Genomic DNA, 56945 nt, shown 5'->3' with positions numbered 1-56945 from the left:
GCCTCGGTCGCGTCGTTCTTCGTCAGCCGCGTCGACACGGAGATCGACAAGCGCCTCGACAAGCTCGGCCACACGGACCTGGCCGGCAAGGCGGGCATCGCCAACGCCCGGCTCGCGTACGCGCTGTACGAGGAGAAGTTCGGCACCGACCGCTGGAAGGCGCTCAAGGACGCGGGCGCCCGCGTCCAGCGTCCCCTGTGGGCGTCGACCGGGGTCAAGAACCCGGAGTACTCCGACACGATGTACGTGGACGAGCTCGTCGCCCCCGACACCGTGAACACGATGCCGGAGCCGACCCTCGACGCCGTCGCCGACCACGGGGACGTCCGAGGTGACCGGGTCCGCCCGTTCTACGACGACGCCCGCGCCCACATGGCCGCCCTCAAGGAGGCCGGCGTGGACTACGACGACGTCGTCCGGGTCCTCGAGGAGGAGGGCGTCGAGAAGTTCGAGGCGTCCTGGAACGAGCTGCTCGACAGCATCAAGAGCGAGCTGCGCGACAAGGCCTGATCCGAAGCCTCGCCCGGCCGGTGACCGTCACGCGACGGAGCCGGCCGGGCGCTTTTCGCGATGATCCATGTACTGTGAGTGACACGCGCCGAACCGGGTATGCCCGACGCGGGAAACGAACGACACCCCACGTCCGGGCGGGGTCCGCTCGCAGGGCGTGGCGGACGGATCAGGCCAGGAGACGCCGTGACCTTGCGAGTGACCGCCGGACGCGTGTCCGTGACCGTCGAGGGCGATGCCGTCCACACCGACAAGGCCCTGGAGCGGCTGGCGTACGACGGCGTGCCCACGGCGCTCATGGCCAAGAACGCCAGCCTGTGGGGCCCGGACGCGGCGGGCCGGGCGGCCGGCCGGCTCGGCTGGGTCGACGCGCCGGAGACGTCCCGCCGCCTGCTTCCCGAGCTGTCCGAGCTGGTGAGCCGGTTCGCCGGGCTAGACCGGGTCGTGCTGGCCGGGATGGGCGGTCCGGCACGCGCGGCCGAGGTGATCGCGCACGGGCAGGGCACCGAGCTGACGGTGCTCGACACGGTCGATCCGCACGAGGTGCGCCGCGCGGTCGACGACCGGCTGGACCGCACGGTCCTGGTCGTGGCGAGCAAAAGCGGCCGCACGCTGGAGACCGACGACCTGCGCCGCGTCTTCGAGGGGGCCTTCCGCGCGGCGGGCGTCGATCCGGCCGAGCGGATCGTCGTCGTCACCGACCCGGGCTCGCCGATGGAGGTTTGGGCGAAGGAGACCGGTTACCGGGTGGTCCTGTCCGACCCGGAGACGAACGGCCGGTTCGGGGCGCTGTCGGCGTCCGCCCTGCTCCCGGCCGCGCTGTCCGGAGCCGACGTCGAGCGGCTGCTCGACGAGGCCGCCGCCCTCCGGCCCGCTCTTCGCCTGCCGTACGACAATCCGGGCCTGACACTCGGCGCGGCGCTGGGCGCGGCCGCCGCACAGGGCCACGGCAAACTGATCATCGCCGACAACGGCTCGGGCCTTCCCGGGCTGTCCGGCTGGGTCGAGCAGCTGGCCGCGGCGGCGACCGGAAAGGACGGCAAGGGCGTCGTGCCGATCGTCGTCGAGGACGTGGCCGCGCTGCGGTCCGGCGGTGACCGGTGGGCCCTCGCTCTGGGCGACCGGGCCGGCGACGCCGGCCTCGCGGTGTCCGGCCCGCTCGGCGCGCAGTTCCCGCTGTGGGAGTACGCCATGGCCGTGGCCGCCCGGATCATCGGCGTCGACCCGTTCGACGAGCCCGCGCTGCGCGAGTCCCAGAACGCGGTCGCGGCCCTGCTGCGCGGCGCGGAGGACGGTGCCGCCCCCACGCTCATCGCCGGTGAACCGGCGCTGGTGGACGGCTCCGTCGAGGTGCACGGCCCCGCGGAGCTGCTCCACGGGGCCAAGGACCTGCGGAGCGCCCTCGACGCGATGCTCCGGGCGATCCCCGACCGCGGGCACCTCGCGGTGGTCGCCCACCTGGACCGCGTCGGGGACGCCGCCGCCGCGCGCCTGCGCCCGCTGCTCGCCCGGCGGCGCCGCGACGTCCCGGTCGGCTTCGGCTGGGGCTCGGCGGCCCTCCACTCCACCGGCCAGGTCCACAAGGACGGCCCTCAGGGCGGGCTGGTCCTCCAGATCACCGGCGCGGTCGAACGGGACGTCGAGGTGCCCGGCCGGCCGTACGGCCTGAAGGCGTTGCATCTCGCCCAGGCGTTCGGCGACCTGCGCGCGCTGCGCTCCCGGGGCCGTCCGGCCGTGCGGCTGCACCTGCGGGACCGCGCGGCGGGCATCGCCGAGTTGGAGACCGCCCTCGGCGACTGAGGGAGAGCGGAGCATGCCATCCTGGTTCCTGTCCGGGTTCTCCGCCTTTCTGGTACCCGACCGTATAGATCCTGGGACGCTGGGAAGATCGCGCACGATACGAGGGTTAGCGAAGATGGTCACCGGCTCGGCAGAGCGCGGACGGCCGCTTGAACGAAGAGGACGACGCCGAGGCGGCCCACCGCCCGGGCGCCACTAGGAAGGACAGGGAAGTTGGGCATGAGATGGCCCACCGGGACGATCGGGGCGCCGCCGCGTACTCCCTGTGATGAACACGAAGCCGACGGGAACGGAGACACGCGATGAAGAGGGCTGAAAAGGCGCTCAACCCGCTCCGCGATCCCCGGGACAAGCGGCTGCCGCGGGTGGCCGGGCCGTGTGTGCTCGTGCTGTTCGGCGTCACCGGTGATCTGTCCCGGAAGAAGCTGCTGCCTGCCATCTACGACCTCGCCAACCGGGGTCTGCTGCCGCCGGGTTTCTCGCTGGTCGGCTTCGCCCGCCGCGACTGGGCGCACCAGGACTTCCGGCAGCTCGCGCACGACGCGGTCAAGGAGCACGCCCGTACCCCGTTCCGCGAGGACGTCTGGAACCAGCTCGCCGAGGGCATCCACTTCGTGCCGGGCACGTTCGACGACCCGGGCGCGTTCGAGGCCCTGGCCATGGCGGTCAAGGAGCTGGACGAGCAGCGCGGCACCGGCGGCAACTACGCGTTCTACCTGTCGATCCCGCCGAAGTTCTTCCAGGATGTCGTCAAGCAGCTGCAGGCCAGCGGCCTGTCGCAGCCGTCGGAGGGTTCCTGGCGCCGCGTCGTGATCGAGAAGCCCTTCGGTCACGACCTGGCCAGCGCGCAGGAGCTCAACGCGATCCTGCACGAGGTCTTCCCCGAGGAGTCGATCTTCCGGATCGACCACTACCTCGGCAAGGAGACGGTGCAGAACATCCTGGCGCTGCGGTTCGCCAACAACCTGTTCGAGCCGATCTGGAACCGCTCCTACGTCGACCACGTGCAGATCACGATGGCCGAGGACATCGGCATCGGCGGCCGTGCCGGCTACTTCGACGGCGTCGGCACCGCGCGGGACGTCATCCAGAACCACCTGCTGCAGCTGCTGGCGCTGACCGCGATGGAAGAGCCGGTGTCGTTCGCGGCCGAGTCCGTGCGGGCGGAGAAGGCGAAGGTCCTGTCGGCCGTACGCCTGCCCAAGGACCTGGGCGCCTACACCGTGCGCGGGCAGTACGCCGCCGGCTGGCAGGGCGGGGTCAAGGTGCGCGGCTACCTCGAGGAGGAGGGCATCCCGCCGAACTCCCGTACCGACACCTACTCGGCGGTCCGTCTGGACGTCGACACGCGCCGCTGGGCGGGCGTGCCGTTCTACCTCCGGACCGGCAAGCGGCTGACCCGGCGCGCCACCGAGGTCGCGCTCATCTTCCAGCGCGCTCCGCACCTGCCGTTCGCCGTCACGGACACCGAGGAGCTCGGCGAGAACGCCCTGGTCATCCGCGTGCAGCCGGACGAGGGCGTCACCATGCGGTTCGGCTCGAAGGTCCCCGGCACCTCCATGGAGGTCCGGGATGTGAACATGGACTTCGACTACGGCGAGTCGTTCACCGAGTCCTCCCCCGAGGCGTACGAGCGCCTGCTGCTCGACGTGCTCATCGGCGACCCGCCGCTGTTCCCCCGCCAGGAGGAGGTCGAGCTGTCCTGGGAGATCCTCGACCCGATCGAGGAGTACTGGGACAAGCACGGCAAGCCCGAGCCGTACAAGTCGGGCGGCTGGGGGCCGAAGGCCGCGGACGAGATGATGGCCCGCGACGGCCGGGCGTGGAGGCGACTCTGATGAACATCGATCTCACCAACACCACCACCCGGAAGATCCAGGACGCGCTGAGCGCGGCCCGGCACCGGATGGGCGGGCCGGCCACGGGCAAGGTCCTGACCCTCGTGATCTACACCGACGAGGCCGCGCAGTACGACGCCGTCCGCGCCTCCACCGAGGCCGCCCGTGAGCACCCGTGCCGGATCATCGGGGTCATCGCCCGCGGTTCCAACGGGGAACCCCGGCTCGACGCCGAGGTCCGCGTCGGTGAAACCGGGCCCGGCGAGACCGTGATCCTGCGGCTGTACGGCCAGCTCATCGAGCACTCCGACTCGGTGGTGCTGCCGCTTCTGGTGCCGGACACGCCCGTCGTGACCTGGTGGCCCGGGGTGGCTCCGCGCAAGCCCGCCGAGGAGCCGCTCGGCGCGCTCGCCCAGCGCCGCGTCACCGACGCCAGGGGAAGTACCGACCCGATCGGCACGCTGACCCGGCTGGCCGAGGGGTACGAGCCCGGCGACACCGACCTCGCCTGGACCCGTATCACCCCGTGGCGCTCGCTGCTGGCCGCGATCCTCGACCAGCCGCGCGAGGACATCGTCGGGGCGACCGTCGAGGCCGAGCCGCAGAACCCGAGCGCCGCGCTGCTCGCCGCGTGGCTGTCGGTGCGTCTCGCCATCCCGTGCGCCGTGACCGAGTCGCACGGGCCGGGCATCACCGCCGTGCGCCTCACCACGACCAACGGCGGTGATGTCGCGATCACCCGTCCCGACGGCCGCGTGGCGACGCTGTCCCGGCCCGACCAGCCGGACCGTCAGGTCGCGCTGCACCGGCGGCCGACGTCGGAGCTCTTGGCGGAAGAGCTGCGCCGCCTCGACCCGGACGAGGTCTACCGCGAGGCCGTCCTGCGGTGCGCCAAGGGTCTCGATACGCCCGCCGAGGCCGCCGCTCCGGCGACGGCGCCGGCCGCGGCGAAGGCCCCGCGCGGAGCCGCGAGGGGCAAGAAGTCGTGACCGCGCCGTCCGTGCTGGTCCACCAGGACCAGTCCCTGCTCGCCAAGGCCGTCGCCGCCCGCCTGGTGACCCGTCTCGTCGACGTCCAGGCGGCCCGCGGCGGGGCGCACCTCGTCCTGACCGGCGGCGGCGTCGGCACGGCGGTGCTGGAGGAGATCGCGGCCACCCCGGCCCGGGACGCCGTCGACTGGGGGCACCTGGACGTCTGGTGGGGCGACGAGCGCTACGTGTCAACGGGTGACGAGGAGCGCAACGAGACCGGCGCGCGCAAGGCCCTGCTCGACCACGTCGACGTCGACCCGAAGCGCGTGCACGCCATGCCGTCGTCCGACTCGGGCCTGAGCCCGGAGGACGCGGCGGAGCAGTACGCCGCCGAGCTGCGGGCCGCGACCCGCCCGGAGGACCACGGGGTCGTCCCGTCGTTCGACGTGCTGATGCTCGGCCTGGGCCCGGACTCCCATGTGGCCTCGCTGTTCCCCGGCATGCCCGCGCTCTACGAGGAGGAGCGCCCGGTGGTGGCCGTGCGCGGCGCGCCGAAGCCGCCGCCGACCCGCCTCTCCCTGACCCTGCCGTCGATCCACACGGCGCGCGAGGTCTGGATCATCGCGGCGGGCGAGTCCAAGGCCGGCGCCGTCCGCCTCGCGCTGTCCGACGCCGGCCCGGTGCAGGTTCCCGGCGCGGGTGCCCGTGGTCGGCAGGGCACGCTGTTCCTGCTCGACCGGGCGGCCGCGAGCCAGCTGCCGCCCGAGCTCGGCCGCATCGCCTCGCCGTGAGGCTCCTGGGGGGCTCTCGTCCGGTCTCACCCGGGCGAGAGCCCGCCCTCGCCGCTCCCGGCCTCAGCGGGATGAGGGCCCCGCATCGGCCGATCGGCGCAGCAGCGTGATCATGCGCCAGGCCTCGGCGGCCTCCAGCGATACGCCGGGGTCGAAGTCGCCGTACTGCGCCTCGACCGTGAGACCGCCCGCGAGACGAAGGGCCGCGTCCAGCTCGGTCGCCGTCCAGAAGCGGTAGGGCACGACGCCCTGGATCACTTCGCCGCCGTCGATCGCGATCGTCACGTGGTCGTTGACGATCTGCGTGATCGGGTCCATCTCGTCCGACGGATCGCCCCACCGGACGCGGGCGCTGACGCCGTCCTTCTCCACGGTCCACGCCGCCGAGACCCGGGGCGTCTCGCTCAGCCGGTCGGCCGGGTGGCTCATCTCGATCACCGCGAGCCCGTCCTCGGCGAGGTGCTCCGCGACGCACCGCAGGTACGCCACGAAGGCGTCCAGCGTCATCAGGTGCGCCGTCGAGTCGAGCATGGTGATGACCAGGTCGAAGCGGCGCCCGAGCCGGAAGCCGGTCATGTCGGCCTCGACGACCTCCAGGGGCAGCCCGCTCCCCCGCTCACGGGCGTAGTCGCACATCGCCGGGCTGAGGTCCAGAGCGGTCGCCGCCACACCGCGGCGGGCGAACTCGCGGGCGTGCTCCGCCGGGCCGGCCGCCAGCTCCAGAACGTTCCGCGCGTCCCCGGCCCAGCGCCGCAGCACGTCGACCTCGCTGCCGACGTCACGGAACGAACAGGCCAGCTCGTACGCCCAGGGATGGTCGTAGATCACGGGTTCCATGCTCCCAGAGCCGCGATGGTGATCCGTGCGGGGCCGGACTCTGGTCTGACTGGATGGGATGAGCCGGGGCAGGCTCGCAGGTTTCCTTAAGGATCCGTGATGTTACATAGCGGTCACTCGAGGGTGTCGAGCTGCTGCGGTTGCTCACGATGGCGAAAGCGGGGTGCACTCGATGGCGCTTAGCCGACAGACGGTCGACGCCCTGATGAGCTGACCTCGCTCGGATTTTCGAATCACCGAGCGGACCGCCGATACGGATCGCTACTGTGCGTACATGCTTGGTCGCGTGTCGTCCGGTCGTGTCGTATGAGCCGCAAGCTTGCGTTGGCCGCCGGTCAGGTGGCCCGGACCGCGGCCGCCCGCGTTCTCCTGCGCGGTGGGGTGGATGAGAAGACCGGAGAGGCTCTGACGGCTCGGGCGGTGGCCGAGCGGGTGGGCTGGGCCGCGGACCTGGTTGCGGCGATGACCGCCGACCTGCTGGCCGGGCACTGGAATGCCGATGATGGGGCCGTGCTGGCCGGTGGGGTGGATGAGGCGGACCGCGTCTTGCCGTCGAACGCGTGGATGGCGTTGCGGAGGCTGGGCTGGGGCGTGACCGTGCCCGATGGGGTGCGGGTCAATGACCGGATCGTGCGGATGGCTCAAGAACAGGCCGGACGGATGCTGCGTGGTGCGCGGCACCGCGCCGAGATGATCGTCGGGATCCTCAAAACCTGGCCCGCCGACTCGACCAAGCGCACACCGGCCGAATGGGACGCCGTCCGCGAGGCGATCCCCGATGGCCGGTCTCTGCCCAGCAGCGTGATCAAAGCGCACACGAGGCAGATCACCGCGTTCGTCAACGACTATGGGCGGTTTCCGGTCGATGTGTTCGAGTTGGAGGATGCGCCGTACGCGGCGCGGATGCTGGTGCTGGCCGCGGTGGACCGGCAGCAGGCCACCCTGGAACGCGCCGAGGACAACCCAGCCAGGGTGTTACTGCGGCTGCAACTGCCCACCCGCCCAGACCCGCGCTCGTACGCCGACTGGACCTGGGTGGCCTGCCCGATCACGCTGCCGCCCACCGTCCCGCCCGACACGGTGCTGCACCTGCCCACACTCCGCCCCCAGGGCAAGAAAGTACACGCGGACCTGGCGTTCTCCTATCCCGTCCCCAAGACCGAACGGAAGGGTCACACGACGGCGCTGGGGGTGGACTGGGGCCTGAACACCCTGCTCAGTGCCGGGGCCTGCCGGTTGCAGTCCGACGGCAGCATCACCGCACTCGGGGCCGGGGCGATGTTCCGAGCCGGTGGGGTGATGGCCCGCCAGCACCGGCTGCGCCGCCACGGCGAACACCTGCACGCCAAAACCGACACCTACGCCCGCCTCATCGGCGGCGACCAGGGCCACGCCTTGGCCGTCAAGCACGCCGCTTTGAAGACCGAGAGCGAGCACGTGGCCGATCGACGGTCAGGTCTGAACGACGCACTCGCCTGGTCGGCTGCCCGGTGGGTGGTGGATCAGGCGATCGCCGCGGGCGCGAGTGTGATCTATGTGGAGGATCTGCGGTCGATGGAGGCCAAAGGCATGGGCCGCACCCTCAACACCCGCCTGTCCCAAGCCGTGCGCGGGCAGATCGTCGGAAACATGCGGCACCTGGCCGCCGAAGCCGGCATCGCCGTCGTCACCGTCCCCGCCCGCAACACCTCCAAGCACTGCCCACAGTGCCTGCTGCCGCTGCGGCACTGCAAGGCCCCCGACCGCCCCACCGCACCCGGATGGAAATGGGCGATCTGCCCCAACCCCGACTGTGGCTGGCAAGGCGACCGCGACCACGGCGCATGGCGCCGCATCGCCGCCCGCGGCCTCACCCACCAGCACAACACCACCGTCGACCGCGCCACCGGCCAGATGGCCATCCCCCGCGTGGTCGACAAACTTGAAGCGAGCGCGGTCATCACCCCGACCGCCGCCCCTCAAGCCAGCGGGGAGGACCGGTCCAAGACCGGACCCACCCCGCGCCGAACCCCACGCCCCGCGCCCAGGCGACGCAGGGCACCCTCCACCCCCGGCCCCAACAGGCCCGCGGGTCAGCGTCCGGAGGGACACGCTCACACGGACCCCAGACCGCCCCGCGCGGCCTGCCGGTACCAGGGCGTGCGCACCACTATCGTGCACACGATCAGCTCAACCACCCCCACCAGCCGGGACCGACCACGGCACCGACCCAAAGGAGCGGCACTGGGCGCAGGCTTCCACCTGCACGCCCACGCCACCCCACTACGATGGGCAGATCCCCCAGTCACAACACTCAACATGACTACGGATCTCTAAGCTGATCAGAGACGCTCTCGCCGACGTGGCCCGGGTCGGGCCGTACTTCTCCGTCGCCATTGACCCCGACGTCGCCGACCATCCGCTGTGGCGGCCGCTGACCGAACTGTACGGTCCTGCGCTGCCCGACCAGATCGCGGCCGTGCGGATGCGTCTCGGCACGTCCGAGGACCGGGTCGCGGCCTCCCTGCTGTTCCAGGGCGTCGCAGGCCGTCTCTGGTCGCCGGCGCTCGCCGCCGCCGTCGTCCACGGCCGCGTGCCGCACCTCGATCCGGCCCGTACCTACTGGCGAGCCGCCTCCCCCGGCCCGATCCTCCTCGCGACACCGGGCGCGCCGGCGCTTCCCGCGGATCCGGACACCTTCCGTCGGGTCGTGATCGAGGATCACCTGACGCCGCTGGTCGCCGCGGTCCGCGCGGTCACGCCGGTCGCGGAAGGCCTGCTGTGGGGCAACGCGGCGTCGGCCCTCGCCGGCGCGATGACGGTCGTCTCGCGGGCCCGCCCTCCGGTCTCCGGGACGGCGCTGCGGTTCGTCGAGGAGCTCCTGGCCGAGCCTCCATTGGCGGGAACCGGCGGCTTCGGCCGCTACGGTTTCCGCCGGCGGAGCTGCTGCCTGTACTACCGGGTGCCCGGCGGCGGCAAGTGCGGCGACTGCGCGCTCCTGTGACCTTGGCCCGGCTGGAACTCACCGGGGTCCTCCCCGGCTGCGATCGCCCCGACAACCTCCCCCGTCAGCATCGGCCCGCACTCCATGAAGGTCGCCCGAGAGCCGGACGATCCTGAGCGCCGCACCGCGTGCCGGGGGAAGCCGAGAAAGGGCGGGCCGTTGCGCCCGCCCTTTCACCAAGGCCGGTGGTTCAGCCGCTGACGCACCAGTAGATGCCCTTGTTCCTGACGGTCGGGTTGGCCACCTTGCTCGTGGCGCCGCGGGTGCCCTTCTTGGTGACGGTGTAGACCAGGTGGAAGTTCTTGTCGTAGACCGACCAGGTGTACGCGGTGAAGTTCCGGTACGACTTGACGGCGAACTTCCTCTTGAGGGCCTTGCTCTTGGTGCACTTCGGGCGGCTCTTGGTATTGAGCACCTTCCCGGTGTAGTTCGTGCTCCCGTAAAGGCAGAGCTGCTTGCTGGCGCAGCCGCTCGTCGCGGAGACCGTGCCCGCCTCCGCGGCGCCGCCGCTGAGAAGGGTCACGCCCGCCACCGCCGTGGCCGCCAGCAGTCCGGCTCCGTACTTGCTCAAGATCGCCAAGAAAGGCTCCTCGGTCGCAGGGGGTTAACGTCTCGCCCCCCTGAGTGATTCGGACCGGCCAATACTGCCGACAGCCCGCTCGGGGCGATAGAGCCTCTGGACCTAACTCTGATCACGTGCCCGCCCTGCGACGGCAGGCGCTCAGGCTCATTCGATGAGGTCAGCGCCCTCGCGGCCCGAGGGGTCCAGGCTCAGCAGATCCTCGTGGAGGCCGTCGAGTTGCCGCCCCGTCAATTCACCCTCGGGAGTGCTCTCCATCACGGCCCAGCCCGGGCTTCCCTCGGCCGCTTCGTCGTCACGCCCGAAGCAGATCATGTAGAGCAGGCCGAACGCCGTGTCGTAGGCCACGGACCGCGCCACCTTGACCAGGTCGTCGCGGTCCGTTCCCGTCTCGAGCAGCCGCGCGCCTGCCGGGAGGCGCTCCAACGCGCCCGACACCGCCCAGGCGTCTATCAGCCGTGGCCAGATATGACGCAGCACCAGGAAGCGCGCCAGTTGCGGAAAATCCTCCAGGATCTCTGACAGCGCGGCGTTCTCGGGTTCGAGCTCACCCGCCTCGGCGAACCGGTCGCGGAGACGTTCCGCCGCGGCGCGGTCCTCTTCGTTCATCACCGCCAGCGCTTCAGCCCAGGTGGGCCATGACGATATGGGCATTCGAGCAGCCTGCCACACCTCCATGAAGCCGTGGAGGCGGCCGTCACCTGACCGGTCGCCTCCGGGGGCGGCCGCGACGACCGCTCTGTCGCGTGCCGTGGGGGACGATCGGGAGTCGGCCCCCACGACGGCGAGGTGAAGCTCCAGAGCCCCGCTTACGCCGCGCGTGTGATTCGTCGGTCAGCGGTGTCCTGCGGGCCTGCGGCTAGGGGTTTTCGACGCCGATCCACTGGACGTACCACCCGCCCGAGATCGCGTCGGCGGGACTGATCGCATGCCCATCAGCCCACCGGATGAAAATGTCGAATCCCGTCGCGGCAGGGCTGTAAACGGAGCTGGTGCCCACAAGCCCGAACTGGTTTCCCACACCGGCGATGGAAGTCACGTAAATGGGCGTTCCGTTGAAGTGCGCGTCGGTGGTATCGACATGAATCTTAAGAGCGCCGGTGCCGCTCTGCTCCCAGCCCACCCCGGCTACCGTTCTCCCTGCCACGGTCCGATGCGCCGTCTGAAGCGACGGCGCGGCCTTGGAGGCGGCCTGGTCGACGACCGGATGACCCACGGCGTAGGCGTTCGTTCCCGTCAGGAGCGGGATGCCGAATGTCGCGACGGACAAGGCGACGGTCAGAGACTTCGCGATGGACATGTTTCTCCCCAGTCTGAGTCCCCGGTGGCCATGACCCCTGAGGGGCACTGTTCACGCGGTGCGATCAGCGCAAGTCATGCCCTCTGAGGACATAAACGATCGGCACGGATTGCGACCCGTCGAGTGACTCGTCGTGGCGAACAGCCGCCAAGTGGAGATCCTTCGACCTGCCAACGTGGTGTAGCCACGAGCGTCTTCCCCCATGAATCACCGCCGAGAACCGGTCGGCAATCCATGATCTGAGTTCAAGGAGACCAAATATTCGCCGCCACGCGAACAATAAGTATGAGGCTCCAGAAATCACCCGGGCGTGATATTCGCCGAGGCGGAATATGTCCGATATCGCGCAGGTGGACCGGGGTGACCGGATGGCGTGCGGCTACGGACGGGCCACTACGGCCTGGACAAGGCCGTAGGCGACCGCCTCATCGGCGGTCAGGAGGAGGTCCTGCCGGGCGTCCTCGCGGATCTCGTCGACCTCCCGGCCGGTCGTCTCGGCCAACCGGATGTAGAAGGCGTCGACCTGCCGCCGATGCTCCTCTTCGCGGGTGGCGACGTCCGTGGTGTCGCCCTGGAACGCCGCCCGGGGCTCGGTCAGCCGCAACGTCGCATGGGGCATCATCTCCCGTCGCCGTCCGGCGGCGAGCACGAGCAGGGGCGGGCCACCGGTCTGACCGGCGACCAGGACGCGCACCGGGCAGCCGAGGATTCCGATCGTGTCCGCGACGGCGAAGGCCGCCTCGGGTTCACCGTCCGGCGACCGCAGGTGCAACGTGACCGGCTCCTCTCCCGCCGCGTCGAGCATGACGAGCTTCCCGGTCAGCTCCGAGGCACGAGCGCCGTCGAGCGACCCGTTCGCGAGGATGATCCGATGATCGAACAGCCGGTCGGCGAGCGGATCGGCCGCATCCGGCTCACCCGGCCACGACCCCTCCCCCGGCAGGGGAGGTCCTCCCGGCCATGACGGCGGCGACGGCCCGTTCGGGTCGCCGGGGAACTCGGGCGGGAAAGACGGCATCGTCATCGGGCGCCCCCTCCGTACGGCTGCCTACGACGATATAGCCCGTCCGGCACCGTCTCGATCCGGCCCGGTCGGCCGGAGCCACTCCCACCCGGCACCGTCTCGATCCCGCCGCGCCCGCTGAAGCGCTCCCGCCCAGCCAGGCCACCCACCCGGCATCAGCTCGATCCCGCCGCGCCGGCTGAACCACTCCTGCCCGGCCGGGCCACCCGTCCGTGCTACCGTGCCGCTCCCGCCCGCGTCGGCTCGAGCGCCTCCGTACGGTCGGGGCCGAGCGCGATCCGTACGTCGAGCAGCCTCGGGTCCTCGGACCGCACGAATCGCCCGCCGAGGCCGCCGAGCAGGGCGCGCATGCGGGAGTTGTCGGCCAGCATGGTGGCGCGGACCTCGGCCAGGCCCTGCTCGTGCGCGACGGCCAGGAGACGGCGGGCCAGCGCCGCCCCGATGCCTCGGCCCTGCCAGCCATCCTCGACGAGGAATGCCAGCTCGCCGACGCCGGGGTCGAGCGTGTACATCAGGTGTGCGAGGGCGAGGATCGACCCGTCCGGGCCTTCGGCCGCCGTGGTCAGCCCGTGCGCGCGGTCGCAGAACACCCGCAGCAGCCGCTCCGGAATGCCGTGCCGCGCGCTGAAGTAGCGGCGGCGCCGGCTCTCGATCGAGCAGCGGGCGTGCATGTCCCGTACGGCGTCGGCGTCGAGGAGTGTCAGCGGCCGTACGGTGATCTCGGTGCCGTCGCCGAGGGTCAGGCGCTGCCGGGTGGGAGCCGGGCCGTGGGCCGGGAGCAGCGAGCGGACCAGGGCGTTGGCCCGGGCGATCTCCGTGAGCGTGAAGGGCAGCCCCTCCCGGTGCAGCAGGACCCCGCGCAGGTGCCCGACGGAGATCGTGATCGTCGCCGGATCGGGCTGCTCGTCGAGCGCGGCCGGGCCGGCCACCCACTCCGCGCTGCCGGCGCGCAGCAGCTCGGCGAGGATCTCCGGCAGGGCACGCGGGTTGGACCGGAGGCGTACGGCGAGGGAGAGCGCGCGGCTCGGCTCGTCGATGAGCTCGTGCGGGGTCGCCGGAACGACGCTGGTCCGGCGGCCCGCGGCGACCGCGACGGCGGCGGTGAGCGCCTCCGCGGTGGTCCCGGCGGGCACGTCCACGACGAACTCGTCCACCACGCCGTCCGTGTCGACCTGGACGGACAGGTCGAGGATGTTCGCCCCCTGCGCGGCCAGCGCGGCGGTCAGGACGGCCAGCCGGCCCGGCCGGTCGTCGATCTCGGTGCGTACGCGGAGCAGCGGCATATCATCCCCTTCGGCGGCTGAACGGGACCAGCGTGCCGCATCACTGTTACCGGGTCGCTACGCGATCGTTTCCGCCGGATCAGCGCTCTTTGGGACGAACACGACGAAGGCCCGGCGCCTCCGAGACGCCGGGCCCTCGTGATCGATGGCTGGTCAGGGCGTCGCGGCCCATCCCGGCATCGGGAAGCCGGCGAGCAGCTCGCGGATCTCCGTGGCGATCTTGGCGAGGACCGCCTCGTCGTCGGCGGCGGCGACGGCCTGGTCGATCGAGGCCGCGACGAACGGCATGTGCTCCTCGGTGAGGCCGCGCGTCGTGATCGCGGCGGTGCCGAGCCGGATGCCCGAGGGGTTCCACGGCTTGCGCGGGTCGAAGGGCACCGTGTTGAAGTTCAGCTCGATGCCGGCGCGGTCGAGCGCCTTGGCCGCCGGCTTGCCGCCGATGCCCTTGTCCGTGAGGTCGATGAGGACCAGGTGGTTGTCGGTGCCACCGGACACGAGGTCGAAGCCGTGGTCGGTCAGCGCGGCGGCGAGGGCCTGGGCGTTCGCGACGACCTGGCGGGCGTACGCCGCGAAGTCCTCCTGGGCGGCCTCCTTGAGCGCGACGGCGATCGCCGCGGTGGTGTGGTTGTGCGGGCCGCCCTGCAGACCGGGGAAGATCGCCTTGTCGATCGCGGTCGCGTGCTCCGCGGTCGTCATGATCATGGCGCCGCGCGGGCCGCGGAGGGTCTTGTGCGTGGTCGTGGTGATGACGTCGGCGTGCCCGACCGGCGACGGGTGGGCGCCGCCGGCGACGAGCCCGGCGATGTGCGCGATGTCGGCGGCGAGGACGGCGCCCACCTCACGGGCGATCTCGGCGAACGCCGGGAAGTCGATCGTCCGCGGGATCGCGGTGCCGCCGCAGAAGATCACCTTCGGCCGCTCCGCGCGGGCGAGGTCGCGCACCTGGTCCATGTCGACACGGCCGGTCTCGCGGCCGACGCCGTAGTGCACGGGGCGCAGCCACTTGCCGGAGATCGACACCGGCGACCCGTGCGTGAGGTGGCCGCCGTGGGCGAGCTCGAGCGACAGGAACGTGTCGCCCGGGTTCAGGAACGCCAGGTGCACGGCCAGGTTGGCGGGCGAGCCGGAGTACGGCTGGACGTTGGCGTGGTCGGCGCCGAACAGCTCGCGGGCGCGCGCCTGGGCAAGCTCCTCAATGGGGTCGACGACCTGCTGACCCTCGTAGTAACGCTTGCCCGGATAGCCCTCGGAGTACTTGTTGGTGAGGACGGAGCCGGTCGCCTCCAGCACCGCCGGCGAGACGTAGTTCTCCGAGGCGATGAGGCGGACCTTGTCGTGCTGGCGGCGGGCCTCGGCCTCGATGAGACCGGCCAGGTCAGGGTCGGTCGCGGTGAGATGGGACAGCGCTGGCTGGTGCATGGGGCCTCCAGAAGGGCTCGGCTCCCAGCACCCAGGCGCGCGGTGCCAGATCTTCTTCGCTCCCCGGTGGTGAACTCCACCTCATGCGCCAGTCACGGACCCCCATCGTACCGAAAGCGCCGCCGCGGCTCAGGGCGACAGGCCGGATCAGATCGCCGCGCCGAACACGCCGGATGCCGCCGTACCCGCTCATGCGATCGGGCCGGTGGCCGCCGAGGCGGTCACCGGGCCGATCACAAGAGCGATCTACAGCGTCAGTTCCGGACGCGCTGCATCGCGGCCGCGATCGCAGCACGCTCGGCACGCAGCTTGGCCAGAGCCTCCTCGAGGATGGCCTCGCCGTCGGCGTCGCTGCGCCGCTCCTTCACGTAGGCGAGATGCGTCTTGTAGGGCTCGTTACGCGGCGGCGCCGGCGGGTTCTCCGCGTCCTTGCCGGCGGGGAACCCGCACCGGGGGCAGTCCCACTGGTCGGGAACCGCGACGTCGGTCGCGAAACTCGGCCGGGACTCGTGCCGGTTCGCGCAGTAGAAGCTCACCCACACACGCGGGGCTGCTTCGCCACGCTCGGCCTCTCCCATCGGGCCAGCACCGACTCGGCTACCTCGAATAGCGTTGCCACTACCCACGGACTACTCCTCGCTTCCTTTGCCGCCGCGGCGAGGGGCGACGGCGTCAACACACTGCGGGTCTGGGCTGCTCAGCCGTGGTGGCCGTGCTTGAGCAGCAGACCCAGCGCGATGATCGCCACGAACCAGATGACGCCCGTGCCGATCGTGAGCCGGTCGAGGTTGCGCTCGACCACGGACGACCCCCCGAGCGACGAACTGATACCGCCGCCGAACAGATCCGACAGGCCGCCGCCCTTGCCCTTGTGCAGGAGGACGAGCAGCACCATCAGCGCGCTCGTGAGGATGAGCACGATGGAAGTTGCGATGATCACAGCAGCCCAGCGCTTTCGTGATTCACCCCGCTGGTCGCGGGGAATGTTCTCGTGTTCAGGTCATCCGTTACCGAGGGTACGACGTTCTACCGCGTGGTTCAGCAGAAACGCGCAGTCTGATGCGCTAGATCACACCGGCAGCTCGCGATACCTGCAGATCTTGACGAACTCCCCCGCGTCCAGGCTCGCTCCGCCGACGAGCGCTCCGTCGATGTCCGGCTTCGCCATGATCCCGGCGATGTTGCCGCCCTTGACGGAGCCCCCGTAGAGCACGCGGACCTGCTCGGCGAGATCTCCACTGTACAGCTCGGCCAGCCGCTTCCGGATCGCGCCGCACACCTCCTGCGCGTCTTCGGGCGTCGCGACCTCGCCGGTGCCGATCGCCCAGACCGGCTCGTAGGCGATCACGACGCGCTGCGCCTGCTCGGCGGGGACCTTCTGCAGGCCGCCCTCGACCTGGGAGAGCGTGTGGGACAGGTGCTCGCCCGCCTTGCGGACCTCCAGGCCCTCACCGACGCACAGGATCGGCGTCAGATCGTGCTTGAGGGCCTGCTTCACCTTGGCGTTGACGAGCGCGTCGTCCTCGTGGTGGTACTCCCGGCGCTCGGAGTGCCCGGCCAGGACGTACGTGCAGCCGAGCTTCTCGAGCATCAGCCCCGAGATCTCTCCCGTGTAGGCGCCCTTCTCGTGGGCCGAGACGTCCTGCGCGCCGTACGTCAGCTCGAGCTTGTCGGCGTCCACCAGCATCTGCATGCTGCGGATGAAGGTGAACGGCGGCAGCAGCGCGACGTCCACCGCCTCGTAGTCGGCCTCCCTGAGGCCGAAGGCGATCTTCTGGACGTGCGCGATGCCCTCGAAGTGCGTGAGGTTCATCTTCCAGTTGCCCGCCATCAGCGGCTTGCGCTGCGGCGTTGCGGGTTTGGCGGCCACGTTCAGTCCTCCAGGACGGCCAGGCCGGGCAGCGTCTTGCCCTCGAGGTACTCGAGGCTCGCGCCGCCACCGGTCGAGATGTGGGAGAAGCCGTCCTCGGGGAGGCCCAGCTTGCGTACGGCCGCGGCCGAGTCGCCGCCGCCGACCACGGTGAACGCCTTGGACGCGATCAGCGCCTCGGCCACCGCGCGGGTGCCGCCGGCGAAGGCGTCGAACTCGAAGACGCCCATCGGGCCGTTCCAGAAGACGGTGGCCGCGTCGGCGAGCTTGCTCGCGAACAGCTCACGGGTGCGCGGGCCGATGTCCAGGCCCTCCCGGTCGGCCGGGATGGCGGTCGCGTCGACGGCCTCGTGCGGCGCGTCGGGGGCGAACTCGGTGGCGGCCAGCACGTCGACCGGCAGGACGAGGTCGACGTCGCGCTTGCGCGCCTCCTCGATGAACCCGCGGACCTGATCGAGCTGGTCCTCCTGCAGCAGCGACTTCCCGACCTCGTACCCCTGGGCCTTGAGGAAGGTGTACGCCATGCCGCCGCCGATGATCAGCCGGTCGACCTTGCCGAGGAGGTTCGCGATGACCCCGAGCTTGTCAGAGACCTTGGCGCCGCCCAGCACGACGACGTACGGCCGGGCGGGCTCGCCGGTGAGGCGGCGCAGCACCTCGACCTCGGCGGCGATGAGGCCGCCGGCCGCGTGCGGAAGCCGCTGCGGCACGTCGTAGACGCTGGCGTGCTTGCGGTGCACGGCGCCGAAGCCGTCGCCGACGTACAGCTCGGCGAACGCGGCCAGGCGGTCGGCGAACGCGCCGCGCTCGGCGTCGTCCTTGCTGGTCTCGCCGGCCTCGAAGCGGAGGTTCTCCAGGAGGGCGACCTCGCCGTCCTGGAGCGCGTCGACCGTGGCCTGCGCGGATTCGCCGACGGTGTCGGTGGCGAAGCGGACCTCGCGGCCCAGCAGCTCGCCCAGCCGCTTCGCGACGGGGGCGAGGGAGAACTCCGGCTTCACCTGCCCCTTGGGGCGGCCGAGGTGAGCGCACACGATGACGCGGGCGCCCTGGTCGGCGAGCTTGGTGATGGTCGGGACGCTGGCCCGGATCCGGCCGTCGTCCCCGATCACGCCGTCCTGCAGCGGGACGTTGAGGTCCGAGCGGACCAGCACCCGCCTGCCGCGCACGTCGCCGAGATCGTCGATCGTGGACATGCTCATTGATCGCACTCCTGGTCGTGTTGGAACGAGCGCAGCAGGCCTACCGCCTGCTGCGCTCGTTCGTGTCGCCGTTGCCGGGCCGGGCGGGCCCTATGGCTCGGTCAGAGCCGCGAGCCCACCAGCTTGGTGATGTCGACGAGCCGGTTGGAGTAGCCCCACTCGTTGTCGTACCAGCCGACGACCTTGACCTGGTCACCGATCACCTTGGTGAGCCCGGAGTCGAAGATGCAGGACGCCGGGTCGGTGACGATGTCGGAGGAGACGATCGGGTCCTCGGTGTAGGTGAGGATGCCGCGCAGCGGGCCCTCGGCCGCCTCGCGCAGCGCCGCGTTGACCTCCTCGACGCTGGTCTCGCGGCCGACCGTGACGGTGAGGTCGGTCGCCGAGCCGGTCGGCACCGGGACGCGCAGCGCGTAGCCGTCGAGCTTGCCCTTCAGCGCCGGCAGGACGAGACCGATGGCCTTGGCGGCGCCCGTGCTGGTCGGCACGATGTTGATGGCGGCGGCGCGGGCGCGGCGGAGGTCCTTGTGCGGGCCGTCCTGGAGGTTCTGGTCCTGGGTGTAGGCGTGGATCGTGGTCATCAGACCACGCTCGATGCCGAAGGTGTCGTGGATGACCTTCGCCATCGGGCCCAGGCAGTTGGTGGTGCAGGACGCGTTGGAGATGACGGTGTGCAGCTCCGGGTCGTAGGCGTCGTCGTTCACGCCCATGACGATCGTGACGTCCTCGTTCTTGGCCGGCGCGGAGATGATGACCTTCTTCGCGCCGTTCTCGACGTGCACCTTCGCCTTGTTGGCGTCGGTGAACAGGCCGGTCGACTCGATGACGACGTCGACGCCCAGGTCGCCCCACGGCAGGTTGGCGGGGTCGCGCTCGGCGAAGGCCTTGATGGTCTTGCCGCCCACGGTGATCTCGTCCGCGCCGGCCTTCACCTCTTCGGCGAGCCGGCCGAGGATGCTGTCGTACTTGAGCAGGTGAGCGAGCGTGGCGTTGTCGGTGAGGTCGTTGACCGCCACGACCTCGACGTCGCCACCGGCGGCGTTCAGCGCTCGCCAGAAGTTGCGGCCGATGCGGCCGAAGCCGTTAACGCCAACCCGGATGGTCACGGCACCGATCTCCTCATACTTCGTCCCCGGACGTCACCGGGGGCCTGTGAATCTGACGTGTGCTCTCAGGTCGACCCTACCGAACCCGGTGTGATGTCTCTGTAACCACCGGGCCGTAGCGACCGGTCCGCCGCCCTGCCGGGAGCCAACATCCGATGGCGGGCGGCGGACCAGGGAAATCGTATTTGGTCTAGACCTAATGGTCTAGACCAAATCGATACAGAAGAGGGACTTCGTCCAAAGTGACCGCGTCACGTGGCCGTCACGTGCCGGATACGAGGGCAGTGCCGCTGTTCTACGAGCCAGTCGCCTCGTGGTCGGGGAGCGCCGCCGCCGGGGCGGTCCGGGTCGCCGGGCGCATGGTCAGGATCAGTACGGCCGACCCGGCGAAGATGACCGCGGCGACGACGCCGGTGACGTGCAGGCTCGCGGTGAACGCCTCCCGCGCGGAGTGCAGCAGTTCCGCGCCCTGGCCGGCGGGAAGGTGCCGGCCGGCGGCGACCGCGCCGGCCAGCGAGTCGGACGTGCCGCCCATCCGGCTCCGGTAGACCACCGCGGCCAGCAGGCCGAGCAGCGCGAAGCCGAGCGAACCGCCGAAGTAGTTGCCGGTCTCCGACATCGACGCCGCCGAGCCGGCGCGCTCCGGCGGTACGGACCCGACGACCAGCCCGGTGCCCAGCGCGAACAGCGGGCCGGTGCCCAGCGCCAGTACGGCAATGCCGATCATCACCAGCGGCAGGGCGCCCGCGCCGTCGACGCCGACCAGCAGCAGGCTGCCCAGCGCCGACCCCGCCAGCCCGCCGGCGATCGCGGTCGTCCGCCTCATCCGCCGGGCCAGCGCCGGCGCGGCCATGGTGCCGGCCGCCACGCCCAGGCCCATCGGCGCGAACAGCACCGCCGACACGACCGGCGAGAAGCCCAGCACGCTCTGCAGGTACTGGGTCACCAGCAGGCCCGTACCGGCCATGGCGACGCCGGCGAAGACCAGCGCGACGAGTACGGCCGTGAACGGGCGGTTGCGGAACAGCCGCAGGTCCAGCAGCGGCGTCTCCAGCCGCAGCTGCCGGCGTACGAACAGGAATCCGATGGCCGCGCCGGCGACGAGGGCCACCGCCGGCACGACCGGCACGCTCTCGACGGCCAGCTGCTTGATGCCGTAGATCATCAAGAGCACCGCCACGAGCGACAGCCCGACGCTCGTCAGGTCCGGCCGGCCGGCCTGGTCGCTGCGGAACTCCGGCAGCAGGACCGGCCCGGCGAGCACCAGCAGCACCATCGCCGGTACCGCGGCCAGGAACACCGATCCCCACCAGAAGTGCTGGAGCAGGAGGCCGGCGAGCACGGGCCCGAGCGCGCCTCCGGTGAACTGGCAGGTCGCCCAGATCGCGATGGCCTTCCCGCGCTGTCGTTCGTCGCGGAACATGTTGGTGAGCAAGGCGAGAGTGGACGGCGCCAGGGTCGCGCCGGCGACGCCCAGCAGCGCACGCGCGACGATCAGCATCAGCGGGCTGACCGCGAAGGCGGCCACGACCGACAGCACCGCGAAGGCCGCCGCACCGATCATCAGCAGCCGCCGGCGGCCGATCCGGTCGCCGAGCGTGCCCATCGTGATGACCAGGCCGGCCACCATGAGTCCGTAGCCGTCACTGATCCACAGCTGCTGGACGTTGGTGGCGCCCAGGTCGGAGCTCAGCCGTGGGAGCGCGAGGAGCAGCGCCGTCATGTCCATCGCGACGAGGAATGTCGGCAGCATGAGGAGGGCCGCTCCCGGCCACGCCCGGTTGATCCGCATATCGAAGCTCTCTGTTCTCTCGACTCTCTCGACGTTTCGCCGGTTGGTCGGAGTGGCCGAGGGCTTCTTGACATCGGTACGGGAAGAAGACCATGCGAAAGTTCGGGCGGGGGATGTCAAGACGACGACGACGGCTCCGACCAACTGGTCGAAGGGCCCCGCCGTGGGGTCTCGAACCACGAGGAGTACGACATGAAGTTCCTGATCAGCATGCACATCAACCCGGCCGTCCTGGACGCGCTGACCGACGAGGAGAAGGCGGCGATCGGCGACGGCCACGGCGCGTTCATCGAGGCGCTGAAGAGGTCCGGCGAGCTGATCACCACGCAGGCGCTGGTCGACCCGTCACAGGCCGCCGTGGTGACCGTACGCAACGGCCAGCCGGTGGTGACCGACGGACCCTTCCTGGAGGCCAAGGAATACCTGGGCGGCTTCTACCTGATCGACTGCGAGAACAAGGAGCGGGCGATCGAGCTGGCGACGCAGATCCCGGACACCGCGATCGAGGGTCTGGGCGTCGAGGTGCGGCAGGTGATGTTCGCTGACGGACAATTGGAGGCATGACCGCACAAGCCCTCGAGGACCTGCTGCGTGAGCTCACGCCGCAGGTCCTCGGCGCGTTGGTACGTCGGCACGGACAGTTCGAAGGGTGCGAGGACGCCGTGCAGGAGGCCGTCCTCGCCGCCACCGTGCAGTGGCCGGCCGAGGGAGTGCCGGACAACCCGCGCGGCTGGCTGATGACCGTCGCGTCCCGGCGGCTCATCGACCAGATGCGCAGTGACCACGCGCGCCGCGAGCGGGAGTCGGCGACGGCCACCGAGGTGGTGCCCGAGGACGTACCGGACACCGACGACACGCTCGTCCTGCTGTTCCTCTGCTGCCATCCGACGCTGACCGCGGCCTCTCAGACCGCCCTGACGCTGCGGGCGGTCGGCGGCCTGACCACTGCCGAGATCGCCCGCGCGTTCCTGGTGCCGGAGGCCACGATGGCGGCCAGGATCAGCCGGGCCAAGCAGCGCATCAAGGCCGCCGGCAGCTCGTTCGGCCTGCCGGACGGCGCGGAGCGCGAGGAGCGGCTGCGGGTCGTCCTGCACGTGCTCTACCTGATCTTCAACGAGGGCTACACCGCATCCTCCGGCAGCGAGGTACACCGCGCCGACCTCGCGCACGAGGCGATCCGGCTGGCCAGGATGGTGCACGCGCAGCTGCCCGAGGACGGCGAGGTGACCGGGCTGCTCGCGCTGATGCTGCTGACCCACGCCCGCCGGGAGGCGCGTACGACGGCGACCGGCGACCTGGTGCCGCTGGACGAGCAGGACCGTACGACGTGGGACCGCGGGCTGATCGACGAGGGCCTCGAGCTGGTCAAGACGTCGCTGGCCGGCCCGGCCCTCGGCCCTTACGAACTGCAGGCCGCCATCGCCGCCACGCACGCCGACGCGGCCACGGCCGAGGAGACCAACTGGCGGCAGGTACACGCCCTCTACCTGATCCTGGAACGGATCGCCCCCAACCCGATGGTCACCCTCAACCGGGCGATCGCGCTCGCCGAGATCGAGGGCCCGCCGGCCGGGCTGGCCCTGCTGTCGACATTGGACGGTGACGAGCGGATGGCCGGGCATCACCGGCTGCTGTCCGTGCGGGCGCATCTGCTGGAGAAGACCGGCGACACGGCCGGGGCGTACGAGCACTACCGGCACGCCGCGAAGGCCACCGCCAGCATCGCCGAGCAACGCTACCTGGAGTCCAGGGCCGGCCGGCTGAGAACGTAGAAGCCCCTGTCACCGCCCTGCCGGGCGCCCCCGTTGGGCGCCCGGCACCGACTGGTCGGAGCCGGCGTATCGCCCCCGAAATCCTCGTCGCCGGAGCCCGGCGAACGGATCAGGGGGCGAGCATGTCGGCGGTGACGTTGGCCTCGGTGCCGGCGATGCCCTGGTCCATGGCGCGCTTGTCGGCCATGGCCAGCAGCCGCCGGATCCGGCCGGCGATGGCGTCCTTGGTCAGCGGCGGCTCTGCGAGCTGCCCGAGCTCCTCCAGCGACGCCTGCTTGTGCTCCAGCCGCAGCCGGCCGGCGGCGACGAGGTGCTCCGGGGCGTCGTCGGCGAGGATCTCCAGGGCGCGCGCGACCCGCGCCCCGGCCGCGACCGCGGCGCGCGCGGAGCGGCGCAGGTTGGCGTCGTCGAAGTTGGCCAGCCGGTTGGCGGTCGCCCGCACCTCGCGGCGCATGCGGCGCTCCTCCCAGGCGAGCACCGAGTCGTGCGCGCCGAGCCGGGTCAGCAGCGCCGAGATCGCGTCGCCGTCGCGGACGACGACGCGGTCCACGCCGCGCACCTCGCGGGCCTTGGCGTGGATCCGGAGCCGCCGGGCCGAGCCGACGAGGGCCAGGGCGGCCTCCGGACCGGGGCAGGTGACCTCGAGGGACATCGACCGGCCGGGCTCGGTCAGCGACCCGTGCGCCAGGAACGCCCCGCGCCACGCCGACTCGGCGTCGCAGGCGCCGCCGGAGACGACGTGCCGGGGCAGGCCCCGGACCGGGCGGCCGTTGTTGTCGATCAGACCGGTCTGGCGGGCCAGGGACTCACCGTCGCGGAACACCCGCACGACGTACCGGTTGCCCTTGCGCAGGCCGCTCGGCGCCAGCACCACGACGTCGGAGCTGTGGCCGAAGACCTCCGCGAGGTCCTTGCGCAGGCGTCGCGCCGCGGCTCCGGTGTCGAGCTCCGCCTCGATCACGATGCGCCCGCTGACAATGTGCAGGCCCCCGGCGAAGCGCAGTAGTGTCGACACCTCGGCCTTGCGGCAGCACGGCTTCATGACGGACAGCCTGCTCAGCTCGTCCTTCACCACGCCGGTCATCGCCATTGATGGATCCTCCCCCTGTAGCCATCATCCCGTCAGGGCAGTCTCGCGGAATCTTGCCGGGGACAGTGGCCGCTGACAAAGATCTGTGCGAACGCTTGGGCCAACCGTGCCGGATCATGCCGTGGAGATCCATCTCCGGCCGCGACGTCGGCCAGCACGAGCGTTCCACCGAGGGTACGTGCCGCTTTTTCAAGAACATCGCGCTCCTCGACGACATTCCGGTCGGCGAGGACGACATCGACCCGGAGGTCGGGGGCGTGCGCCCGCAGCACCTCCAGGTGCCGCTGCGGCGAGAAGTCGTCGGTCTCGCCGGGCTGGGGTTCGAGGTTCAGTGCGACGATCCGCCGGGCGGAGGTGCGCAGCAGCGCGTCGGCCAGCTCCGGCACCTTCAGGTGGGGCAGCACGCTGGTGAACCAGGAGCCGGGCCCGAAGACGACCCAGTCGGCCTCCTCGATGGCGCGCAGCGCCTCCGGGCAGGCGGGCGGGTCCGGGGGCACCAGGGAGACGCTCAGCACCTGTCCCGGCGTCTTCGCGCAGGCCACCTGCCCCTGAACGTGCGTGATCTCCTGCGGCCGATCCGGGTCGGCGCCCCGGACCTCCGCGACGATGTCGAGGGGGACGGACGCCATGGGAAGCACCCGGCCCTCCGCGCCCAGCAGCCGCCCCATCCAGTCCAGGCCGGCGACCGGGTCGTCGAGGAGCTCCCACAGCGCCACCATCAGCAGGTTGCCTACGGCGTGCCCGTGCAGCTCGCCCTGGCTGCGGAAGCGGTGCTGGACGACCTCGCTCCAGGTGCGCCCCCAGTCGTCGTCGCGGCACAGCGCGGCCAGGGCCATGCGCAGGTCGCCGGGCGGCAGGACGCCGAGCTCTCGCCGCAGCCGGCCGCTGGACCCGCCGTCGTCGGCGACGGTCACGATGGCCGTGAGCCGGTCGGTGACGCGGCGCAGCGCTGACAGGGAGGCGAAAAGTCCGTGCCCGCCGCCGAGGGCGACGACCTTGGGGGATGTCACGTGCGGTTATTCCCGTCCCAGATCCCGGTGGACGACCCTTACCTCGAGCCCCTCGTCGCCCAGCCGGGCGCCGAACTGCTCGGCCATGGCGACACTGCGGTGCTTGCCGCCGGTACAGCCGACGGCGAGTGTCACGTAGTGCTTGCCCTCGCGTTCGTACCCCTCCACGAGGAGCCGCAGCACCTCGGTGTAGGAGTCGAGGAACTCCTTGGCCCCCGGCCGCGACAGCACGTAGTCCCGTACCGCCGCGTCGCGGCCGTTCTGCGGGCGCAGCTCGGGGATCCAGTGCGGGTTCGGCAGGAACCGGCAGTCGACGACCAGGTCGGCGTCGACGGGCAGGCCGTACTTGTAACCGAAGGAGACCACGGTCGCGCGCAGGCTCGACTCCGCCGCCTCGCCGCCGAAGAACTCGACGATCTTGGCCCGCAGCTCGTGGACGTTCAGCGCGCTGGTGTCCAGGACGAGATCGGCCTCGGCGCGCACCTCGCGCAGCCGCTCGCGCTCGCGGGCGATGCCGTCGACGATCCGGCCGTCGCCCTGCAGCGGATGCGGCCGGCGTACGCTCTCGAACCGGCGGACGAGCACGTCGTCGGACGCCTCGAGGTACACCACGCGCGGATGCGCGCCCCGCGCCTCCAGGTCGTCGAAGGCCGACTGCAGGTCGGTGGTGAAGGCGCGGCTGCGCACGTCGACGACGACCGCGATGCGCGGGACCGCCCCCTGGCCCCGCTCGGCCAGATCGGCCATCGTGGCCAGCAGCGCGGGCGGCAGGTTGTCGACGACGAACCAGTCCAGGTCCTCCAGCGACTTGGCCGCCGTGCTCCGCCCGGCGCCCGACATGCCGGTGATGATCACTATGTCGGGCACCTGTGGCGTGCCCGTTAGATTCGCCCCTGTCGTGTGATTCACGTCCTGCCTCCCCCGTCCTGGGCCGGTGACGCCGTCCCGTCCTGGGCGCCTGGTGCGGCCCCGTCATCGGCGCGCAACGCCGCGATGATGTTCTCAGCCGTACGGCGCCCGATGCCAGGAACCTCGGCGATCTGGTCCGGACCGGCCTCCTTGAGGAGCTTCACCGACCCGAAGTGCTTGATCAGCGCCTTGCGGCGGCCCGGGCCGAGGCCGGGGACGTCGTCGAGCTCGCTGACGAGCATGCCTTTGCTGCGTTTGGTCCGGTGGTACCGGATCGCGAAGTCGTGCGCCTGGTCGCGCAGCCGCTGCATGAGGTACATCGCCTCGCTGTTGCGCGGGAGGATCACCGGATCCTCCTCGCCCGGCAGCCAGATCTCCTCCAGGCGCTTGGCGATGCCGCACACGTCGACGTCGTCGATGCCGAGCTCGTCGAGCGCCCGCTGGGCGGCGGCCACCTGCGGCGCGCCGCCGTCGACCACGACGAGGTTGGGCGGATAGGCGAACCTGCGCGGCTTGCCGGTCTCCGGGTCGATCGGCCCGCCGGCCTCCGGCTCGCCCAGGACGTCCAGTTCGCCGGTCTTCTCGGTCTCCTCGAGGTAGCGCTTGAAGCGCCGGCGGATCACCTCGTGGATCGAGCGCACGTCGTCCTGGCCCTCGACCGTCTTGATGGAGAACCGCCGGTATTCGCTCTTGCGGGCCAGGCCGTCCTCGAAGACGACCATCGAGGCCACGACGTTGGTGCCCTGGAGGTTGGAGACGTCGTAGCATTCCATGCGCAGCGGCGCCTGCTCGAGCTCCAGGGCGTCCTGGATCTCCTGCAGGCCCTTGCTGCGGGTCGTCAGGTCGGTCGCCCGGCGCGTCTTGTGCTGCTTGAAAGCCTCGACGGCGTTGCGCTCGACCGTCTCCATCAGCGTCTTCTTGTCGCCGCGCTGGGGCACGCGCAGGTCGACGCGGCCGCCCCGGTGCTCGGCGAGCAGCTCCACTACCGCGTCGGTGTCCGGCGGCAGCGCGGGCACGAGGATCTCCCGGGGCACCGCCTCGGCGGCGGCCTCGCCGTACATCTGCAGCAGGAACTGCTCGACGAGCTCGCCGGTCGTGACCTCCTCGACCTTGTCGACCACCCAGCCGCGCTGGCCACGGATGCGCCCGCCGCGGACGTAGAAGGCCTGCACGGCGGCCTCGAGCTGGTCGTCGGCGAAGGCGATCACGTCGCAGTCGGTGGTGTCGCCCAGCACCACGGACTGCTTCTCCAGCGCCCGCTGCAGCGCCCGGATGTCGTCGCGCAGCCGCGCCGCGCGCTCGTACTCCTGCTCGGCGGCGGCCGCCTTCATGTCCTTCTCGAGGGCCTTGATGAAGCGCGCGGTCTCGCCCGCCATGAAGGCGCAGAAGTCCTCGGCCAGCTCGCGGTGGCCCTGCTCGGTGATCCGGCCGACGCAGGGCGCGGAGCACTTGCCGATGTCGCCGAGCAGGCAGGGCCGGCCCATCTGGCGCTGCCGCTGGAACACCCCGGCCGAGCAGGTGCGCACCGGGAACACCCGCAGCAGCTGGTCGACGGTCTCGCGGATCGCCCACGCGTGGGAGTACGGCCCGAAGTAGCGGACGCCCTTCTTCTTGGCGCCGCGCATGACCTGCACGCGCGGGACGTCATCGTGCATCGTCACCGCGAGGTAGGGATAGGACTTGTCGTCGCGGTACTTCACGTTGAACCGCGGGTCGAACTCCTTGATCCAGGAGTACTCCAGCTGGAGCGCCTCGACCTCGGTGCCGACGACCGTCCAGCCGACGTCCGTGGCGGTCTGCAGCATCGTCTGGGTGCGCGGGTGCAGCCCCGCGAAGTCGGCGAAGTAGGAGTTCAGCCGGGAGCGAAGGTTCTTCGCCTTGCCCACGTAGATGACCCGGCCTGTCTCATCACGGAATCGGTAGACCCCGGGCGATTCAGGTATGGAGCCGGGCGCGGGCCGATAGGTCGCCGGATCTGCCACGCCGTAAGCCTAGTCGCCTCGCGATGCGAGCCGCTTCAGTGGCGATATGGGGTGATATGAGTCACCTGTGCATTCTGTGGATTTGGGGGAAGAACGGCGTGTCGGGAAGGTCGGGTTCCGTCGTCGATATCGCTAAGGGGGACCTTCATCGTGTCGACCGTCACCGCGCTGGCCATTCTGCTCGGGTCGGTCCTGCTCGGCCTGCTGGTCGTGGAGATTCTCCGGAGGGTGCTCACGAGCCGGCCGGTGTCCCGCCGGCCGCTGGCCCCGCCGATCGCCCGGCGCTGCGGGAAGCCCGCCTTCGTCCTCGCGTTCGCCACGGGGGCGACGGCCGGGCTGCCGCCGAGAGAGGTCCTCGGCCGGTTCACCGCGGACATCCGCCACGCGCTGTCCCTCATCGTCATCGCGTCGGTGACCTGGCTGCTCATCCAGGCGGCGTACGCCGCCACCGACGTCGCCCTCGATCACCTGACCAAGATCGAGGGTGACCGGAACGTCCGCGCCCGGCGGGTCCGCACCCAGGTGATGCTGCTGCGCCGCAGCTCCGCCGCGATCGTCGCGATCATCGCGGCGTCGTCGATGCTGTTCACCTTCCCGGCCGTACGGGCGGTGGGCGCGGGGCTGCTCGCCTCCGCCGGGATCGCCGGCATCGTCGCCGGTATCGCCGCCCAGTCGACGCTGAGCAACGTCTTCGCGGGCCTGCAGCTGGCCTTCAGCGACGCCCTGCGGATCGACGACGTGATCGTCGTGAAGGGCGAGTGGGGCCGCATCGAGGAGCTGACCCTCACGTACGTCGTGATGCGCCTTTGGGACGAACGGCGGCTCGTGCTCCCCGTGTCGTACTTCGCGCAGAACTCCTTCGAGAACTGGACGCGGCACACCGCCCGGGTGATCGGCACCGTTCTGCTGCACGTGGATTGGAACGTTCCCGTAGAGGAGCTGCGAACGGAGCTGTACCGGTTCCTGCGTGAGCATCCCCTCTGGGACCAGAAGGACTGGGTCCTGCAGGTGACCGACGTGACGCCGAACGGCCTGGTCCAGTTGCGGGCGCTGATGAGCGCGCACGACTCGGCCAGCGCGTTCGACCTGCGGTGCGACGTCCGCGAGCACCTCGTCGCCTACATCCGGGAGAATCACCCGTCGACGCTGCCCCGGCTCCGCACGGACATGGACGGCCCGAACGCGTGGTCCGAGAACCGGTCCGAGAACCGCGCCTGAGCCGGCGACCATGGTGACGAGCGGCGACCGCCGCCCGCCACCACGCCCTGGGATCAGGCCAGCTTGATCTCGCCGTTCTCCACCTTGACGGACTTGCCCGGCAGCGGCTGCGACGCCGGGCCGTGGGCGACGGAGCCGTCGCTGACGTGGAACTTGCTGCCGTGGCACGGACAGTTGATCGTGCCGTCGGAGACCGAGCCGACCGTGCAGCCGCGGTGGGTGCAGACCGCGCTGAAGGCGGCGAACTCCCCCTTCTTCGGCTGCGTGACGACGACCTTCTGATCCTTGAAGATCTTTCCGCCGCCGACCGGGATGTCCGAGGCCTTGCCCAGCGCGCCGCCGCTCCCGCCACCGGAGTCGTCGCTCTTTCCGCCGCAGGCGGCGAGCGTGCCGGCAAGGCCGGCCACGCCGACCCCGAGCAGCATTCCACGGCGCGTCGGCGCCGCGTCCGGTCCGGTGTCGGCGTCCGTGGAACCGGCCGGGGCGGCCGAGGGATCGAACGGCATGGGTTCCTCCTCGTGTTCGGGCCTACATCCGGGTTTCACGCAGGAGAGATCCATTCGGTTCAACCTTATTCGACGATGATTCCGTCGCCCTGCAGCCGAACGGTGAACTCCTGCAGGGGCGCACCGGCCGGTCCCTGCTTGACCGAGCCGTCCGTCGCGTTGAACTCGCTGCCGTGACAGGGGCAGGTGATCACGCCGTCCTCCGGGCTGCCGACGGTGCATCCCTGGTGGGTGCACGTGGCGGTGAACGCCTTGAACGTCCCCTGCGACGGCTGCGCCACGACGATCTTCCACTTGTCGATGACCTTGCCGCCGCCGACGGGGATCTCCCCGGTACGGGCGATCACCTTGCCCTTGATCGCCGGGGGCACGATGGCCTTCGCCGATCGCGTCCCGCACGCGCCAAGGCCGATCACCCCCACGCCCGCCAGAGCCGCCGTGCCCAGCAGCCGCCGCCGGGAGCAGCAGCCCACCGCTTCCTCTGACATCCGTCTCCCCACAAGGTCATGTACTACACGCTGTAGTACATCGCGGCCTCATGCTACCGCCCGGTCTCCGGACGCGATGACCGGGTCAGACGCCGAGGATCTTGGCGAGGAACTGGCCCGTGTGGCTCTCCCCGACGTTCGCGATGTCCTCAGGGGTGCCGGTCGCGACGACGGTGCCGCCGCGCGACCCGCCCTCCGGGCCCATGTCGATGATCCAGTCCGCCGTCTTGATGACGTCGAGGTTGTGCTCGATGACGATGACGGTGTTGCCCTTGTCGACGAGGCCGTTCAGCACGCCGAGCAGCTTGCGGATGTCCTCGAAGTGCAGGCCGGTGGTGGGCTCGTCGAGCACGTAGATCGTCCGGCCCGTGGAGCGGCGCTGCAGCTCGGAGGCGAGCTTGACCCGCTGCGCCTCGCCGCCGGACAGGGTCGGCGCGGGCTGGCCGAGCCGGACGTAGCCGAGGCCGACGTCGTTGAGCGTCTGCAGGTGGCGGCGGATCGCCGGGATGGCCTCGAAGAACTCCAGGCCCTCCTCGATCGGCATGTCGAGGACCTCGGAGATCGTCTTGCCCTTGTAGTGCACGTCGAGGGTCTCCCGGTTGTACCGGGCGCCGTGGCAGACCTCGCAGGGCACGTAGACGTCGGGCAGGAACTGCATCTCGATCTTGATGGTGCCGTCGCCCGAGCACGCCTCGCAGCGCCCGCCCTTGACGTTGAACGAGAACCGGCCGGGCTGGTAGCCGCGGACCTTCGCCTCGGCGGTGGCCGCGAACAGCTTGCGGACGTGGTCGAACACGCCCGTGTAGGTGGCCGGGTTGGACCGCGGGGTGCGGCCGATCGGCGACTGGTCGACGTGGACGACCTTGTCGAGCTGGTCGACCCCGTTGATCCGCTTGTGCCGGCCGGGCACCGTGCGGGCGCCGTGGAGCTGCTTGGCCAGCGAGGTGTAGAGGATGTCGTTGACCAGCGTCGACTTGCCCGACCCCGACACGCCGGTGACGGCGGTGAAGACGCCGAGCGGGAACGCGACGTCGATGTCGCGCAGGTTGTGCTCGCGGGCGCCCTTGACGACCAGCTCGCGCCCGCGCTGGCGCTTGCGGCGGGCCGCCGGGACGGCGATCTCCTTGCGGCCGGAGATGTACGCCCCGGTCATCGAGCTCTCGTCGGCCAGGAGCTCCTCGACCGGGCCGCTGACGACGATCTGGCCGCCGTGCTCGCCCGCTCCCGGGCCGATGTCCACGACCCAGTCGGCGGCCCGGATGGTGTCCTCGTCGTGCTCGACGACGATGAGGGTGTTGCCGATGTCGCGCAGCCGGATCAGCGTCTCGAGCAGGCGGTGGTTGTCGCGCTGGTGCAGCCCGATGGACGGCTCGTCCAGGACGTACAGCACGCCGACCAGCCCGGAGCCGATCTGAGTGGCCAGGCGGATGCGCTGCGCCTCACCGCCGGCCAGGGTCGCCGACGCCCGGTCCAGGCTGAGGTAGTCGAGGCCGACGTCGAGCAGGAAGCCGAGCCGGGCGTTGATCTCCTTGAGCACCGCCTCGGCGATGTGCTTCTCCCGCTCGCTCAGCTCCATGTTGAGCAGGAACTTCGCGCACTCCCCGATCGGCATGGCGGCCACGTCGGCGATCGACCGGTCGTTGACCGTGACGGCGAGGACGACGGGCTTGAGCCGTTTGCCCTCGCACGACGGGCACGGGATCTCCCGCATGTAGCCCTCGAACCGCTCCCGGCTGGAGTCGCTCTCCGCCTCGGAGTGGCGCCGCTGGACGTACGGGATCACGCCCTCGTAGGTCGTGTAGTAGGAGCGCAGCCGGCCGTACCGGTTGCGGTAGCTGACGTGCACCTGCGTGTCGTGGCCCTGCAGGACCGCCTTGCGGGCCTTGGCCGGGAGCCGCTCCCAGGGCGTGTCGAGGCCGAAACCCAGCGCGTCGCCGAGCGCACCGAGGAGCCGCAGGAAGTAGTCGCTGATGTGGCCGTTCGACCACGGAGAGATCGCCCCCTCCTCGAGGGTCTTCTCCGGGTCGGGTACGAGCAGCTCCGGGTCGACCTCCATGCGAGTGCCCAGGCCGGTGCAGTCGGGACAGGCGCCGTACGGGGAGTTGAACGAGAAGGAGCGCGGCTCGAGCTCGTCGAAGGACAGGTCGTCGTACGGGCAGTAGAGGTGCTCGGAGAACATCCGCTCGCGCTGCTCGTCGTCCTCGGGCAGGTCGACGAAGTCGAGGATGACCGTGCCGCCGGTGAGGCCGAGCGCCGTCTCGATCGAGTCGGCGAGCCGACGGCGCGAGCCCTCCTTGACGCTCAGCCGGTCGACGACGACCTCGATGTCGTGCTTCTCGTACTTCTTGAGCTTGGGCGCCTCGTCGAGGCGTACGAGGTTGCCGTCGACGCGGGCGCGGGAGAAGCCCTTGGTCTGCATGTCGCGGAACAGCTCGGCGTATTCGCCCTTGCGGCCGCGGATGACGGGGGCGAGCACCTGGAACCGGGTGCCCTCCTCGAACTCCATCACCCGGTCGACGATCTGCTGGGGCGTCTGCTTGGAGATCGTGCGGCCGCAGATCGGGCAGTGCGGGTGCCCGATGCGGGCCCACAGCAGACGGAGGTAGTCGTAGACCTCGGTGATGGTGCCGACGGTCGAGCGGGGGTTCTTGGACGTCGACTTCTGGTCGATCGAGACCGCCGGGGACAGCCCCTCGATGAAGTCGACGTCGGGCTTGTCCATCTGGCCGAGGAACTGACGGGCGTACGCCGACAGGGACTCGACGTAGCGGCGCTGGCCTTCCGCGAAGATCGTGTCGAACGCCAGGCTGGACTTCCCGGAGCCGGACATGCCGGTGAACACGATCAGCGCGTCGCGCGGAAGATCGAGTGAGACGTCTTTGAGGTTGTGTTCACGCGCTCCGCGCACGATGAGACGGTCAGCCACGGCGTATCCGCTATCCCCTAGGGCCTGGTTGAGAGACAGTCAGCTTCAGGCTAACGAGGAGACAGGCCGGTTTCTTCCGGACGCCGCACACGGCGGGCCCCTCGTCGCATCGAAACCGTACACGTGTTCGAAGAGAGATCGCCACCGAAACGCACGAGGCTCAGGAGACGGACGGGTAGATCATTCGGGCCGGTCGTCGAGGGCATGGTCGAGGTAGCGCTCGGCCGACCGGTGTACGGTGCCGGCCCCGTCGGCGGAGACGATCCGGCCCCACCAGCCGCCGTACACCCGCTCGAACGGGAACGGCTCCATCCGGCGCAGCGCGCGGCGGATGATGCGGGCCCGGGCACCGCCACGGGCATCCGACGGACCGAGCGCCGAGCGTCTCGGGGGTGAAAGGATGAGCGGGTCAGCGGCCATGTCCCCGATGACAGACTGGAAGGAGAGCGCGTGTCCTACACAGGCGATGTCGAGGTCGGCGGTCCCCCCGACATGCGCGAGCTGCCTGGCCTGACGATCACCAAACTGGCCGTCGGGCCGTTCGACAACAACGCCTACCTGCTGCGTTGTACCGCCACGGGCGAGCAGGTCCTGATCGACGCCGCCGCCGAGCCGGAGCGGCTGCTCGAGCTCCTCGGCGACGCCCCCCTCTCCCGTGTCGTCACGACGCATCGCCACCAGGACCACTGGGGCGCGCTCGGCGCCGTCGTCGACGCGACGCATCCGTCGGTCGTGGCCCACCCCGACGACGCCGAGGCCCTGCCGCTGCCGGTCACCGAGCCGGTTCGGCACGGCGGCACCGTCCGCGTCGGGCAGAACACCCTGTCCGTGATCCACCTGCGCGGCCACACCCCCGGGTCGATCGCGTTGCTGTACGGCGACGGCGACACGCCGCACCTGTTCACCGGCGACAGCCTGTTCCCGGGCGGACCGGGCAACACCTGGGGCGACGCGACGCTGTTCGGCCGGCTGATGGACGACCTCGAAGAGCGGGTCTTCGGCACCCTGCCGGACGAGACGTGGATCTATCCGGGCCACGGCAAGGACACCACGCTCGGCCGCGAACGCCCGCACCTCAAGGAGTGGCGCGCCCGAGGCTGGTGATCGCGTGTCCGGCCCTCCGGTCCTGGGCCCGGGGCTGGTGATCCCGGCCACAATGCGCCACGATCGGCACATACCGGACGTTGGTCGGTACACCGGTGAGATCCTTCAGGCCGCGGATCGGTACATCGGCGGCCGCGATGAGGGGATGATTGGTGGAGACGGGCGTGCGGAGCACGCCGGGGACGCTAGCCGGGTAAAGGGGCATGACGGGCGTGACCAGGCAGGTGGCCGAGACCGAGGGTCTGACGGACGTGGAGCTCGCGGCACGGCTGCGCATGACATTGGGCCGGCTGAGCCGTCGCCTCCGCCAGCACGGCCCGCAGACGCTGACATCCAGCCAGGCCTCGACCCTCGCCAGCGTGGAGACGCTCGGCCCGGTGCGCCTCGGTGACCTGGCCGCCGCCGAGGGCGTCAGCGCGCCGACGCAGAGCCGTCTGGTCGCGTCCCTGGAGGCCCAGGCCCTGCTGCGTCGCACTCCCGACGTCGACGACCGGCGGGCCACCCTCCTGGAGATCACCCCGGAGGGCCGCCGCCAGCTCGAACAGCTGCGCACCGAGCGGTCGGCGTTCCTCGTCGAGCGGCTCGGCACCCTGTCTCCCGCGCAACGCGCGGCGCTGGTCTCGGCGCTCGACGTCCTCGAGGACCTGGCCGAGACCTGAGGCCTGGCTACTACGCCTTGCGGTAGGTCTTCTGGAGGCCGACGAAGAACAGCTTCTTGCCTCCGTTCACCAGCTCGACCCGCCAGTACGAGGCGCCCTGGCCGGTACGGTCGGACAGGTCGAAGGTCGTCGCGTCTCGCGGGGTGGCCTTACCGCTCCACAGTTTCTGGCCGAAAGCCATCCACTGGCCGGTGCCGTCGGGCTGGAACTGGAAGTAGTCCTTCCCCGCGTCCTGACTCCACTTGCCGGCGAGCGCGTGGAGCCAGGTCTTGGCGTCGGCGGTGCGTACGTGCGGCGTCGTGGGCTCGGCGGTGGGCGGCAGGTCGATGCTTCCCGGCATGGTGGACTCGGCCACGGGTGACGAGGGGCGGGAAGGCCGGGCGGTCGGTCGGCGGCCGCCGTTCCGGTCGGCGAGGGCGGTGACCAGCAGGATGCCGGCGGCGGCGACCGCCAGCACGATCGAGATCGTCCGCGTCACCGCGGGCGCCACCGAGGGCAAGCGCATAAGTACCTTCCCCAGAAATCTTCCCCTGTGATCACGTTACAGGGCGGAAACCTGGTCTGGGACATCCCCGGCGAAGCCGCCCTAGGCCCTCGGGAGGCGGTCAGCGACGCGTGCGCCCGGCCCTCGCGTCGGCGTCGGTCATGCCGGTGTCCGTCTCGTCCGTGGCGGTGTCGTCCGGCTCCCGGCCGGTGCCGTCGCCGTCGCCGGAGGCGGGATCCCGGTCCGAACTCGCCTCCGGCAGCGGGCCGGGGGCGTCCGGGACCGCCGGAGCGGGAACGGCCGGACCGGGGCCGGGGTGGTCGGCGACGGCCTGGCCGGGTCCTTCTCCGGCCTCCCGGTCCTCCGTCCCGCCGCGCCGGGCCCTGATGAGGCTGGCGACCGTGGTCACGAACATCGTCGCCCCGATGACGACGAGCGAGAGGCCGGTGGAGATCTCGGGGACCTGCGGGAACCAGGTCGTGTGCATCGCCTCGAGGACGAGCTTGATGCCGATGAAGGCCAGGATGAACGCGAGCCCCTTGCTGAGGTACACGAGGCGGTCGAGTAGTCCCCGGAGGAGGAAGTACAACTGCCGCAGCCCCATCAGCGCGAAGGCGTTGGCGGTGAAGACGAGGTAGGACTCCTTGGTGAGCCCGAAGATCGCGGGGATGGAGTCGAGGGCGAACAGCAGGTCGGTCGATCCGATGGCGACCATCACGATCAGCATCGGGGTGATGAGGCGCTTGCCGTCGATGTGGACGGTCAGCCGGTGCTCGTGGTACTTCTCCGTCGTCGGGACGGCCCGGCGGATCCAGCGCACGAGGATGTTCTCCTCGTACTCGTCCTCGTCGGGCTCGCCGCGCACCAGGCCGTACGCGGTCCAGATGAGGAACCCGCCGAAGATGTAGAACAACCACTCGAAGCGGGCCAGCGCCGCGGCGCCCACCGCGATGAAGATCCCTCGCATCAACAGCGCGATCATGATGCCGATCAGCAGGACCTTGTGCTGGTTGGCCCGGGGAACGGCGAACCGCGCCATGATCACATAGAAGATGAAGAGATTATCGACGCTGAGGCTGTACTCGGTGAGGTAGCCGGCGAAAAATTGCGCCGAATAGTCGGCCCCGGCCACGAACAGCAGGCCGATGCCGAAGAGGATCGCCAAGAGGACGTAGAACGTCACCCACGCGCTCGCCTGCCGCATGGAGAAGTCGCGTGGCTTTCCACGGTCGACCACCCACAGGTCGAACATGATGAACGCGAGCAGCCCCAGCAGGGTGAGACCCCAGACCCAAAGGGTGACGTTCACAAGTGCACTTCCTCCGGTGGCAGACAACGGCCCCGGAGGTCTCTTCCGCCCTCACTCATCGGTGAGGGCCGACAGCACCGGGCCGCATATGGCTCCTGGGACCGTGGTGACGACACTGCCGCGAAGGAATACTCCCCTCCTGGGGACCGACTATATCCAAAGGCTTACCTTCCGCGTACCGCGATGTGATCAGGGCGTGGTCCGCGTGGCCCGTGCGTAAACCGAGGCGAGTTGGTCGAGCGCGTCCTCGTCGGTCGGCAACCGGGAGGCCCGCTCGGCGGCGGCCGCCGCGAGCCGCTCGGCGAGCGCCGGCTCGTCGAGCACGCGCCCCACCGCGCGTTCGAGCGCGGCGGCGTCCCCCGAGGGGACCAGCAGCGCCGCCTCGCCCACCATGCCGGGCACTCCGCCGACGCGCGTGGCGACGAGGGGCCGGCCGGCGCGCAGTATCTCCTGGACGATCAGGGGTTGGCCCTCCCAGACGCTCGGCAGGACGGCGACGTCGGCGGCGGCGAGGAGGTCGGCGACGTCCGAACGACGGCCGAGCAGCCGCACGGGGAGGCGCTCGGCGGCGATGCGGTCGCGCAGCTCCGCCTCCAGCGGCCCGTCCCCGGCGATGAGCACCAGCGGTGCGGCGTCCAGCCGGGCCCAGCCGGCGGCGGCGTCCAGCAGGGTCGGCAGTCCCTTCTGCTCCGCCAGCCGCGCCACCGTCAGGATGAGGGGACGGTCTCCAGCGCCGAGTTCGGCGCGGATCCGCTTCGGCGCCTCGGGGTCGTCGGACGGCGGGGCGGCCGGCGCGGGAACGAGCGCGAGCCCCACCGAACGCGCGCCCAGCGAGCGCATCCGCTCCTCCAGGTCCGGGGATACGCCCAGGACCTCGGCCGCGCCCCGCGCGACGACGCGTTCGAGCGTGGCGTACGCCGCGCCGGTCAGGCCGCCCGCGATGGAGGCGTTGTGCAGCGTGACGACGAGTGGTGGACCCGCCGTGCCGAGGCGCAGCGGCCCCGGAACGGTACGGACCCGGGCGAGCGCGGCCAGCCCCCCGGCCCGCAGACCGTGCGCGTGAACGACGTCGGCGTCCCGGGTGAGGCGCCGGAGCCGGGCGACCGCCCGTACGTCGCCCAGGGGATGCGGGCGGTCGGCGATCTCGACGGGGGCGAACGCCGTGCCGGACGCGGTGAAGCCGAACAGCGCGTCGGCCGAGGCCGGGCCCAGGACGACGACCTTCGCGCCGCGCGCCCGCAGGCCGTCGGCCACCGACCGGACGTGCCGTCCGAGCCCGCCGGCGGCCGTCGCCAGCACGAGCGCGACCTTCAGTCCTTCCATCACCGCTCCGCCCTCATCGATCGGCCAGTCCTCTCCGTCGCAGTCTCCGCCCGATCAGGCCTCGTAGACCGTCCCGGTCGCCCACGTACGCGACGGCCAGGAAGCCGGCGCCGGCGGCCAGCGCAGCCAGGACGCCCACGCCGACGCTGGCGGCCAGGCCGGTCGCGCCGAACGCCGCCACGACGCCGGCGCCCGCGGCGTACCCGGCCGCCGCACCGGCCAGCCCCGTCGCCACCGCCCGCCCCATGCCGCGGAACGCCGTCCTGCCGCGGGTCCGCGCCAGTGTGATGAGCAGGAGTACCCCGGCGACCGTCATGCCGATCGAGTTGCCCAGCCCGAGCGCGGCGACGGCGTCACGCCGCCCCGCCGCCTCCACCAGCGCCACCTCCGCCGCGATCACCGTGATCCAGCCGGTCACCTGGGCGGCCGCCGACGCCCGTCCCTTGCCGGCGGCGTAAAGGACGCGACCGACGTGCGCCATCAGCCCATAGCCGATCAGGCCGGGCGCGAAGGCGACGATCGCGCGGGCGAGGTCGGACGGCGGCACGCCCCCCTTGGTCCCGAGCAGGAACACCCGGGCCACGGGCAGCGCGGTCGCGGCGAGCACGGCCGCCCCCGCGCAGGACAGCAGCACGATCGCGCGGGTCGTGGACGCGGCGGTGCGGTCGAAACCCTCCTGGTCCCCGTCGCTCGCGCGCGCCGACAGGACGGGGAACGCGCTGGTCGCGAGCGGGACGGCCAGGACGCCGTACGGCAGTTGGAACAGCGCCCAGGCGTACTGGTAGACCGCCAGCGCGCCCGACCCGCCCCTCGCGTTCGCGAAGACGATGACGACGCCCCAGGCGGCCTGCTGGGCGACCAGCGTGGCCAGGCCCGCCAGCGCCAGCCGCCGGATGCGCACGGCGACGCCGGGCGGGAACCTCAGCGTGGGCCGCAGCAGCCCGAGCCGCAGCCGCGCCGCCGGACCCACCACCGTGACGACGAGGGCGACCACGCCCAGGGTCGTCCCGACCGACAGCGTCAGCTCCGCGCCCCGGGTGACGGTGGACAGGTCGTGATGGTTCGGGGCCTGCCGATAGCCCGCGCCGGTCGACAGGAACGTCAGGTACGCGCCGATGACGACGAGGCTCGACACGAGAGGGGCCAGCGCCGGGCCGAGGAATCTGCGGTGGGCCTGCAGCACGCCGTACAGCACCACGGCGAGCCCGTAGAACAGGATCTGCGGGGCGAACGCCACCAGCATGCGCGTGCCCGCGTCGATCACCTGGTCGCGTGAACAGCCCGGCACCGCGTCGCGCACGAGCACGTCCGCCATCAGGGGACGGGCGGCGACGGCGGCGATCAGGGTGAGCGGCAGGAGGATCAGCACCGTCCAGGTCATCAGCGCCGAGGCGATCCGGCCGGCCTCCGGCGCCCGGCGAGCGGCGGGGCCCGCCAGGACCGGCACGACCAGGCTCGCCAGGGCGCCTCCCGCGACCACTTCGAAGACGATGTTCGTCACCTGGTTGCCGGTGAAGTACGCGGTGGCCAGGCAGTCGTTGCCGACGGTGTGGGACAGGACGAGGCTGCGAGAGAACCCGACGATGCGGGCGAAGACGGTGATGACACCGATGAGGACGGCGGCGCCGGCGAGGCCCCTCCCCCGGCCGACGGTGGTCTCCCCGGCCTCCTCGGTCACGTCCGGTGCCGTCACGAGGTGTCCGACGGACGCGCCTCCGGCACGACGGGACGGCGGCCCAGCTGGTCGAGCCAGTTCAGCGGCGGCGTCGCCCGGATCACCTTCGTGAAGCTGACGACCTCACTGGCGGCGTTGAGCGCGGTCACCCCCGCGAGGACGCCCAGGCGGGACCGGCGGCTCAGGCCGGTCGCCGACAGGCCGATCAGCGCGCCGAAGGCGTTCGCGCCCGCGTCGCCGAGCATCGCGCGCTCGCCGAGGTCCTCCGGCAGCAGCGCGATCGCCGCGCCGAGCGGGGCGGCCGCGACCGCCGAGCCGCTGAGCAGCCCGCCGAACCGGCCGCGCGGCGCCGAAGGTGACGGCGCGGCGAAGACCAGCGGGCTCGCCAGGAGCCCGGCCTTGATCGCGCGGCCGGGCCGAAGGTCGAACAGGTTGAGCAGGTTGGCGGTGCCGGCGATGAGCGCGCCGTTGATCAGGACGTCGAGCAGGGCGCCCCGGCGGGTCGGCGCGCCGCTGCCCGCGACCACGGCGGCGGCCAGGCCGGCGGCGCCGATGCCGAGGATCTTCACCGCGCCCGTGGTGACCTCGCCGCGGGCGAGCGCCGACAGGTGGCCCTTGAAGCCGCGGGAGTCACCGGACCCGGCGAGGTCGTCGTAGCCGCCGAGGGCGCCCGTGGCGCCGCCCGCGAGGATCGCGGCGGCGCGCATCCGCGCCGGCACGCCCGGTGCCACGGCCACCGCCGTCACCGCGCCCACCACGAACGCCGGCCCTTCGAGGAGGGTCACCGGCTCCCCGCGGTGGTTGGTCCGCACCCAGAGCTTCTCCTCGCGGGGCGGACGGCGGGTCAGCGCGACGTACGCCGCCCGTGCCGCCGCCGCGCCCAGCACGGCCCCCGCCACTGCCTTACGCATGCCGCCTCACTTCTTCGTCTTCGTCATCGTCGGCGTGGGCGTCGGCACCGGGGTCGGGAGCGGTCCGTCCACCTTCGACCCGATGCCGTAGTCACCGGCCTTGCCCTGCTTGGCGGCGACCAGCGCGAGCACCGCCGTCAGCCGGCCGGCCGGAACGTCCGCCGTGTCGACCGTCGAGACGTGCCCGTCGGCATCGTCGTCATCGCGCAGCGCCTTGATCAGGCCGCCCTGGGTCGCCGAGTCGGGGTCTCCCACCGCGACGACGCCCCCGCCGTAGGTGTAGAGGGCGGTGGGCAACGCGCCGAGCGCCTTGTTCTGGGCGTCGGCGTTCTTGTCGTTGCTCGCGGCGGCGGGCGCGATCACGATGGCGAGTGTCGCACGGGTCGCGGGCTGCCCGCTGAAGGTCAGGAAACCCGCCTCCTTGAAACCGGACAGGACCTGTCCGGCCGCCGGGTCCTCCTGGCCGCTGCGCGCCGCCTGCTTGGTCACCAGCACCGACGCCAGCTCGCTCGCCGTGCGGTCGTACGACGACGCATCCGCGGGGAAGTTCAGGCCGGCGGGCTTCAGCTGGTCGGTGAGCTCGTTCAGCGTGGCCTGCTGGTTCGGGTCGAGGTACTTGCTCTGCAGCGTGACGTAACCGCTGATCCGCGCCCCCGCCTTCTGCACCATGTCGGCGGTCTGCGCCCGCATCTGGTCGTCCGCGCCGGGGGCCTCGACGAACACCACGCTCTGGTCCTTGAGCCGGCCGGCGACGACCTGCCCCGCGACCGCGTCGGTGACCTGACTGCCGTAGTCACGCACTTGCGCGGCCGCGTCCTTCTCCTTGCGGAGCACCTCGTTGCTGTTCTTCAGCCGATTCGAGTTGTCCTTCAGCTGGTCGACCAGCGGCCCGCGCAGCGCTGAGGCGCCGACCACGAGGCCGAGCGCCAGCGCGAGGAAGACCGCGATGATGGAGACGAGGTGGTAACGGAAATCGATCACGTGAAGAGTCCGTTTAGCCAGTAGACGAATTGGTGCCACCAGTCGGCGACGATGGGCTCGAAGGCATCGCCGGCGGGTGAGGAGACGATTGCGGCGACCATGGCGACGAGCGTCGCAGCGATCAGCATGAGCAGTGACGACGCCTTGATGCGGCTGCGGTAGAGCCGGCTCACGCCCTTGGCGTCGACGAGTTTGCTGCCCACCCGCAGCCGCGTCAGGAACGTGCTGGACATTCCGGCGCGGCCCTTGTCGAGGAACTCCACGAGCGTCGCGTGGGTGCCGACCGCGACGATCAGGGTGGCGCCCTTGTCGTCGGCGAGCAGCATCGCGATGTCCTCGCTGGTCCCCGCGGCGGGGAAGACCACGCCCTCCCTGCCGAGGTCGTGGACGCGGTTGAGGCCGGGCGCCCGGCCGTCGCGGTAGGCGTGCACGACCAGCTCGGCGCCTGACGTCAGCGCCTCGTCGGAGACCGAGTCCATGTCCCCGACGATCATGTCCGGCCGGTAGCCGGCCTCGATCAGCGCGTCGGCCCCACCATCCACGCCGATGAGCACGGGACGGTATTCGCGGATGTAGGGCCGGAGGGTCGCGATGTCCTCGCGGTAGTGGTAGCCGCGCACGACGATGAGGACGTGACGGCCATCGAGGTCGGTCGTGATGTCCGGGACGCCGACGCCGTCGAGCAGGAGATCCCGCTCCCGCTTGAGGAACTCCATCGTGTTGGCGGCGAACGCCTCGAGCTGGGCGGGTAGCTCTGCCCGTGCCTCGGTCATCGCCGCCTCGACCGACTCCTCGGTCTGCCGGATGCCCTTGGTGGCGACCTGCTCGCCGAGGTAGACGGTCTCGCCGTCGATGCGGACGACGTCGCCCTCGTGAACCTTGGTGAAGACGTCCGGCCCCACGTCGTCGATCAGCGGGACGCCCGCCTCCACGAGGATCCGCGGCCCGAGGTTCGGATAGCGCCCGGAGATGCTGCGCGCCACGTTGACCACCGCGGCGACCTGGCAGGCGGCCAGCGCCTCCGCGCTGACCCGGTCCAGGTCGACGTGATCGATGATCGCGATGTCGCCGGGCTGGAGGCGCTTGGTCAGCTTCTTGGTCTTGCCGTCGAGGCGGGCGACGCCGGTGATACCCGTCTCCCCCTCGCGCCGGTCGCGGCGCAGCCCACGCCGCAGCGGCGCCCGGAGGCGGACGCCGCTCTTGATTCTCGGGGAGACCTCGTTCATCGTGGTGCCAATCCTGCCAGAGCCCGGACAGTGCCACCGGTAACGACGACCGTTATGGCGTGTTCGTTCGCCCACAGACGGTGGCCGTCCGCGCGGCGCCCGCTCACCGCGGCACTCGATCGTCCCTGCGACGGCCCGCAGCCGTACGATCGCCACGCGGAACCGACCGGCACTCGGCCGCCCCTGCGACGGCCCGCCGCCCCAGCCTACGATCACGGCGCGGAACCGACCGGCATTCGGTCACCCCTGCGACGGCCGGCCACCGTACGATCGCCACGGAACCGACCGGCACTCGATCGCCCCTGCGACGGCCCGCCGCCGGTCGTGCGCGCGATGTCTGCCCGCACTCGGTAGTCCGTGCGGACGGGCCACTCTGGTTCTCGGTCGTTCCCGTACGGAGGTCGGCCGCGTCAGTGCTCGGTGGCGGCGATGGCCAGCAGTTCTTCGGCGTGCGCCCGCCCCAGCTCCGAATCCTCCAGGCCCGCGAGCATGCGGGACAGCTCGCGGACCCGCCCGTCGGCGTCCAGCGCGGTCACGCCACTGCGGACGACACGGCCGTCGTTGGACTTCTCCACGACCAGATGCTGGTCGGCGAACGCCGCGACCTGCGGAAGGTGGGTGACCACGATCACCTGGGCCGACTTGGCCAGCCGGGCCAGCCTGCGGCCGACCTCGACGGCCGCCTTGCCGCCCACGCCCGCGTCGACCTCGTCGAACACGAACGTCGGCACCGGGTCGGCGCCGGCGAAGACCACCTCGATCGCCAGCATCACGCGCGACAGCTCACCGCCCGACGCTCCCTTGTGGAGCGGCAGCGGCGGCGCGCCCGGGTGGGAGGCCAGCCGCAGCTCGACCTCGTCCACGCCGTACGGGCCGAACTCCTCCTGCGGCGTCACCGCCACGACCACGCGGGCGTGCGGCATGGCCAGCGCCGCCAGCTCCGCGGTGACGGCCTCGGACAGGCGTTCGGCGGCCGCCGTACGGACGGTGGTCAGCTCGGCGGACAGCTCGGTCAGCTGCCGGGTGAGGTCGTCGTGCTCGGCGCGCAACTCGTCGATGCGGTCGTCGTCGGAGTCCAGCTCGGTCAGGCGCAGGGCGGACTGCTCCGCCCACTCCAGGACCTCGGCGATGGTCGTGCCGTACTTGCGGGTCAGCCCGGCCAGGGCCGCCCGCCGCTCCTGCACGCTCGCCAGCAGGGCCGGGTCGGCCTCCACCGACTCGGCGTAGCCGGCGAGCTCGGCGGCGACGTCCGACACGAGGTAGACGGCCTCCGACAGGCGGTCGGCCTGCCCGGCGAGCGCCTCGTCGTGGGAGCGCACGGCCTCCAGGGCCTGGCGGGCGGAGCTGAGCAGCCCGATGGCGTCGACGACGCCCGTGGTGGCGGTCGGGTCGCCCTGCAGCGCCTCATGCGCCGTGGTGGCGGCCGTACGGAGCGCGTCGGCGTGGGCGAGCCGCTCCTCCTCCGTCGCCAGGAGCTCGTCCTCTCCCGACTTGGGATCGACCTTCTCGATCTCCTCGAGGCCGAACCGCAGCATGTCGGCCTCCTGGGCCCGCTCCCGGGCCCGCGTGGTCAGCTCCTCCAGGAGCGCCGACACCTCCCGGTGACGCCGGTAGGCGGCGGTGTAGGCGCGCAGCGGCTTGGCCACGTCGTCGCCGGCGAAGCGGTCCAGCGCCGCGCGCTGACGCCCGGGCTGCAGCAGCCGCTGCTGGTCGGACTGGCCGTGCACCGCGACGAGGTCGTCGGCCAGGTTGATGAGGACGGAGACCGGCGCCTGCCGGCCGCCGACGTGGGCCCGCGACCGGCCCTCCGCCGACACGGACCTGGTCAGGATCAGGGCGCCGTCGTCGAGCTCACCGCCGGCCTCCTCGACCCGCGCGGCGACCCTCCCGTCCTCGGCGAGGATGAGCCGGCCCTCCACGTTCGCCCGGTCGGCGCCGGGCCGGACCCGCTGCGGATCGGCGCGGCCCCCGAACAGCAGGCCGAGGCTCGTGACGACCATCGTCTTACCGGCACCGGTCTCGCCGGTGACCACGTTGAAACCCGGCGAAAGCTCGAGGACGGCCTCCTCGATCACCCCGAGGTTCTGGATCCGTACTTCCTCGACCATGGGCCGTACCCGGCTCACCGGACCTCCCCGCCCGGCGACTCGGCACCCCACAACCCGAGCCGTCCTGTTGAATCGCCCGCCGGGCTGTCGCCCGACAGTCCCACTCGGCTTCTCACTCGCTCCACGGCCGGCCCTCGTCGTACCGGAGGTGCGCAAACGGGCACGGTTCGACCGACCACTCCGCTCGCTCGGCACCTCATGTTTCCTGCCTGGCGGCTCGTCACGTCGGTCACGAAGGCCCTCCTGTCGCAGACACCCGGCGCGCCCGAGGCTACTCCGTCATGTGGCCCTTTCGGCCCCGATGTGCGGGACCGTGACCGGACCTCCCCAGGCGAACACGTGTTCGGCTCAGCGTAGACGGCACGCCGCCACGGAGGGAACCTCCGGGCGTGTCGTCCCCACCGCCGCGGAGGCGCGTCATTCGTCGCGGACGCGGCCACGCCAGCCGGCGACCGGCAGGCCGAACTTCGTGACGAGCCGGTCCGTGAACGGGGTCTGGTGCAGGCGCGCGAGCCGGACCGGCCGCTCGCCCCGGCGGACCTCCACCCGAGCGCCCGGAGGCAGGTCGATCGGGCGGCTGCCATCGCACCACAGCACACCGCCAGAGGTGTTCGGGAGCAGCTCGATCGCGACGAGGGACCGTGGCGAGACCACCATGGGCCTGGCGAACAGCGCATGCGCGCTGATCGGCACGACCAGCATCGCCTCGACCTCGGGCCACACGACGGGGCCGCCGGCGGAGAACGCGTAGGCCGTCGAGCCGGTCGGAGTGGCGCAGACCACACCGTCGCACCCCCAGCGCGACAGCGGCCGTCCGTCGATCTCGGCGACGACCTCGAGCATCCGCTGCCGGGAGGCCTTCTCGACGGCCGCCTCGTTGAGCGCCCAGCCGGCATCGGTGACGGTGCCGTTCTGCCGGACGAGGACGTCGATGGTCATGCGCTCTTCGACGTCGTAGCGGCATGCGGCGACCTTGTCGACCGTGGCGGCCAGGTCCTCCCGCTCCGCCTCCGCGAGGAAGCCGACGTGGCCGAGGTTCACGCCGAGCAGCGGGATGCCGGACCGCCGGGCCAGATCAGCGGCCCGCAGGATCGTGCCGTCGCCCCCGAGGACGATGACCATCTCGGCGCCCTCGGTGGCCGCCGCCGAGACCGGCATGACGTCGGCGCCGGCGCAGTGCAGGTCCTCTGCCTCGCTGTCCAGCACCCGCACCGCGATGCCGGCGTCACTGAGCCGGCTGATCACCAGCTGGGCGCTGCGCACCGCCGCGCTGCGGCCCGTGTGGGTGACGACCAGGACGGATCTCTTCTCTGTCATGCGGGCCCTTCTGCAACGGCCTTGTCCACCTGGGCCTCGTCGAGAGGCGGGGCGCCCGCTCGCAGCCACAGGAAGTATTCGACGTTTCCGGACGGCCCGGGCAACGGGCTCGCCGTCACGCCACGGACTCCCAGGCCCAGTGTCCCGGCATGCCGGGCGACGTCGCACACGGCCTCCGCCCGGAGTGCGGGATCGCGTACGACGCCACCCGCCCCGACACGCTCCTTGCCCACTTCGAACTGCGGTTTGACCATCATCACGTAGTCGGCGTCGGGGGCGACGCATCGCTGGATGGGCGCGAGGACGAGGCGCAGGGAGATGAACGACAGGTCCCCGACGACCAGGTCGGGCGGCTCACCGTCGGAGATCACCTGCTCCGGCTCGAGGTCGCGGATGTTGACCCGCTCCAGGACCGTCACGCGGTCGTCGGTGCGCAGGGACCAGGCGATCTGGCCGTATCCGACGTCGACCGCGGCCACGTGCGCCGCACCGGCGCGCAGGAGCACGTCGGTGAAACCGCCCGTCGACGCGCCGGCGTCCAGGCAGCGGCGGCCCTCGACCCGCAGGTCGCCGAACGCCTTGAGCGCCCCGGCCAGCTTGTGCCCGCCGCGCGAGACGTACTCCGGCCCCGACTCCGCGGGTCGTACGACGATGGCGGCGGAGGTCTCCACCTGGGTCGCGGGCTTGGAGGCGGTGCTGCCGGCGACCGTGACGCGCCCCTCGGTGACCAGGTCCACGGCGTGTTCGCGCGACCGGGCCAGGCCTCGCCGGACGAGCTCGCTGTCCAGCCGTCGACGCGCGCTCACGGGACGGCCACCGACAGGCCGGCCCACGGCGCGGACCGGCCGACCGACGGCGCCGGCAGGCCGACCGACGGCGCGGACGGATCGGCCGACAGCACGGGCGGATCGGTCATGGCGCGCCCTCGTCGAGGCCTGTGAGAGCCTCCTGCAGCCGCCGGTGGACGTCGTCGAACACCGCCGGGTGCTCGGTCAGGGGCGCCTGCTCCAGCTCGGTCAGACGGGCCAGCGCGGCGTCGACGCGCTCGTCCCCTGTGGTGCCCACTTCCGTGCCGTTCACCGGTACCCTTCCCTTCGCCGCCGGTCGTGTCCGGCTCAAGAAGAACGCTACCGTCCGTTGAGGACAGCGGTGTCGAGGACGACGACGGGGGAACGGACCTGACGATGGCCACCGCTCAGGAAGCACGCTCGGCGCTCGAGCGCATCGCCGCCCGGCTCACCGAGGTGGACGCCGACGATCTCGCCAGGCACGTCGTGGAACGGACGATCAGCTGCCGGGTGCCCGATCTCGGGCTGATCTTCCTCACCCGCATCCACGAGGACGGCCTGGACGACTTCCAGCTCGTGGACGACGCCGACGGCGCCCAGGTCAGGCTCACCGTGAACAGCGACGACCTGGTGGCGCTGGCCGACGACGAGCTCCACGTGGCCAAGGCCTGGGCGACGGGCCGGCTCAAGATCGAGGCCAGCCTGGGCGACCTGCTGCGGCTCCGGAAGATCCTCTGACCTCGGATCGAAGCGACACGCCCCGCTGAACGACCGGATGTCGGTCTTTTCAGGCTCGCCTGCCCGGCCCCACGACCGCCCATCGCCGCACAGCGGGCGATCAGGGCGCCTGGTCCGCCCGGCTTCTCGGCTTTCGGGGCTCGTGCGCGGGCGCCCGCGCACGAGCCCCGACACGTCCCTTCAGGCGGGTCAAGGCCTCCTCCACAGAACACGCACGCTCCGGCCCCTGCTCCCACGCCGAACGGCCGCCGCGTCGGATCGCGGTGACGGCCCGTGCCCCAGGTCGGCCCGGCGTGCCGCGTCGCCGGGAGTACGCGCCGTCGCTCGTACCGCCGCGGCTCCCGCCTGAACGGGCGGAACTCCGCGCGGTGCCCGGCAGGCGACGCCGGCTCATGGCAGGCGGGTCAGGGCAGACGAGTCAGGGCAGGCGGTCCAGGGCCTCCTCCGCCTTCGCGGGTTCGCCCGATTCCCAGGCGGCGACGCACAGCGCGCGCAGGGCGTCGACGCGATCTCCCGATCCGCTCACTGTGAAGTCCGGGCCGATCGTCCAGCCGCCGCAGCGGTAGGAACCGTCGGCGTGCCGCACCTCGGGATGCGGCACGAGGAGACCGGACAGGTCTTCGGCGAGGTACGTCGGCCGGTGGGTCGGAGGCGCGGCCAGCAGCGCTCGGGCGTCGGTCACCCCGGTGAACACGAGCAGGCTGTCGGCGCCGCCGTTGTTGGCGCCCTCGATGTCGGTGTCGAGGCGATCCCCGACGATCAACGGCCGTTCGGCGCCGGTGCGCAGGATCGTCTCCCGGTGCAGGGGCAGTTCCGGCTTGCCGGTGACGATGGGGTCGACGCCGGTCGCGGTGCGGATCACCTGGACCAGGGCCCCGTTGCCCGGCCTCGGCGGCCCACCCGGGCTCGGAATCGTGGTGTCGGCGTTGGACGCGACGAACAGCGCGCCCGCGGCGACGGCCCGGCCCCCTTCGGCGATCAGGTCGTACGAGAGGCCCGGTGTGAACCCCTGGACGACGGCGACGGGCCGGTCGGCGGCGGTCGAGACCGGACGCAGCCCGGCGGCGCGGAGCGCGTGCCGGAGGCCGGTGCCGCCGACGACGAGGACCTTCGAGCCGGCCGGCAGCCGCTCCGCCAAGAGCCTGGCGGCGGCCTGCGCCGACGTCACGACGTCCTCCGCCGCCGCCGGCACCCCCACCTCGGTGATGAGCGCGGCCGTCGCGCTCGGCGTCCGTGAGGCGTTGTTGGTCGCGAACGCCAGGCGCATCCCGCCCGCCCGTGCCTTGGCCAGCGCGTCGGCCGCGCCCGGCACCGGGTCACGGCCGATGTAGATCACGCCGTCCAGGTCGAGAACGGCGACGTCGTAGATCTCGGCGAGCGGCCGGTCGCTGCCTCGCATGTCACCCCTTCCGGGCTCGCGCGTGCCGCAGTGCGGTCGCGTAGTGCTTGTTGTCCGGGCACATCGCGCAGGCGAGCGCGAGGTGTTCGACCGCCTCCGCGAGATCACCGGTGCGGGTCAGGGCCATGCCCAGGCCGAACAGCGCGTAGTCCTCGGCCGGATCGGCCTCGACGATCATACGGAAGTTGGCGGCGGCATCGGCATACCGCTTCGCGCCGAACTGGGCACGGGCGAGGGCCTCCCGTACGCTCCGGCTCGACGGCTCGGCGGCCGCTGCGTGTTCAAGGATCTGGATCGCGGCGGCCGGGCTGCCGCCGTTGAGCAGTTCGAGGCCTCGCTGATACCACTCGTAGACGCCGCCTGCTGGGGCACCTTGGGAATCGTGACCGTGATCCGAACCTTGAACCATGTGTGCCTCCGTTCGTCGACTCCACTTGTGTCCCAACAATGCCGCGGTATCTAACATGCCCGATGTGACCAGTGATCCCGGACTTGCTCTGCGGCCGTTCCGAGCCGTGCGGTACGACACCGCGAGGGTGAACTCCCTCGCCGCGGTGACGTCGCCGCCGTACGACCTCATCGACGAGGAGTCGCTGGGGCGGTTCATGGCCGAAGAGCCGCACAACGTGGTCCGGCTGATCCTCCCGCAGGACGACTACCGGGATGCCGCCGAGACGCTGCGGTCGTGGCTGGCGTCCGGCATCCTCACCGTGGACGACGAGCCTGCGCTGTACGTCTATGAGGAGGTCTCCGGATCCGTCGTCCAGCGTGGGCTGATCGGGGCGGTCGGCGTGCACGACGAGGGCTCGCGGGTGATCCTCCCGCACGAGCACGTCTATCCCGGCCCGGTCCGGGACCGGCTGGCCCTGATGTCGGCGACGGAGGCGAACCTCGAGCCGATCTTCCTGCTGTACGAGGGCGGCGCCGGCTCGGCCGCCGCCCGGGTGGTCGACGAGGTCGCCTCGTCCCTCCCCCCGGTGCTGGAGACCGCCACGGGCGACGACGTACGGCACCGGCTGTGGGCGATCCGGGATCCGGCCGCACAGGCGAGGATCGCCGAGGATCTGCGCGGCCGGCAGGCTCTCATCGCCGACGGGCACCATCGCTACGCGACCTACCAGGCGCTGCGCCGTCGGTATGACGGACCTGGCCCCTGGGACTACGGGCTGGCGCTGCTCGTCGACTCCGTCACCTATCCGCCACGGCTGGGCGCCATCCACCGGGTGCTCCCCGGCCTGGCCCTCTCCGAGGCCGTACGGCGCGCGAAGGCGGCCTTCCGCGTCGAGGCGATCGGCCCGGACCTGGCCGCCGGGCTCGAGCGGCTCGCCGCGCACACCGGCACGGCGTTCCTGCTCGGCGGTGAGGAGGGGTTCTTCCTGCTCACCGATCCCGACCCCGTTCAGGTAGAACGCTCCATGCCGGAGGACACCTCCGACCGGTGGCGCGGCCTGGACACGGCCGTGCTGCACCGCCTGCTCATCCCCCGGCTGTGGGGGCTCGAGGACGACGAGCGGACCGTGCGCATCGTCCACCACGACGCGGCCCGCGCGGTCGGCAAGGCCCGGCGGGCGGGCGGCACCGCGGTGATCCTCAACCCGCTCAAGGTCGCGGACGTGCTGGCGGTCGCGGCCAACGGAGAGAAGGTGCCCCGCAAGTCGACGTCCTTCGGTCCAAAGCCGCGCACCGGCCTGGTCATGCGGACCTTCGCCGCCGGATGACGACCGGTCCGCCGCACGCCGGTCGCCTCGGCACGGTGAGCTCGGTCTTCGCTATGCCGTTTGCTGCTCGCGTGTCAGGGCGGTGAGCATGGCCGCGACGTCCTGCGCAGAGTTCACCGTGGCACGGAACACCGCGAGCGCCCGTACGGTGAAGCGTCGGTCGTGTGAGCGGTACCACGCGGTCCACGCGCCGCCACTGGTCCGGCAGGAGAAACGCGCCAGGATCTTCGAAGTCGCCAGCGTGGAGTCGGTGCATGACGAGACAGGGTCTCCGTCGTCTCCCATGAAGGTGGTGACCATGACGATGTGGATGGCGTTCGAGCCGCCCCACGCGTCCGGTTGGAGCTCCACCTTCGCCGTGCAGCCCGAGGCGTCGCATTCCTGCAGGCGCGGCCTTTCGCCGGTCTCGTCGAAGATGATGTTGGGGTTGTAGGCGTCCTTGAGTGCCTGCACGTCGGTCCGCAGCGTCGTGAGGAACATGGCCCTGCCCGACGCGGTCAACGGCGTGAGGTCGAAGGAGAATGCGTCGTTGGCCGCGCGGCCCTCGACGCGCAAAACGCGCCTCGGCTCGCCGGTGGATATGGAGTACGTCAGCCCGGCCGTGGTCATCCTGATCGCCTTGATGCCGTTCACCACGGTCTTCTTCGCGAGCGGCTCGTTCTCCGCCCCCAGAAGGGTCTGTCCGAGCTGATCCGGGGAGAGGTTGCCCGTGCCCAGTTCGACGGCGTTGTACGGCGCCTTGGTCCACCTGCCTCCGGCGTTGCCGGCTTTGGCGGGGGACTCGCCATGCGCCTTCCAGAATCGCGAGCCCGTCTTGAGGTAGGTCGTGCCGCCGACGTCGACCCGGCTGACATGATCGCCGGCCAGCGTGTAGTCGGAGCGTGCCGTCCCGGCCCTGGTGACCGTGAAGGTCGCAGGGCTTCCGGCGTAGGTGCCTTTCAACGACAGGGCGGCATTCTTTCTGAGGTTCCGGCCCGCCTCGTGTGCCGCCTTGGCGGAGGTCTTCTTCGGGTCGTCGCCGGCCGTTGCGACGACGACCGTCACCGCCGCGATGACCGCGGCAAGGCCGCCGGCCAGGGTCAGGACGAGGCCCATGCGTGGTTTCCTCGCCGGTGGACGATCGGCGTCATCCGGCTGTGCTGTCAACGATGCTCACTGCTCCACTTCGCGGTCATGCCTAGGGCCGACCGGTCCCCTCCCACTGGCGGAGCCGACGACGCCCAGCGACTCAGACCATAAGTGATCAAGGTCGCGCTCCGTCCGGCCTCGACCGGGACGACGTGCCCACCGTCCGGACCGGAGTTCGAGCAACCCGGAGTTTCTCAATAGAAGCTCTAACGGCGGGAGATCCAGAACCAGGTCTGGGAACGATCAGGAGAGGGAGCCGTACGGTTCGGTCATGATGAACGTCTGGGTCAAGACGCGACGAGACGGGCTGGTCCGAGCCGCCGACATCCTCCGGATCCAAGGTGACGGAAGGTCCGTTCGGGTATGGCATCGCGCCGCCAGCGACACGACGCCGTCGTCCGTCGCCGTCTGCGAGGTACCACGGCGGACGCCCAAGCTTCCCGGTGACTTCGCCGAACAGCTGGCTCTCGTGATCGCGCAGTACCAGAAGGACTTCGCCCTGGTCGAAGCGGTCCGTCAGCCTTCCGGATGGGGCTGGATGATCACGGACGCCCTCGCCGTGCGACCGCAGTACTACTGCCCCACACCGATTCCTCCGAGCGCGGGCGAGCCGTTCGGGTCAGAGCCGTCGGCCGGGCCCGTCGAGACGCCGGGCCTGGGACGGTTCCTGCCCGACAACGAGCGCTGAGCCCGTCGGCGCACGCCCCGTACGAGGGCAGGCTCGGCGTCTCGATCAGGCCCCGACCGCACACCGGTGCGGCTCGGCCGTCACGGGTCGGCCGCGCCGGCGTGTGACCGTGGAGGGCAGCGTGACCGGCCCCCGGGGATCATGATCGGTCACCGGGTCTCGGGTGCCGCACGATCATGTCTGACCGCGATCGCGGCCTCCACCTCGTACAGCCCCCGAGGGCCGTCCGGGGAGCGCCAGAAGCGGTGCCGCAGCGACCCGCGGACCTCGACGAGGTCGCCGTGCCGCCAGCCACGGATGCCCTCCTGAACCGCCGAGTCGTAGGTGACGCAGCGGATGGTGTCGATGGCGTCCTGCGACGACCGGGCGTTCTGATGCTCCACGATGAGCCGCCAGACCGCCACCTGCCGACCTTCCGGTAACGCCTTCCACTCCGGCGTGCCGGACAGCCGCCCGACCAGAAGGATCTCGTTGACGTGGGTCACGCCGGCGGCGGCATCGGGCGTTTCCGCGGTCCGTACGACGGCGTCATCAGGACGCGCGTCGCGGCCGTCCGCCGGGCGGCCGCCACTGTCGCTTCCACCGTGCCGCGCCTCCGCCCCCTGCGCGTCAACCCCCTGCGCCTCTACGCCCCGCGCGTTGACCTCCTGCGTCTTGACGCTGCCCTCGACGCCTCCTGCGGCCTGCCGCGCCGTCTCCTCGATGTGGTGGTCCACGGCCTTCTCCCCTCGCGCCCTTCGTGACCGCCGCCGTGTGGACCGGCGACGTTGTCTCTACGATGGGGCGGTCGAGCGGGACCGCGTAACCCTGTCCGCCGCACTTGTGGATAACCGGAGCGACGTATGGATTCGATCACCGACCTGGGCAACGACGTCTTCGAGATCGACACCCGCATGGCCGGGTACACGGGCATCACGGCCGGCTATCTGATCCGCTCCGACCGGCCCTGCCTGGTGGAGACCGGTGCGGGCAACTCCGCCCCGGTCGTACGCGACGCGCTGGCAGCCGCGGGCATCGGCCCCGCCGATCTGGCGACCGTCGTCGTCACGCACATCCATCTCGATCACGCGGGCGGCGTCGGCGACATCGCGGAGATGTTCCCCAACGCCGAGATCGTCGTCCATGAGAAGGGCGCCCGCCACCTCGCGGACCCCAGCCGGCTGATGCGCAGTGCCCGCATGGTCTGGGGGGACGCCCTCGATTCACTGTTCGGCGACCTCAAGCCGACGGACGCCGTACGGATCCGGGCGGTGGAGGACGTCGGCGAGGTGGATCTCGGCGGCGGGAGGCGGCTGGAGAGCCACTACTCGCCCGGCCACGCCAAGCACCACGTCGGGCTGCTCGACTCGCTGACCGGCGATCTGTACGTCGGGGACGCCGCCGGTGTGTACATCCCGGAGACGGCCGACCTGCGGCCCGCCACGCCGCCGCCCGACTTCGACCTGGACACGGCCCTGGCGTCGCTGGACCGGTTCCGCGCCCTCCGGCCGTCCCGACTGCTGTTCAGCCACTACGGACCGGTGGAGCTGGTCGACGAGACGCTCGACCGGTCCACGGAGGAGCTCCGGCTGTGGGTCGAGCTGGTCGCCGAGGCCCACGACCAGCGCCTCGACCTGGACCACGCGGTGGCCATGGTCCGCGAGCACACCGACGGCCGGTACCGCGCGCTCGCCCCGGACGCCGATCCGGAGGTCGCGCAGAAGATCGAAGTGATCAGCGCGGCCCGCAACAACGTCGCCGGCATCATGCACGCGCTCGAAACGCGCTGAGGCCCGCCTCCACGCCGCCCTGAACGGCGGCGTGGAGGCGGGCCCCGTACGTCTCACTCGTCCTCGGCGTCCGCCCGCCGGACGTCGCCGTCGGCGACGTCCGCCTCGGATTCCGCGTCGGCATGCGCCTCAGGGCCTGTAGCGGCGCCCGCGCTCGGCTCGGTGGCGAGGCCTTCGCTCGGCTCCGCGTCGGACCGGGCATCGGCGTGGGGCGCAGCGTCCACGTCGGCGTGGGTCTCGGCTTCCGCCGCGACACCCGCCCCTGGCTCCCCGTCGGCGTCCGCGTCGGACCGGGCATCGGCGTGGTGCCTAGAGTCCACGTCGGCGTGGGTCCCGGCTTGCGCCGCGACGCCCTCGCCGGGCTCCCCGTCGGCGAACTCCGTGTCGATGATCTCCAGGCCCTCAAGCTCGGCGTACCGCTCGGCGGCGTCCGTCTCGCCGTCGCGGTCGGCCGCCGCCGCCCGCGCGAACCAGTCGGAGGCCTCCTCCTCGCGGCCTGCGTCGATCAGCGCGTCGGCGTACGCGTAGAAGAGCCGCGCTGACCACGGCCGCCACCGCTCGTCCTTCAGCTCCGGAACCTGCAGCGCCAGGACGGCAGCGCCCGGCTGGCCGAGGTCGCGGCGAACGCCCGACTCGACGATGCGCATCTCGATCGCCTCGGCCTTCGGGAGCCGGCGGGCCTCATCCGACTTGGCGAGGTCCAGGGCTCGCTCGGGCCGGCCGAGGCCGCGTTCGGCGTCGGCCATGATGGCGAGGTAGGCCTCCTGGCCGCTCAGCCGGCGCGCCGCGCGAAGCTCCGACAGGGCGACCGACCACAGGCCGGCGTGGTACGCCGCGAGTCCGCATGCCTCACGGACGATGCCGACCCGGGCCGCGCGGCCACGAGCCGCGAGGGCGTGCTGGTAGGCCAGTTCGGGGTCATCGTCGATCAGCCGGCCGGCCATCACGAGGTGGCGGGCGACCTCGGTCGCGAGATCCTTCGGCAGGGTCTTGAGCTCGCCCCGCGCCGCGGCGTCGAGTTCGGCGCCGGTGACGTCCTCCGGGACCGGCGGGCCGGGGTCACGCCGGGGCCGAGGCGCGTCCGACGGCCGGCCGTCCCGGCTTGAGGGCCGGCGCATGCCGCGCTCGGCCGGCCGGCGACCGCCCTTGGCGTCGTCCCGCCGCCGGTGACCGCCTCTCTGGCCCTCGGCGCCATCTCGAGATCCTGCTCCCTGGCCGCCTCGGAAGTCGCGACGGCCGCCATCCCGGCGTTGGAAGCCACCAGTGCGCTCCTGAGGAGACCGGGAACCCTCCTTGCCGCCCTGAGGAGGCCGGGAACCTTCCCTGCCGCCCTGAGGAGGCCGGGAACCCTCCTTGCCGCCCTGACGGGGCCGGTAGCCTTCCTCGCCCTTCTCCGGGGCACGGAAGCCGCCTCTGCCGCCGCCAGGACGGTCGTCACGGCGGGAGGCGCCTGCGGCGCCCGTACGCGGCCGCCCACTGTCGTCGCGGGTGGAGCCTCCTCGACCGCCGCTCCGGTCGTCGTCACGTCGTGCCGAGAAGTTCCGCGTGCCACGAGGTCCGTTGTTGTCGCGCGAACGGTATCCGCGTTCGTCGCGCCGCTCGGTACGTTCGTCGTCGTACCGGGAGGAGCGATCGCTCGGCCGCCGCGGGGAGCTCGCCGCCTGCTCGCCCCGGTCGGCCGGACGCCCGCCCGGGCGGGTGCCGCCACGCTCGTTCCGCCACTTCCCGGAGCCGGTGGGGCGTCCGCCTCCGCCGGACGCTCCGCGTCCGCGAGTGTCGTCTCGCCGCGACGAGCGGTTCCAGCCGCTCGTTCCCTCGGTGTCGCTGTCGCGGAAGGGCTTGGGTCGACGGGCCTGCGAACGGCCGGTGCCCTGGTCGTCGCGGGCGTTGCCGTACCGCTGGCCGCTACTGGGCCGCTGGGGATTGCCCGGCTTCTGGAACCCGCCGGGCCGGCCGGCACTCGAGCGGGCGCCGGCCGAGCCGGAACGCTCGCCGCCGGAACCCCCGGTGGAGTCGTCGCGTCGAGGCCGACCACCGGCGCGGTTGGCAGAGCCCTTGGAGGACCACCGAGCGCCGCTCTGGCGGTCACGAGATCCGCCGGAGGCGCTGCCCGGTCGGTCTTGGCGAGCCGGCCGTGGACGCCGGTCGGGTCCGTCGCCGTCGCGTTGATCTCGTTCCGCGCTCATCACATCAAACCGTTTCACTGGGGAGCACTGTCGTCTTCATTGTGCCCGAACACGCAAAAAGGGCCGCCTGAAAAGGCGGCCCTCCTTGCGTATATGTCCGGCGGTGTCCTACTCTCCCACACCGTCTCCAGTGCAGTACCATCGGCGCTGAAGGGCTTAACTTCCGGGTTCGGAATGGGACCGGGTGTTTCCCCTTCGCCATAACCACCGAAACGCCTAACGGGATTCCG

The 56945-nt window shown here is 71.4% G+C and carries 53 protein-coding genes, 1 rRNA gene and 1 riboswitch (1 of these 55 running past the window's edge); of the genes, 16 read left to right on the top strand and 38 right to left on the bottom strand.

Annotation, left to right across the window (positions count from 1 at the left end; genetic code table 11):
- The 5 genes from tal to pgl form a co-directional block, all read left to right on the top strand.
- Positions 1–510 carry the 3' end of a transaldolase gene (gene tal, locus ABEA24_RS34800; protein ID WP_345436349.1) on the top strand. Its footprint begins 588 nt before the window's first position, so 510 of the gene's 1098 nt are visible here — the last part of the coding sequence; the start codon falls outside the window, past its left edge; its stop codon occupies positions 508–510.
- Positions 511–696: 186 nt separating this feature from the next.
- A complete protein-coding gene (locus tag ABEA24_RS34795) occupies positions 697–2310 on the top strand; it encodes a glucose-6-phosphate isomerase (protein ID WP_345436347.1) in 1614 nt (537 codons plus the stop codon).
- 302 nt (positions 2311–2612) lie between these two features.
- Positions 2613–4148, top strand: coding sequence for a glucose-6-phosphate dehydrogenase (gene zwf / locus ABEA24_RS34790; RefSeq protein WP_345436345.1), 1536 nt, complete (start codon positions 2613–2615; stop codon positions 4146–4148).
- Complete coding sequence (locus tag ABEA24_RS34785) at positions 4148–5137, top strand: glucose-6-phosphate dehydrogenase assembly protein OpcA (RefSeq protein ID WP_345436343.1); 990 nt, start codon at positions 4148–4150, stop codon at positions 5135–5137. Before zwf ends, ABEA24_RS34785 begins: the two co-directional genes overlap by 1 nt.
- The gene (pgl, locus tag ABEA24_RS34780; RefSeq protein WP_345436341.1) at positions 5134–5910 is read left to right on the top strand and encodes a 6-phosphogluconolactonase; all 777 of its coding nucleotides are present in this window, start codon (positions 5134–5136) and stop codon (positions 5908–5910) included. The genes ABEA24_RS34785 and pgl overlap by 4 nt, the downstream gene beginning before the upstream one ends.
- Positions 5911–5973: 63 nt before the next feature.
- On the opposite strand, the gene ABEA24_RS34775 is transcribed toward pgl, so the two are convergent.
- Positions 5974–6747 (bottom strand): class I SAM-dependent methyltransferase, encoded by a 774-nt coding sequence (locus tag ABEA24_RS34775; RefSeq protein ID WP_345436339.1) that lies wholly within the window; start codon positions 6745–6747, stop codon positions 5974–5976.
- 306 nt (positions 6748–7053) lie between these two features.
- Here ABEA24_RS34775 and ABEA24_RS34770 point away from each other — a divergent pair, with 306 nt between their 5' ends.
- Together ABEA24_RS34770 and ABEA24_RS34765 are read left to right on the top strand one after the other, a co-directional pair.
- The gene (locus ABEA24_RS34770; protein WP_345436337.1) at positions 7054–9063 is read left to right on the top strand and encodes a zinc ribbon domain-containing protein; all 2010 of its coding nucleotides are present in this window, start codon (positions 7054–7056) and stop codon (positions 9061–9063) included.
- A gap of 25 nt (positions 9064–9088) precedes the next feature.
- A complete protein-coding gene (locus tag ABEA24_RS34765; protein ID WP_345436335.1) occupies positions 9089–9730 on the top strand; it encodes a (2Fe-2S)-binding protein in 642 nt (213 codons plus the stop codon).
- Between the two features lie 190 nt (positions 9731–9920).
- On the opposite strand, the gene ABEA24_RS34760 is transcribed toward ABEA24_RS34765, so the two are convergent.
- The 12 genes from ABEA24_RS34760 to ABEA24_RS34705 all read right to left on the bottom strand — a co-directional run bounded on the left by ABEA24_RS34760 (position 9921) and on the right by ABEA24_RS34705 (position 21303).
- On the bottom strand, positions 9921–10310 hold the full coding sequence (locus ABEA24_RS34760; protein WP_345436333.1) for a peptidase inhibitor family I36 protein: 390 nt from the start codon (positions 10308–10310) through the stop codon (positions 9921–9923).
- Positions 10311–10457: 147 nt separating this feature from the next.
- A complete protein-coding gene (locus tag ABEA24_RS34755) occupies positions 10458–10919 on the bottom strand; it encodes a hypothetical protein (protein WP_345436331.1) in 462 nt (153 codons plus the stop codon).
- A 250-nt stretch (positions 10920–11169) separates the two neighbouring features.
- Complete coding sequence (locus tag ABEA24_RS34750) at positions 11170–11610, bottom strand: hypothetical protein (protein ID WP_345436329.1); 441 nt, start codon at positions 11608–11610, stop codon at positions 11170–11172.
- 379 nt (positions 11611–11989) lie between these two features.
- Complete coding sequence (locus tag ABEA24_RS34745) at positions 11990–12634, bottom strand: ClpP family protease (protein ID WP_345436327.1); 645 nt, start codon at positions 12632–12634, stop codon at positions 11990–11992.
- A gap of 215 nt (positions 12635–12849) precedes the next feature.
- Positions 12850–13917 carry a GNAT family N-acetyltransferase gene (locus tag ABEA24_RS34740; RefSeq protein WP_345436325.1) on the bottom strand — a complete coding sequence of 356 codons (1068 nt, stop codon included), beginning with the start codon at positions 13915–13917 and terminating at the stop codon, positions 12850–12852.
- Positions 13918–14070: 153 nt separating this feature from the next.
- Entirely contained in the window at positions 14071–15336 is a 1266-nt protein-coding gene (locus tag ABEA24_RS34735; protein ID WP_345436323.1) for a serine hydroxymethyltransferase, read from the bottom strand.
- 22 nt (positions 15337–15358) lie between these two features.
- Positions 15359–15442, bottom strand: a riboswitch (ZMP/ZTP riboswitch).
- A gap of 148 nt (positions 15443–15590) precedes the next feature.
- The gene (locus ABEA24_RS34730; RefSeq protein ID WP_345436321.1) at positions 15591–15962 is read right to left on the bottom strand and encodes an RNA polymerase-binding protein RbpA; all 372 of its coding nucleotides are present in this window, start codon (positions 15960–15962) and stop codon (positions 15591–15593) included.
- 71 nt (positions 15963–16033) lie between these two features.
- Positions 16034–16276 carry a preprotein translocase subunit SecG gene (secG, locus tag ABEA24_RS34725; RefSeq protein WP_345436319.1) on the bottom strand — a complete coding sequence of 81 codons (243 nt, stop codon included), beginning with the start codon at positions 16274–16276 and terminating at the stop codon, positions 16034–16036.
- A 129-nt stretch (positions 16277–16405) separates the two neighbouring features.
- Entirely contained in the window at positions 16406–17167 is a 762-nt protein-coding gene (gene tpiA / locus ABEA24_RS34720; protein ID WP_345436882.1) for a triose-phosphate isomerase, read from the bottom strand.
- A 41-nt stretch (positions 17168–17208) separates the two neighbouring features.
- Positions 17209–18399, bottom strand: coding sequence for a phosphoglycerate kinase (locus tag ABEA24_RS34715; RefSeq protein WP_345436879.1), 1191 nt, complete (start codon positions 18397–18399; stop codon positions 17209–17211).
- Positions 18400–18506: 107 nt separating this feature from the next.
- Entirely contained in the window at positions 18507–19511 is a 1005-nt protein-coding gene (gene gap / locus ABEA24_RS34710; RefSeq protein ID WP_345436317.1) for a type I glyceraldehyde-3-phosphate dehydrogenase, read from the bottom strand.
- Positions 19512–19806: 295 nt separating this feature from the next.
- Positions 19807–21303, bottom strand: a complete 1497-nt coding sequence (locus ABEA24_RS34705) for an MFS transporter (protein WP_345436315.1) — start codon at positions 21301–21303, stop codon at positions 19807–19809.
- A 192-nt stretch (positions 21304–21495) separates the two neighbouring features.
- Between ABEA24_RS34705 and ABEA24_RS34700 the strand changes: the two genes are divergently transcribed.
- Both ABEA24_RS34700 and ABEA24_RS34695 read left to right on the top strand, forming a co-directional pair.
- Entirely contained in the window at positions 21496–21867 is a 372-nt protein-coding gene (locus ABEA24_RS34700) for a YciI family protein (protein ID WP_345436313.1), read from the top strand.
- Entirely contained in the window at positions 21864–23075 is a 1212-nt protein-coding gene (locus ABEA24_RS34695) for an RNA polymerase sigma factor (RefSeq protein WP_345436311.1), read from the top strand. Before ABEA24_RS34700 ends, ABEA24_RS34695 begins: the two co-directional genes overlap by 4 nt.
- A gap of 109 nt (positions 23076–23184) precedes the next feature.
- Here the strand turns inward: ABEA24_RS34695 and whiA are convergent, their stop codons facing one another.
- Genes whiA through uvrC form a run of 4 tightly spaced genes read right to left on the bottom strand, consistent with a single transcriptional unit; the run spans position 23185 to position 28066 of the window.
- The gene (gene whiA, locus ABEA24_RS34690; RefSeq protein ID WP_345436309.1) at positions 23185–24165 is read right to left on the bottom strand and encodes a DNA-binding protein WhiA; all 981 of its coding nucleotides are present in this window, start codon (positions 24163–24165) and stop codon (positions 23185–23187) included.
- A 32-nt stretch (positions 24166–24197) separates the two neighbouring features.
- Complete coding sequence (locus ABEA24_RS34685; protein ID WP_345436307.1) at positions 24198–25175, bottom strand: gluconeogenesis factor YvcK family protein; 978 nt, start codon at positions 25173–25175, stop codon at positions 24198–24200.
- A gap of 6 nt (positions 25176–25181) precedes the next feature.
- Positions 25182–26084 (bottom strand): RNase adapter RapZ, encoded by a 903-nt coding sequence (gene rapZ / locus ABEA24_RS34680; protein WP_345436304.1) that lies wholly within the window; start codon positions 26082–26084, stop codon positions 25182–25184.
- Positions 26081–28066 (bottom strand): excinuclease ABC subunit UvrC, encoded by a 1986-nt coding sequence (gene uvrC / locus ABEA24_RS34675; protein ID WP_345436302.1) that lies wholly within the window; start codon positions 28064–28066, stop codon positions 26081–26083. Before uvrC ends, rapZ begins: the two co-directional genes overlap by 4 nt.
- Positions 28067–28216: 150 nt before the next feature.
- Between uvrC and ABEA24_RS34670 the strand changes: the two genes are divergently transcribed.
- Positions 28217–29284: a mechanosensitive ion channel family protein gene (locus tag ABEA24_RS34670; protein WP_345436300.1), complete on the top strand. Its 1068-nt coding sequence runs from the start codon at positions 28217–28219 to the stop codon at positions 29282–29284.
- Between the two features lie 53 nt (positions 29285–29337).
- Here ABEA24_RS34670 and ABEA24_RS34665 read toward each other — a convergent pair whose 3' ends face one another.
- The 4 genes from ABEA24_RS34665 to ABEA24_RS34650 form a co-directional block, all read right to left on the bottom strand.
- Positions 29338–29790 carry a Rieske (2Fe-2S) protein gene (locus ABEA24_RS34665; protein ID WP_345436298.1) on the bottom strand — a complete coding sequence of 151 codons (453 nt, stop codon included), beginning with the start codon at positions 29788–29790 and terminating at the stop codon, positions 29338–29340.
- Between the two features lie 65 nt (positions 29791–29855).
- Positions 29856–30278, bottom strand: a complete 423-nt coding sequence (locus ABEA24_RS34660; protein ID WP_345436296.1) for a Rieske (2Fe-2S) protein — start codon at positions 30276–30278, stop codon at positions 29856–29858.
- 85 nt (positions 30279–30363) lie between these two features.
- Entirely contained in the window at positions 30364–33204 is a 2841-nt protein-coding gene (uvrA, locus tag ABEA24_RS34655; RefSeq protein ID WP_345436294.1) for an excinuclease ABC subunit UvrA, read from the bottom strand.
- Positions 33205–33384: 180 nt separating this feature from the next.
- Positions 33385–33624, bottom strand: coding sequence for a hypothetical protein (locus ABEA24_RS34650; RefSeq protein WP_345436291.1), 240 nt, complete (start codon positions 33622–33624; stop codon positions 33385–33387).
- A 30-nt stretch (positions 33625–33654) separates the two neighbouring features.
- On the opposite strand from ABEA24_RS34650, the gene ABEA24_RS34645 reads away from it, so the two are divergent.
- Both ABEA24_RS34645 and ABEA24_RS34640 read left to right on the top strand, forming a co-directional pair.
- Positions 33655–34308, top strand: coding sequence for an MBL fold metallo-hydrolase (locus tag ABEA24_RS34645; protein ID WP_345436289.1), 654 nt, complete (start codon positions 33655–33657; stop codon positions 34306–34308).
- 212 nt (positions 34309–34520) lie between these two features.
- The gene (locus ABEA24_RS34640) at positions 34521–34967 is read left to right on the top strand and encodes a MarR family winged helix-turn-helix transcriptional regulator (RefSeq protein WP_345436287.1); all 447 of its coding nucleotides are present in this window, start codon (positions 34521–34523) and stop codon (positions 34965–34967) included.
- A 10-nt stretch (positions 34968–34977) separates the two neighbouring features.
- Here the strand turns inward: ABEA24_RS34640 and ABEA24_RS34635 are convergent, their stop codons facing one another.
- The 11 genes from ABEA24_RS34635 to ABEA24_RS34585 form a co-directional block, all read right to left on the bottom strand.
- On the bottom strand, positions 34978–35472 hold the full coding sequence (locus tag ABEA24_RS34635; protein ID WP_345436285.1) for a hypothetical protein: 495 nt from the start codon (positions 35470–35472) through the stop codon (positions 34978–34980).
- Between the two features lie 100 nt (positions 35473–35572).
- Positions 35573–36760 carry a TerC family protein gene (locus tag ABEA24_RS34630; protein WP_345436283.1) on the bottom strand — a complete coding sequence of 396 codons (1188 nt, stop codon included), beginning with the start codon at positions 36758–36760 and terminating at the stop codon, positions 35573–35575.
- Between the two features lie 189 nt (positions 36761–36949).
- Entirely contained in the window at positions 36950–38083 is a 1134-nt protein-coding gene (locus tag ABEA24_RS34625; protein ID WP_345436281.1) for a glycosyltransferase family 4 protein, read from the bottom strand.
- Between the two features lie 13 nt (positions 38084–38096).
- Positions 38097–39776, bottom strand: coding sequence for a murein biosynthesis integral membrane protein MurJ (murJ, locus tag ABEA24_RS34620; protein ID WP_345436279.1), 1680 nt, complete (start codon positions 39774–39776; stop codon positions 38097–38099).
- Positions 39773–40669, bottom strand: a complete 897-nt coding sequence (locus tag ABEA24_RS34615; RefSeq protein ID WP_345436277.1) for a hypothetical protein — start codon at positions 40667–40669, stop codon at positions 39773–39775. The genes murJ and ABEA24_RS34615 overlap by 4 nt, the downstream gene beginning before the upstream one ends.
- Before the next feature lie 6 nt (positions 40670–40675).
- Complete coding sequence (locus ABEA24_RS34610; RefSeq protein ID WP_345436274.1) at positions 40676–41650, bottom strand: copper transporter; 975 nt, start codon at positions 41648–41650, stop codon at positions 40676–40678.
- The gene (gene steA, locus ABEA24_RS34605) at positions 41647–42876 is read right to left on the bottom strand and encodes a putative cytokinetic ring protein SteA (RefSeq protein ID WP_345436272.1); all 1230 of its coding nucleotides are present in this window, start codon (positions 42874–42876) and stop codon (positions 41647–41649) included. The genes ABEA24_RS34610 and steA overlap by 4 nt, the downstream gene beginning before the upstream one ends.
- Positions 42877–43286: 410 nt before the next feature.
- A complete protein-coding gene (recN, locus tag ABEA24_RS34600; RefSeq protein WP_345436877.1) occupies positions 43287–44984 on the bottom strand; it encodes a DNA repair protein RecN in 1698 nt (565 codons plus the stop codon).
- Between the two features lie 417 nt (positions 44985–45401).
- The gene (locus ABEA24_RS34595; protein ID WP_345436270.1) at positions 45402–46301 is read right to left on the bottom strand and encodes an NAD kinase; all 900 of its coding nucleotides are present in this window, start codon (positions 46299–46301) and stop codon (positions 45402–45404) included.
- On the bottom strand, positions 46298–47107 hold the full coding sequence (locus ABEA24_RS34590) for a TlyA family RNA methyltransferase (protein WP_345436268.1): 810 nt from the start codon (positions 47105–47107) through the stop codon (positions 46298–46300). Before ABEA24_RS34590 ends, ABEA24_RS34595 begins: the two co-directional genes overlap by 4 nt.
- A 106-nt stretch (positions 47108–47213) precedes the next feature.
- Positions 47214–47381: a hypothetical protein gene (locus tag ABEA24_RS34585; RefSeq protein ID WP_345436265.1), complete on the bottom strand. Its 168-nt coding sequence runs from the start codon at positions 47379–47381 to the stop codon at positions 47214–47216.
- Positions 47382–47485: 104 nt separating this feature from the next.
- Here ABEA24_RS34585 and ABEA24_RS34580 point away from each other — a divergent pair, with 104 nt between their 5' ends.
- Positions 47486–47827 carry an SCP2 sterol-binding domain-containing protein gene (locus ABEA24_RS34580; protein ID WP_345436263.1) on the top strand — a complete coding sequence of 114 codons (342 nt, stop codon included), beginning with the start codon at positions 47486–47488 and terminating at the stop codon, positions 47825–47827.
- 418 nt (positions 47828–48245) lie between these two features.
- On the opposite strand, the gene ABEA24_RS34575 is transcribed toward ABEA24_RS34580, so the two are convergent.
- Complete coding sequence (locus tag ABEA24_RS34575) at positions 48246–49226, bottom strand: HAD-IIA family hydrolase (protein ID WP_345436261.1); 981 nt, start codon at positions 49224–49226, stop codon at positions 48246–48248.
- Between the two features lies 1 nt (position 49227).
- Entirely contained in the window at positions 49228–49635 is a 408-nt protein-coding gene (locus tag ABEA24_RS34570; protein WP_345436259.1) for a tetratricopeptide repeat protein, read from the bottom strand.
- A gap of 55 nt (positions 49636–49690) precedes the next feature.
- Here ABEA24_RS34570 and ABEA24_RS34565 point away from each other — a divergent pair, with 55 nt between their 5' ends.
- On the top strand, positions 49691–50944 hold the full coding sequence (locus ABEA24_RS34565) for a DUF1015 family protein (protein WP_345436257.1): 1254 nt from the start codon (positions 49691–49693) through the stop codon (positions 50942–50944).
- A 51-nt stretch (positions 50945–50995) separates the two neighbouring features.
- Here ABEA24_RS34565 and ABEA24_RS34560 read toward each other — a convergent pair whose 3' ends face one another.
- Positions 50996–52039, bottom strand: coding sequence for a hypothetical protein (locus tag ABEA24_RS34560; RefSeq protein WP_345436256.1), 1044 nt, complete (start codon positions 52037–52039; stop codon positions 50996–50998).
- A 304-nt stretch (positions 52040–52343) separates the two neighbouring features.
- Here ABEA24_RS34560 and ABEA24_RS34555 point away from each other — a divergent pair, with 304 nt between their 5' ends.
- Positions 52344–52760 (top strand): hypothetical protein, encoded by a 417-nt coding sequence (locus tag ABEA24_RS34555; protein ID WP_345436254.1) that lies wholly within the window; start codon positions 52344–52346, stop codon positions 52758–52760.
- Positions 52761–52909: 149 nt separating this feature from the next.
- Here ABEA24_RS34555 and ABEA24_RS34550 read toward each other — a convergent pair whose 3' ends face one another.
- Positions 52910–53476, bottom strand: a complete 567-nt coding sequence (locus ABEA24_RS34550; RefSeq protein ID WP_345436252.1) for a single-stranded DNA-binding protein — start codon at positions 53474–53476, stop codon at positions 52910–52912.
- A gap of 126 nt (positions 53477–53602) precedes the next feature.
- On the opposite strand from ABEA24_RS34550, the gene ABEA24_RS34545 reads away from it, so the two are divergent.
- Complete coding sequence (locus ABEA24_RS34545) at positions 53603–54529, top strand: MBL fold metallo-hydrolase (RefSeq protein ID WP_345436250.1); 927 nt, start codon at positions 53603–53605, stop codon at positions 54527–54529.
- 53 nt (positions 54530–54582) lie between these two features.
- On the opposite strand, the gene ABEA24_RS34540 is transcribed toward ABEA24_RS34545, so the two are convergent.
- Both ABEA24_RS34540 and rrf read right to left on the bottom strand, forming a co-directional pair.
- Complete coding sequence (locus ABEA24_RS34540) at positions 54583–55647, bottom strand: tetratricopeptide repeat protein (protein WP_345436247.1); 1065 nt, start codon at positions 55645–55647, stop codon at positions 54583–54585.
- A 1163-nt stretch (positions 55648–56810) separates the two neighbouring features.
- Positions 56811–56927 (bottom strand): 5S ribosomal RNA (rrf, locus tag ABEA24_RS34535).
- Between the last annotated feature and the right edge of the window lie 18 nt (positions 56928–56945).

Source organism: Actinoallomurus vinaceus (assembly GCF_039542055.1).
Classification (GTDB): Bacteria; Actinomycetota; Actinomycetes; order Streptosporangiales; family Streptosporangiaceae; genus Actinoallomurus; species Actinoallomurus vinaceus.
The sequence above is the reverse complement of the archived record's forward strand: the minus strand, read 5'-3'. Positions and strand labels throughout refer to the sequence as shown.

Coding starts and splice junctions, on each gene's coding strand:
- zwf (WP_345436345.1), top strand. CDS start 2,613: ATGAAGAGGGCTGAAAAGGCGCTCAACCCGCTCCGCGATCCCCGGGAC.
- ABEA24_RS34785 (WP_345436343.1), top strand. CDS start 4,148: ATGAACATCGATCTCACCAACACCACCACCCGGAAGATCCAGGACGCG.
- ABEA24_RS34775 (WP_345436339.1), bottom strand. CDS start 6,747: ATGGAACCCGTGATCTACGACCATCCCTGGGCGTACGAGCTGGCCTGT.
- ABEA24_RS34770 (WP_345436337.1), top strand. CDS start 7,054: ATGAGCCGCAAGCTTGCGTTGGCCGCCGGTCAGGTGGCCCGGACCGCG.
- ABEA24_RS34755 (WP_345436331.1), bottom strand. CDS start 10,919: ATGAACGAAGAGGACCGCGCCGCGGCGGAACGTCTCCGCGACCGGTTC.
- ABEA24_RS34750 (WP_345436329.1), bottom strand. CDS start 11,610: ATGTCCATCGCGAAGTCTCTGACCGTCGCCTTGTCCGTCGCGACATTC.
- ABEA24_RS34745 (WP_345436327.1), bottom strand. CDS start 12,634: ATGACGATGCCGTCTTTCCCGCCCGAGTTCCCCGGCGACCCGAACGGG.
- ABEA24_RS34740 (WP_345436325.1), bottom strand. CDS start 13,917: ATGCCGCTGCTCCGCGTACGCACCGAGATCGACGACCGGCCGGGCCGG.
- ABEA24_RS34735 (WP_345436323.1), bottom strand. CDS start 15,336: ATGCACCAGCCAGCGCTGTCCCATCTCACCGCGACCGACCCTGACCTG.
- tpiA (WP_345436882.1), bottom strand. CDS start 17,167: ATGGCGGGCAACTGGAAGATGAACCTCACGCACTTCGAGGGCATCGCG.
- ABEA24_RS34715 (WP_345436879.1), bottom strand. CDS start 18,399: ATGTCCACGATCGACGATCTCGGCGACGTGCGCGGCAGGCGGGTGCTG.
- ABEA24_RS34705 (WP_345436315.1), bottom strand. CDS start 21,303: ATGCGGATCAACCGGGCGTGGCCGGGAGCGGCCCTCCTCATGCTGCCG.
- ABEA24_RS34700 (WP_345436313.1), top strand. CDS start 21,496: ATGAAGTTCCTGATCAGCATGCACATCAACCCGGCCGTCCTGGACGCG.
- ABEA24_RS34695 (WP_345436311.1), top strand. CDS start 21,864: ATGACCGCACAAGCCCTCGAGGACCTGCTGCGTGAGCTCACGCCGCAG.
- whiA (WP_345436309.1), bottom strand. CDS start 24,165: ATGGCGATGACCGGCGTGGTGAAGGACGAGCTGAGCAGGCTGTCCGTC.
- ABEA24_RS34665 (WP_345436298.1), bottom strand. CDS start 29,790: ATGCCGTTCGATCCCTCGGCCGCCCCGGCCGGTTCCACGGACGCCGAC.
- ABEA24_RS34660 (WP_345436296.1), bottom strand. CDS start 30,278: ATGTCAGAGGAAGCGGTGGGCTGCTGCTCCCGGCGGCGGCTGCTGGGC.
- ABEA24_RS34650 (WP_345436291.1), bottom strand. CDS start 33,624: ATGGCCGCTGACCCGCTCATCCTTTCACCCCCGAGACGCTCGGCGCTC.
- ABEA24_RS34635 (WP_345436285.1), bottom strand. CDS start 35,472: ATGCGCTTGCCCTCGGTGGCGCCCGCGGTGACGCGGACGATCTCGATC.
- ABEA24_RS34625 (WP_345436281.1), bottom strand. CDS start 38,083: ATGGAAGGACTGAAGGTCGCGCTCGTGCTGGCGACGGCCGCCGGCGGG.
- ABEA24_RS34615 (WP_345436277.1), bottom strand. CDS start 40,669: ATGCGTAAGGCAGTGGCGGGGGCCGTGCTGGGCGCGGCGGCGGCACGG.
- steA (WP_345436272.1), bottom strand. CDS start 42,876: ATGAACGAGGTCTCCCCGAGAATCAAGAGCGGCGTCCGCCTCCGGGCG.
- recN (WP_345436877.1), bottom strand. CDS start 44,984: ATGGTCGAGGAAGTACGGATCCAGAACCTCGGGGTGATCGAGGAGGCC.
- ABEA24_RS34595 (WP_345436270.1), bottom strand. CDS start 46,301: ATGACAGAGAAGAGATCCGTCCTGGTCGTCACCCACACGGGCCGCAGC.
- ABEA24_RS34580 (WP_345436263.1), top strand. CDS start 47,486: ATGGCCACCGCTCAGGAAGCACGCTCGGCGCTCGAGCGCATCGCCGCC.
- ABEA24_RS34575 (WP_345436261.1), bottom strand. CDS start 49,226: ATGCGAGGCAGCGACCGGCCGCTCGCCGAGATCTACGACGTCGCCGTT.
- ABEA24_RS34570 (WP_345436259.1), bottom strand. CDS start 49,635: ATGGTTCAAGGTTCGGATCACGGTCACGATTCCCAAGGTGCCCCAGCA.
- ABEA24_RS34565 (WP_345436257.1), top strand. CDS start 49,691: ATGCCCGATGTGACCAGTGATCCCGGACTTGCTCTGCGGCCGTTCCGA.
- ABEA24_RS34560 (WP_345436256.1), bottom strand. CDS start 52,039: ATGGGCCTCGTCCTGACCCTGGCCGGCGGCCTTGCCGCGGTCATCGCG.
- ABEA24_RS34555 (WP_345436254.1), top strand. CDS start 52,344: ATGATGAACGTCTGGGTCAAGACGCGACGAGACGGGCTGGTCCGAGCC.
- ABEA24_RS34545 (WP_345436250.1), top strand. CDS start 53,603: ATGGATTCGATCACCGACCTGGGCAACGACGTCTTCGAGATCGACACC.
- ABEA24_RS34540 (WP_345436247.1), bottom strand. CDS start 55,647: ATGCGCCGGCCCTCAAGCCGGGACGGCCGGCCGTCGGACGCGCCTCGG.